This is a genomic window from Aeromonas sp. R5-1, from assembly GCF_040908265.1.
Lineage (GTDB): Bacteria > Pseudomonadota > Gammaproteobacteria > Enterobacterales > Aeromonadaceae > Aeromonas > Aeromonas caviae.
Genome location: NZ_JBFODJ010000096.1, coordinates 1 through 44,908, shown reverse-complemented (window position 1 = coordinate 44,908; position 44,908 = coordinate 1). Strand labels below are relative to the sequence as shown.

At 63.3% G+C, this 44,908-nt stretch carries 36 protein-coding genes and 2 pseudogenes; 19 read left to right on the top strand and 19 right to left on the bottom strand.

What is annotated here, in order from left to right:
• A partial coding sequence (locus AB5Y64_RS13190) for an IS1595 family transposase (protein ID WP_368203555.1) occupies positions 1–740 on the bottom strand: 740 nt, incomplete at its 3' end.
• Between the two features lie 280 nt (positions 741–1,020).
• Here AB5Y64_RS13190 and AB5Y64_RS13185 point away from each other — a divergent pair.
• The 3 genes from AB5Y64_RS13185 to AB5Y64_RS13175 all read left to right on the top strand — a co-directional run bounded on the left by AB5Y64_RS13185 (position 1,021) and on the right by AB5Y64_RS13175 (position 4,974).
• Positions 1,021–2,562 carry a TerC family protein gene (locus AB5Y64_RS13185; RefSeq protein ID WP_171865218.1) on the top strand — a complete coding sequence of 514 codons (1,542 nt, stop codon included), beginning with the start codon at positions 1,021–1,023 and terminating at the stop codon, positions 2,560–2,562.
• Between the two features lie 175 nt (positions 2,563–2,737).
• Positions 2,738–3,847 carry an alkene reductase gene (locus AB5Y64_RS13180; protein WP_171865216.1) on the top strand — a complete coding sequence of 370 codons (1,110 nt, stop codon included), beginning with the start codon at positions 2,738–2,740 and terminating at the stop codon, positions 3,845–3,847.
• Between the two features lie 140 nt (positions 3,848–3,987).
• On the top strand, positions 3,988–4,974 hold the full coding sequence (locus tag AB5Y64_RS13175; RefSeq protein ID WP_171865214.1) for a zinc-binding dehydrogenase: 987 nt from the start codon (positions 3,988–3,990) through the stop codon (positions 4,972–4,974).
• Positions 4,975–5,048: 74 nt separating this feature from the next.
• Here AB5Y64_RS13175 and AB5Y64_RS13170 read toward each other — a convergent pair whose 3' ends face one another.
• Entirely contained in the window at positions 5,049–6,068 is a 1,020-nt protein-coding gene (locus AB5Y64_RS13170) for an adenosine deaminase (RefSeq protein WP_171865212.1), read from the bottom strand.
• A 201-nt stretch (positions 6,069–6,269) separates the two neighbouring features.
• Here AB5Y64_RS13170 and AB5Y64_RS13165 point away from each other — a divergent pair, with 201 nt between their 5' ends.
• The 5 genes from AB5Y64_RS13165 (at position 6,270) to AB5Y64_RS13145 (ending at position 10,820) form a co-directional block, all read left to right on the top strand.
• A complete protein-coding gene (locus AB5Y64_RS13165) occupies positions 6,270–7,019 on the top strand; it encodes an HAD-IIA family hydrolase (protein ID WP_010675115.1) in 750 nt (249 codons plus the stop codon).
• Positions 7,020–7,160: 141 nt separating this feature from the next.
• Positions 7,161–7,529: a cupin domain-containing protein gene (locus AB5Y64_RS13160; protein WP_161469638.1), complete on the top strand. Its 369-nt coding sequence runs from the start codon at positions 7,161–7,163 to the stop codon at positions 7,527–7,529.
• Between the two features lie 206 nt (positions 7,530–7,735).
• The gene (asnB, locus tag AB5Y64_RS13155) at positions 7,736–9,400 is read left to right on the top strand and encodes an asparagine synthase B (protein WP_041213050.1); all 1,665 of its coding nucleotides are present in this window, start codon (positions 7,736–7,738) and stop codon (positions 9,398–9,400) included.
• Between the two features lie 167 nt (positions 9,401–9,567).
• Positions 9,568–10,068, top strand: a complete 501-nt coding sequence (locus tag AB5Y64_RS13150; protein ID WP_041213051.1) for a thioredoxin family protein — start codon at positions 9,568–9,570, stop codon at positions 10,066–10,068.
• 128 nt (positions 10,069–10,196) lie between these two features.
• Complete coding sequence (locus AB5Y64_RS13145; RefSeq protein ID WP_171865210.1) at positions 10,197–10,820, top strand: glutathione S-transferase family protein; 624 nt, start codon at positions 10,197–10,199, stop codon at positions 10,818–10,820.
• A 72-nt stretch (positions 10,821–10,892) separates the two neighbouring features.
• Here AB5Y64_RS13145 and maiA read toward each other — a convergent pair whose 3' ends face one another.
• The 6 genes from maiA to AB5Y64_RS13115 all read right to left on the bottom strand — a co-directional run bounded on the left by maiA (position 10,893) and on the right by AB5Y64_RS13115 (position 16,439).
• The gene (gene maiA / locus AB5Y64_RS13140; RefSeq protein ID WP_010675120.1) at positions 10,893–11,531 is read right to left on the bottom strand and encodes a maleylacetoacetate isomerase; all 639 of its coding nucleotides are present in this window, start codon (positions 11,529–11,531) and stop codon (positions 10,893–10,895) included.
• Positions 11,532–11,600: 69 nt separating this feature from the next.
• On the bottom strand, positions 11,601–12,599 hold the full coding sequence (locus AB5Y64_RS13135; protein ID WP_043155130.1) for a fumarylacetoacetate hydrolase family protein: 999 nt from the start codon (positions 12,597–12,599) through the stop codon (positions 11,601–11,603).
• A 10-nt stretch (positions 12,600–12,609) separates the two neighbouring features.
• Positions 12,610–13,758 carry a homogentisate 1,2-dioxygenase gene (locus AB5Y64_RS13130; RefSeq protein WP_368203963.1) on the bottom strand — a complete coding sequence of 383 codons (1,149 nt, stop codon included), beginning with the start codon at positions 13,756–13,758 and terminating at the stop codon, positions 12,610–12,612.
• Positions 13,751–14,905 (bottom strand): 4-hydroxyphenylpyruvate dioxygenase, encoded by a 1,155-nt coding sequence (gene hppD / locus AB5Y64_RS13125; RefSeq protein WP_201872201.1) that lies wholly within the window; start codon positions 14,903–14,905, stop codon positions 13,751–13,753. Before hppD ends, AB5Y64_RS13130 begins: the two co-directional genes overlap by 8 nt.
• 239 nt (positions 14,906–15,144) lie before the next feature.
• On the bottom strand, positions 15,145–15,798 hold the full coding sequence (locus AB5Y64_RS13120) for an HAD family hydrolase (RefSeq protein WP_171865204.1): 654 nt from the start codon (positions 15,796–15,798) through the stop codon (positions 15,145–15,147).
• Positions 15,795–16,439, bottom strand: a complete 645-nt coding sequence (locus AB5Y64_RS13115) for a TIGR01621 family pseudouridine synthase (protein ID WP_113977541.1) — start codon at positions 16,437–16,439, stop codon at positions 15,795–15,797. The genes AB5Y64_RS13120 and AB5Y64_RS13115 overlap by 4 nt, the downstream gene beginning before the upstream one ends.
• Positions 16,440–16,527: 88 nt before the next feature.
• Here AB5Y64_RS13115 and AB5Y64_RS13110 point away from each other — a divergent pair.
• Positions 16,528–18,120 (top strand): annotated as a pseudogene (locus tag AB5Y64_RS13110) (ABC transporter substrate-binding protein).
• 103 nt (positions 18,121–18,223) lie between these two features.
• Here the strand turns inward: AB5Y64_RS13110 and AB5Y64_RS13105 are convergent.
• A pseudogene (locus AB5Y64_RS13105) lies at positions 18,224–19,777 on the bottom strand (methyl-accepting chemotaxis protein).
• Positions 19,778–20,159: 382 nt separating this feature from the next.
• Here AB5Y64_RS13105 and prpB point away from each other — a divergent pair.
• The 4 genes from prpB to prpF all read left to right on the top strand — a co-directional run bounded on the left by prpB (position 20,160) and on the right by prpF (position 26,256).
• The gene (prpB, locus tag AB5Y64_RS13100) at positions 20,160–21,059 is read left to right on the top strand and encodes a methylisocitrate lyase (protein ID WP_368203959.1); all 900 of its coding nucleotides are present in this window, start codon (positions 20,160–20,162) and stop codon (positions 21,057–21,059) included.
• A gap of 64 nt (positions 21,060–21,123) precedes the next feature.
• A complete protein-coding gene (prpC, locus tag AB5Y64_RS13095; protein ID WP_368203957.1) occupies positions 21,124–22,281 on the top strand; it encodes a 2-methylcitrate synthase in 1,158 nt (385 codons plus the stop codon).
• Positions 22,281–24,899, top strand: coding sequence for a Fe/S-dependent 2-methylisocitrate dehydratase AcnD (gene acnD, locus AB5Y64_RS13090; protein WP_368175910.1), 2,619 nt, complete (start codon positions 22,281–22,283; stop codon positions 24,897–24,899). The genes prpC and acnD overlap by 1 nt, the downstream gene beginning before the upstream one ends.
• Positions 24,900–25,056: 157 nt before the next feature.
• A complete protein-coding gene (prpF, locus tag AB5Y64_RS13085) occupies positions 25,057–26,256 on the top strand; it encodes a 2-methylaconitate cis-trans isomerase PrpF (protein WP_368175911.1) in 1,200 nt (399 codons plus the stop codon).
• Between the two features lie 104 nt (positions 26,257–26,360).
• Here the strand turns inward: prpF and AB5Y64_RS13080 are convergent, their stop codons facing one another.
• From AB5Y64_RS13080 to AB5Y64_RS13070, 3 genes are all read right to left on the bottom strand, one after another.
• Complete coding sequence (locus tag AB5Y64_RS13080; RefSeq protein WP_368203969.1) at positions 26,361–26,564, bottom strand: DUF6719 family protein; 204 nt, start codon at positions 26,562–26,564, stop codon at positions 26,361–26,363.
• A gap of 192 nt (positions 26,565–26,756) precedes the next feature.
• Positions 26,757–27,803 carry an alpha/beta hydrolase gene (locus AB5Y64_RS13075; protein ID WP_368203955.1) on the bottom strand — a complete coding sequence of 349 codons (1,047 nt, stop codon included), beginning with the start codon at positions 27,801–27,803 and terminating at the stop codon, positions 26,757–26,759.
• 97 nt (positions 27,804–27,900) lie between these two features.
• Positions 27,901–30,057: a TonB-dependent siderophore receptor gene (locus AB5Y64_RS13070; protein WP_368203954.1), complete on the bottom strand. Its 2,157-nt coding sequence runs from the start codon at positions 30,055–30,057 to the stop codon at positions 27,901–27,903.
• A 130-nt stretch (positions 30,058–30,187) separates the two neighbouring features.
• Here AB5Y64_RS13070 and AB5Y64_RS13065 point away from each other — a divergent pair, with 130 nt between their 5' ends.
• The 5 genes from AB5Y64_RS13065 to AB5Y64_RS13045 all read left to right on the top strand — a co-directional run bounded on the left by AB5Y64_RS13065 (position 30,188) and on the right by AB5Y64_RS13045 (position 34,815).
• Positions 30,188–31,132, top strand: coding sequence for a helix-turn-helix transcriptional regulator (locus AB5Y64_RS13065; protein WP_368203952.1), 945 nt, complete (start codon positions 30,188–30,190; stop codon positions 31,130–31,132).
• A gap of 163 nt (positions 31,133–31,295) precedes the next feature.
• On the top strand, positions 31,296–31,952 hold the full coding sequence (locus AB5Y64_RS13060; protein ID WP_010675134.1) for a Bax inhibitor-1/YccA family protein: 657 nt from the start codon (positions 31,296–31,298) through the stop codon (positions 31,950–31,952).
• Positions 31,953–32,047: 95 nt separating this feature from the next.
• Complete coding sequence (locus AB5Y64_RS13055) at positions 32,048–32,215, top strand: hypothetical protein (RefSeq protein WP_158654765.1); 168 nt, start codon at positions 32,048–32,050, stop codon at positions 32,213–32,215.
• Between the two features lies 1 nt (position 32,216).
• Entirely contained in the window at positions 32,217–34,358 is a 2,142-nt protein-coding gene (gene yccS, locus AB5Y64_RS13050) for a YccS family putative transporter (RefSeq protein ID WP_368203950.1), read from the top strand.
• 112 nt (positions 34,359–34,470) lie between these two features.
• Complete coding sequence (locus tag AB5Y64_RS13045) at positions 34,471–34,815, top strand: TusE/DsrC/DsvC family sulfur relay protein (protein WP_039038798.1); 345 nt, start codon at positions 34,471–34,473, stop codon at positions 34,813–34,815.
• A 105-nt stretch (positions 34,816–34,920) separates the two neighbouring features.
• Here AB5Y64_RS13045 and dedD read toward each other — a convergent pair whose 3' ends face one another.
• The 7 genes from dedD to AB5Y64_RS13010 form a co-directional block, all read right to left on the bottom strand.
• Entirely contained in the window at positions 34,921–35,727 is an 807-nt protein-coding gene (gene dedD, locus AB5Y64_RS13040) for a cell division protein DedD (protein WP_069785214.1), read from the bottom strand.
• Between the two features lie 179 nt (positions 35,728–35,906).
• Positions 35,907–37,166 (bottom strand): bifunctional tetrahydrofolate synthase/dihydrofolate synthase, encoded by a 1,260-nt coding sequence (gene folC, locus AB5Y64_RS13035; RefSeq protein ID WP_199767319.1) that lies wholly within the window; start codon positions 37,164–37,166, stop codon positions 35,907–35,909.
• A gap of 2 nt (positions 37,167–37,168) precedes the next feature.
• Positions 37,169–38,032 carry an acetyl-CoA carboxylase, carboxyltransferase subunit beta gene (gene accD, locus AB5Y64_RS13030; protein WP_010675139.1) on the bottom strand — a complete coding sequence of 288 codons (864 nt, stop codon included), beginning with the start codon at positions 38,030–38,032 and terminating at the stop codon, positions 37,169–37,171.
• 119 nt (positions 38,033–38,151) lie between these two features.
• A complete protein-coding gene (truA, locus tag AB5Y64_RS13025; RefSeq protein ID WP_161652983.1) occupies positions 38,152–38,961 on the bottom strand; it encodes a tRNA pseudouridine(38-40) synthase TruA in 810 nt (269 codons plus the stop codon).
• 166 nt (positions 38,962–39,127) lie between these two features.
• Complete coding sequence (locus AB5Y64_RS13020) at positions 39,128–41,254, bottom strand: FimV/HubP family polar landmark protein (protein ID WP_368203948.1); 2,127 nt, start codon at positions 41,252–41,254, stop codon at positions 39,128–39,130.
• 293 nt (positions 41,255–41,547) lie between these two features.
• Positions 41,548–42,564 carry an aspartate-semialdehyde dehydrogenase gene (locus AB5Y64_RS13015; protein ID WP_041214974.1) on the bottom strand — a complete coding sequence of 339 codons (1,017 nt, stop codon included), beginning with the start codon at positions 42,562–42,564 and terminating at the stop codon, positions 41,548–41,550.
• A gap of 146 nt (positions 42,565–42,710) precedes the next feature.
• Positions 42,711–43,832, bottom strand: a complete 1,122-nt coding sequence (locus AB5Y64_RS13010) for a 4-phosphoerythronate dehydrogenase (protein WP_128271647.1) — start codon at positions 43,830–43,832, stop codon at positions 42,711–42,713.
• A 250-nt stretch (positions 43,833–44,082) separates the two neighbouring features.
• On the opposite strand from AB5Y64_RS13010, the gene AB5Y64_RS13005 reads away from it, so the two are divergent.
• On the top strand, positions 44,083–44,805 hold the full coding sequence (locus AB5Y64_RS13005) for a phosphatase PAP2 family protein (protein WP_279977042.1): 723 nt from the start codon (positions 44,083–44,085) through the stop codon (positions 44,803–44,805).
• The last annotated feature ends 103 nt before the right edge of the window (positions 44,806–44,908 follow it).

Sequence of the window (44,908 nt, the reverse complement as noted above, 5' to 3'; positions counted from 1 at the left end):
CGATTGCGCACGACCTGATGGGTCACTCCCTGCGCTTTGCTGAAACTGGCATACACCCCGGCGCCGTCGCTACACAACACCGCATCTGACGAGACAAGGGGTGTCAAAACAGCTATCACCGTCTCGGCATTCATTTTCTCCAACTGAAAATCCGCATGGTGACCAGCCCGGTCCTGAACCACCATCACCGGGATGTAATCCGGCCCTGTGCCTCGGGTACGGCCTTTGCCCCCACGGTGGCGGGCCGGGCGGGGCAAACCACGTTGCCCTTTAAACGACTCCAAGAAGAAGGTCTCATCAACCTCGACGATACCCCCTTCCCGTGCCGCCTGGTGACTCGCCATGGCTTTCAGGAAGCGGTGACGCCACAAGAAGGCGGTATTTTTACAGACTCCGCAGCGGACGGCAGCCTGTCGGACGGTCAGACCGTCGATGAGGGCCTGGGCGTAGTCTTCCCAGCATTGTGCCTTGCGAAGTCGAGCCAGAGGCGTCTTGGTGAGAACGGAACTGGTGCGCAGACACTGCTTGCAGCGATAACGACGCAGCCCTCGACTCCAACCCCAGGGAGCCAACTGCGTAGCCTCGGCCTGACAGTGAGGGCAACATCGACAAGCGGGGAGTTGAGCGGCCAGCGAGGTGATTGGGTGAGGGGTAGTGAGTTCATGTTGCGCGAGGCGACGCTGGCGCATGGTGAGCTGTGGAAAGAGAGACAGTAGATGTTGAAAGGCTTGGGTATCCATGATGGAGGCCCTCAGGGTGATGACCTACTTCAAGGTTAGCCTTTCAACATGTAATTGGGACAGCGCCTTGCCAAATGGCGGCGAGTCGTTATCATCAGGGCTCACTTTTGACCCGAGGTTTTATTGCCCATCATGGACAATCCCCGAAGTAGCCCTTCGTCTTTTCCCATCAAAGCCTATCTGTACCTGCTCAACCAACGCCTCTGAAGCGATCGTCTCCGTCACCACGGCCACGCCGTGACCACGATTCACTGCATCTGTCTTCATTGAGGTCAATCACATGGAATTCTTGCTGGACCCGTCAATCTGGGTCGGTCTGCTTACCCTGATCATCCTGGAAATCGTTCTCGGGATAGACAACCTGGTCTTCATCGCCATCCTGGTGAAAAAACTGCCCCCCGCCCAGCGGGACAAGGCGCGCATCATCGGTCTCTCCCTGGCCCTGCTGATGCGCCTGGGACTGCTCACCATCATGTCATGGCTGGTCACCCTCACGGCTCCTCTGCTGCACATCTGGGATCACCCCTTCTCCGGTCGGGATCTCATCCTGATGGGGGGCGGCCTCTTCCTGCTGTTCAAGGCCACCTCCGAGCTGCATGAGCGACTCGAGGCCAAGCCCGAGGAGCAAGGCGGCACCGGCGTCTATGCCGGGTTCGGGGTGGTGATCGCCCAGATCCTGGTGCTGGATGCGGTCTTCTCCCTGGACTCCATCATCACCGCCGTCGGCATGGTGGATCACCTCGGCGTCATGATGGCGGCCGTGACCATCGCCATGGTGGTGATGGTGCTCGCCTCCAAGCCCCTGACCCGCTTCGTCAACGCCCACCCCACTGTGGTGGTGCTCTGCCTGAGCTTCCTCTTGATGATCGGCTTCAGCCTGGTGGCGGAGGGCTTCGGCTTCCACATTCCGAAGGGCTACCTCTACGCGGCCATCGGCTTCTCGGTGCTCATCGAGTTCTTCAACCAGCTCGCCCAGCGCAGTGCCCTGCGCCATGAGGCGCGCCAGCCCCTGCGCGAGCGCACCACCGCCGCCATCTTCAAGCTGATGGGGGGGAACAAACGCTCAGCCCACCCGCAGGAGGACGAAGAAGAGGTGCAGGCTCAGCCCCTGCCCCCCGGTTTCGGTGAAGAGGAGCGTTACATGGTGAGCGGCGTGCTGTCGCTGGCCGAGCGTTCCATTCGCACCATCATGACCCCGCGCTCCGAGATGGAGTGGATCGACGTGAGCGACAGCGAGGACGAGATCCGCGCCCTGCTGCAACGGGCCCCCCACAGCCTGTTCCCGGTCTGTGACGGGGAGCTGGACGAGATCATCGGGGTGGTCAAGGCTCGGGATCTGCTGTTTGCCCTCAACGAGGGGCAATCCCTGGCAGCACTTGCCAGACAGAACGAGCCTGCCATCGTGCCCCAGACCATCAACGTGATCCGGCTGCTGGCGGAGCTGCGTCAGGCCAGGGGCAGCCTCATTCTGGTGGCGGACGAGTTTGGCGTCATCCAGGGGCTGGTCACCAACCACGATCTGCTGGAGGCCATCGTCGGCGAGCTGCCGGACGAGGACGAGACCCCCGATGTGGTGCGCGAGGGCGAGCATTGGCTCATCCACGGCACCACCAACATCCATCAGGTGGAGCAGGCCCTGAACTGCGACGGTCTGGTGAGCGAGAGCGACGAGTACGTGACCCTGGCGGGCATGCTGCTCTCCCACTTCGGCAGTCTGCCCGACGTCGGTCAGCAGTTGCACCTCGGCCAGTTCTGCTTCGAGGTCATGGCCGTGAGCGAGCGGCGCATCGAGCGAGTACGGGTTACCCCACTCTCCCCCTGATCATCGGTGGCAATGCAGCAAAAGAGGGCCTTTGGCCCTCTTTTTTCTGGCGCGAGCCCGGCCCCTCCCGGGCCATTGCTGCGATAACGGCAATTCTCTTCTGCAATACCCCCTCTTTTTCACAATAACAATCCCCTTTAGAGTCACCTCACTCCCAAAGATTGAGGAATCCATCATGCACCACGATCCCCTGTTCTGCCCCCTTCGCCTCGGCCAGCTGCACCTTGCCAACCGCATCGTCATGCCCCCCATGACTCGCTCCCGCGCCAGCCAGCCCGGGGACGTGGCCAACGCCATGATGGCGACCTACTACGCCCAGCGTGCCGGGGCCGGCCTCATCATCAGCGAAGGCACCCAGATAGACCCCCTGGGCAAGGGCTACGCCTGGACGCCGGGCATCCACAGCGCCGAGCAAGTGGCAGGCTGGAAGCAGGTAACAGACGCGGTCCACGCCGAGGGGGGCATCATGTTCGCCCAGCTCTGGCACGTGGGCCGGGTCACCCATCCTGACAACATCGGCGGCGCCCAGCCCCTCTCCTCCTCCGCCATCCAGGCCAAGGGAGTGAAGGTGTTCGTCGACAACGGCAGCGATGCCCCGGGGTTTGTGGAGACCGTCACCCCGCGCGCCATGACCCAGGCCGACATCGACGCCGTGGTGGGGCAGTTTCGCCAGGCCGCCCGCAACGCCATGGAGGCGGGCTTTGACGGCATCGAGTTGCACGCCGCCAACGGCTACCTCATCAACCAGTTCCTCGACTCCGAGTCCAATACCCGCACCGACGGCTATGGCGGTTCGCTCGAAAACCGGCTGCGTTTCCTCAAAGAGGTGACCGAGGCGGTCTGTGACGAGATCGGTCCCGACCGGGTCGGGGTACGCCTTGCGCCGCTCACCACCCTCAACGGCACCGTGGATGCCAACCCCCAGGAGACCTATCTGGCCGCCGCGCACCTGCTGGGCCAGCTCGGCGTGGTCTATCTGCACGTCGCCGAAGCGGACTGGGACGACGCCCCCCTGATGGCGGAGAGCTTCAAGCAGGGGCTGCGCGATGCCTTCCCCAACACCCTCATCTACGCCGGCAAGTACGATGGGGAACGCGCCCGCGCCGCCATTGAGGCAGGCTGGGCCGACATGATTGGCTTCGGTCGCCCCTTCGTGGCAAACCCCGACTTGCCGAACCGCCTGCGCCACGGCCATCCGTTCGCTCCCCATGATCCCGCCACCCTGTTTGGCGGCGGCGAGAAAGGGCTGACCGATTACCCCGTCTATGGGGCAGAGCGGGCATAAGGCGGCTCGCGCCGAACGCCTTACCGGGCGGGCCCCACCAGCGTGGGGTCCGCCTTGTTGTCTCGCCAGTGCAACAACAACTCAAGACATTGTTACGCCATATAACTCAATCTGCGCCACCTCTCTTTCAAGGAGTCACTATGACCCACACCCATGCCTGGTGCTGGCACGCCCCCGGCGAACCTGACCAGCTCACCCTCACCCGGCAAGCGCTCCCCACCCCCGGCCCCGATGAGGTTCTCGTCGCCAACCGGATCATCGCCTTCAATCCGGTGGACTGGAAACTCATCGAACAGGGTCATCCCCACTGGCAGCCAGGCCATGTGCCTGGCGTCGATGGCATGGGCACCCTGGTGGCGCTGGGGGCCAACGTCACCCACCTGCGCCCCGGCACCCGGGTCGCCTATCACACCGACCTGCGCCATGGCGGCAGCTTTGCCCGCCACACCCTGGTGCCGGCTCGCGCCCTGATGCCGGTGCCCGATGCCCTGAGCGACGAGGCGGCCGCCGCGCTCCCCTGCCCCGGCCTCACCGCCTGGCAGGCGCTGGCCAAGCTGCCGCACCTGCACGGGGAGGCCCTGCTCATCTCGGGGGCTGGCAGCAGTGTCGGCCGCTTCGCGGTGCAACTTGCCCTCCAGAAGGGTGCCCGCGTCTTTGCCAGCGCCAGCCCGCGCCACCACCAGTGGCTCAAACAGCTAGGCGTGCAGGGGGTGGCGGACTATCGGGATCCCGACTGGCTGGTCCAGTTGCAGGCCGCCAACGGCGGTGAACCCTTCGAGGGGATCATCGATCTGGTCTCCAGCCAGCAGGCAGAAGCCTTGCTGCCTGCCCTTGGCTATTACGGCCACATGGTGACGGTGCTCGGGCGCATCGCGCGCAACCCGCTGCCCGCCTTTAGCCATTGCCACTCATTGCACGAGATTGCCCTCGGCGCCCAGCACGCCTTTGGCTCGGACAAACAGTGGAGCCGTCTGGTGGCGGCCGGTGTCGCCATGATGGCGCAGATGGCGAGCGGCGAGCTGACCCCGCCGCCGCTGGTGGTGGGCAACTTCGACGCCCTGCCTGCCCTGCTCACCCGCGTCAAGCAGGAGGGCCAAGGGGAAAAATATCTGGTGAGGGTGGGTTGATACCCGCCCAACGATGGCACAAAGTGGCCCGCCATGGCGGGCATCCTGCATTCAAGGTGTGCAAGACGGCCTGCTCAATGCAGGCTCACCCCGTGCAGGGCGGCATGGAGGCGAATGTCACGGGTCAGGCGCACCTTGTCCGCAAGGCTCAGCCAGCTCGCCTCCACGGCATTGAGACTGAGGCGGCACAGCTGCTCCTGACTGGCGCCAAGCCCGTCGGCCAGGGCCTGAAAGTTGGCCCCCAGGTATCCCCCGAAATAGGCGGGATCGTCGGAGTTCACGGTGACGCAGAGCCCCTGCTCCAGCAACCTCAGCACATTGTGGTGGGCCATCTGGTCAAACACCCTGAGCCGCACGTTGGAGAGGGGGCAGACGGTGAGGGGCAGCCGGGTATCCGCCAGATAGCTCAGCAGCGAGGGATCCTCGACGCAGCGCACCCCGTGATCGATGCGTTGCACCCCGAGCTCCCGGATCGCCTGCCAGATGTAGTCAGCCGGCCCCTCCTCGCCGGCATGGGCCACCAGCGGCAGCCCCAGCTCGCGGCAGCGAGCGAAGACCCGGGCAAACTTGCTGGGCGGGTTGCCCCGCTCCCCCGAGTCGAGGCCGACCCCGTGCAGGCGCGCCAGGTGCGGCGTGGCCTCTGCCAGGGTGGCGAATGCCGCCTCTTCACTCAGGTGGCGCAGGAAGCTCATGATAAGACGCCAGCTGATGCCAAAGGCTGCTTCGCCAGCCTGCAGCGCCCGCTCGATGCCCCCCAGCACGGTGGCAAAGTACACGCCGCGGGCGGTGTGGGTCTGGGGGTCGAAGAAGATCTCCACGTGCACCACGTGATCGGCAACGCAGCGCTCGAGATAGGCCCAGGTGAGGTCGAAGAAATCCTGTTCGTGGATGAGCACGCTGGCGCCGAGGTAGTAGAGATCGAGGAAGGATTGCAGGCCGTCGAACTCATAGGCGGCGCGCAGGCTGTCGACATCAGGCCAGGGCAGCGCCACCCCGTTGCGCTGGCCGAGGGCGAACATCAGCTCGGGTTCGAGGGTCCCCTCGATATGCAGGTGCAGTTCCAGCTTGGGCAAGCCGGCAATAAAGTGCTCCATGATGACGGCTCCATAATCAGACTTCGTGCGGACACCACCGGGGCGGCGCCCTCCCTTCGCCTTCATTGTGCACCCATCTGGCCCGCCGGAGGAGACTTGTCATCAAAGGGCCTTATAATGGCGGCACAAAAACCATAACCGATTGAAGAGACGAACAGAGGGAGGCCCTGTCCCCGCTCTTGCGCCCTACAAGGAGAATTCATGAAGAAAAACGTCATCTGTGACATTGACGGCGTCATCCTGCACAACAACGATCTCATTCCCGGCGCCGACCGCTTCGTCCACCGCCTGCTGGAACAGGGCAGCAAGCTCCTGTTCCTCACCAACTACCCGGCCCAGACCCAGAAAGATCTGCAAAACCGCTTCCGATCCGCCGGAATAGAGGTGCCCGAGGAGTGCTTCTACACCTCCGCCATGGGCACCGCCGACTTTCTCAAGCGCCAGGATGGCAAGAAGGCCTATGTGATTGGCGAAGGGGCCCTGACCCACGAGCTCTACAAGGCCGGCTTCACCATCACCGATATCGACCCGGACTTCGTGGTGGTGGGGGAGACCCGCAACTACAACTGGACCATGATGCAGCAGGGCGCCAAGTTCGTGGATCAGGGGGCCCGCTTCATCGCCACCAACCCCGATACCCACGGCCCCCTGATGTACCCGGCCTGCGGCGCCCTGTGTGCCCCCATCGAGCGGATGACCGGCAAGAAGCCCTTCTACGTCGGCAAGCCGAGCGCCTGGATCATTCGCGCGGCCCTCAACCGGATGGAGGCTCACTCCGACGACACCATCATCATCGGCGACAACCTGCGCACCGACATCCTGGCTGGCTTCCAGGCCGGTCTCGAGACGGTGCTGGTGCTCTCCGGGGTGAGCAAGGTGGCGGACATCGACCGCATGCCGTTTCGACCGAACCACATCTTCGACTCCGTGGTGGACATCGACATCGTCTGATCCCGGGTGCCGCCCTTCCGGTAGCCTTCAGCCTGCACGGGCCCCCTTGGCAAAGGGGGCCCGTTTCGTTTAACGTAAGCGCAACATCGTTAAACAAACTAAACGGGAGCAGGATGCTCCTTCGCCACTCAAGGACGCACCATGAAGAGCCTGAACGACTGGATCCTGCTGGACAAGCACACTGTCTCCCCCACCCCGCTGATGCCTCCCCCCGAGCGCATCAGGGCCGGAACGCCGAGCCAGACGGCATGGAACCACTACTCCGACCCGAGCCAGCAGTTTCACGTGGGCTTCTGGGCTTGCGAGCCGGGCTGCTGGGCCGTTCACTATACCGAACACGAATACTGCCAGATGCTGGAAGGGGAAGCGGTGATCCACGACGAGCAGGGCGACCGGCTGCACCTCAAAGCTGGGGATCAGTTCGTCATTCCCGCCGGTTTTGTCGGGCAGTGGGAGACCCTCACCCCTTGTCGCAAGCTCTATGTGATCTTCGAACCCGCCGCGACTTGACGCGCACGTCAACCCTGACCCTCTCTCTTCAGACGGCCGGACGGCCGCCATCCCCTGGCGCAACTTGACGCTTACGGCATGATTTTCTGCGGTTTTCCCGCTTGCAAAAGGGTTTTCCGCTAGGCATTGTGATTGGCGAGGAATGTAAATGGAATTTCGAGCCCAAACGTGGGGGGCTCATATAAAAATCAAGAGGATTACCGCCAATGTGTTCTATTTTCGGCATTCTGGACATCAAGACCGACGCCACTGCCCTGCGCAAATCGGCCCTGGAGATGTCCAAGCGACTGCGTCACCGCGGGCCTGACTGGTCCGGCGTCTACAGCTCCGACAAGGCCATCCTGGTGCACGAGCGCCTGGCCATCGTCGATCCGGGCAATGGCGCACAGCCTCTCTACAACCCCGAGCGCACGCACGTATTGGCCGTCAACGGCGAGATCTACAACCACAAGGAGCTGGAGAAGAACCTCAAGGTCGACTTCCAGTTCCAGACCCACTCCGACTGTGAAGTGCTGCTGGCCCTCTACAAGGAGAAAGGCCCGGCGTTTCTGGACGATCTGAACGGCATCTTCGCCTTCATCCTCTATGACGCCGAGCAGGATGCCTACCTGATTGGTCGCGACCACATGGGGATCATCCCCCTCTATACCGGCCGCGACGAACACGGCAACTTCTATGTCGCCTCCGAGATGAAGGCCCTGGTGCCCGTGTGCAAGAGCGTCGAGACCTTCCCGCCGGGACACTACCTGTGGAGCAAGGATGGCGAGCTTAAAACTTGGTACAAACGGGACTGGATGGAATACGCGCCGGTCGAGCACAACGTCAGCGACAAGGCCGAGCTCAAAGCGGCCCTGGAAGCGGCGGTCAAGCGCCAGCTGATGTGCGACGTGCCCTATGGCGTGCTGCTCTCCGGTGGTCTGGATTCGTCCGTCATCTCCGCCATCACCAAGCTCTATGCCGCCCGCCGGGTGGAAGACGATGGCAAGAGCGAAGCCTGGTGGCCCCAGCTGCACTCCTTCGCCGTCGGCCTGGAAGGGTCACCGGATCTCGCCGCCGCCCGCAAGGTGGCCGATCACCTGGGCACCATCCACCACCAGATCCACTTCACCGTGCAGGAAGGACTGGATGCCCTGCGGGACGTCATCTATCACCTCGAGACCTATGACGTCACCACCATCCGCGCCTCCACGCCCATGTATCTGATGGCCCGCTACATCAAGGCGATGGGCATCAAGATGGTGCTGTCGGGAGAGGGCTCCGACGAGCTGTTCGGCGGCTACCTCTACTTCCACAAGGCCCCCAACGCCCGTGAGTTCCACGAGGAGAACGTGCGCAAGCTCGCCTCCCTGCACCTCTATGACTGCCTGCGGGCCAACAAGTCCATGGCTGCCTGGGGCGTGGAAGGCCGCGTGCCCTTCCTCGACAAGGAGTTCATGGACGTGGCGATGCGCCTCAATCCCGCCGACAAGATGTGCGGCAAGGGCAAGATCGAGAAGCACATCCTGCGGGAAGCCTTCGAGGATCTGCTGCCCCACGAAGTGGCGTGGCGCCAGAAGGAGCAGTTCTCCGACGGTGTGGGCTATTCGTGGATTGACAGCCTGAAAGCCATGGTCGAGGAAGAGGTGACGGATCAGATGTTCGAGGCCGCGGCCTTCCGCTTCCCCGTCAATACCCCGCTCACCAAGGAGGCGTACTACTACCGCGCCATCTTCGACGAGCACTTCCCGCTGGAGTCCGCCGCCCGCACCGTGCCCTACGGCAAGTCGGTCGCCTGCTCCACCCCGACGGCGCTGGAGTGGGATGCCAAGTTCAAGGAGATGGCCGACCCCTCCGGTCGCGCCGTGATGGATGTCCACCAGCAGGGTTACTGATCGCCCCTGACCTGAATACAAAGCCCCTCTCGAGGGGCTTTGTTGTTTTCTGCCATTCCATTGCCGCTTTTTGCCTTCCCCTTCCCTGTTTGCGGCTTGGCGCAGGAAACGCCTCGTGTCACATTGTCTGCGCCTGGAAGCAAAGATAACGACACAAGGAAGAGACCATGAAACGACTGTTACTGCCCCTGATACTGGGCACCCTCCTTTTCAATGGCGCCGCCTGCGCGGGCGACCACCTCTGGAGTCAGAGCCTGCCCGCTTACAGCCAGGGTTATGACGAGACGCGGGATCCGGCCCGCGATCTCGCTGCCGCCACCGCCAAGGCCAGTGCCGAGGGCAAGAAAGTCCTGCTGCTGGTGGGGGGCGAATGGTGCAGCTGGTGCCAGGAGATGAACCGCTTTCTGGACCGGGAACCCGATCTCGCCGGCCAGCTCAACCGCACCTTCGTGGTGGTCAAGGTGAACGTCAGCGAGCAGAACAAGAATGAATCCTTCCTGAAAGCCTACCCCGAGTATCTGGGGGTGCCCCACTTCTACGTGCTGGATGCCAAGGGCAGGCTGCTCGAGTCCTTCAACACCGGGCTGCTGGAGAAGGGGAAGAGTTACGACGGGGAGAAACTCGGCAAATTTATCGCCTATTTCCAGCCCAGGACCACCCACGGCTGACTCGCCAGTCAATAAAACAGGGCACCGCACGGTCAGTGACAGTGCAGGGCCCTGATGGCTACGCAAACAGGGAAGTGGCATGTCTGCGACAAACAGGCCATCCATCACCCCGGACAAGGACGAAAAAGATGTTGCGAATACTGGGCAAGGCGTCGTCAATCAATGTGCGCAAGGTACTGTGGACCTGTGCCGAGCTGACCCTCCCGTTCGAACTGGAGGAGTGGGGATCCGGCTTCAAACCCACGGATACCCCGGCGTTTCTGGCACTCAACCCCAATGCCATGGTGCCCGTCATTCAGGATGAGGATTTTACGCTGTGGGAGTCGAACACCATCATCCGCTACCTGGCGACGCGCCATGGTGCCAATGCACTCTATCCCGCCGAGGCGAGAGCCAGGGCTCGGGTCGATCAATGGATTGACTGGCAGGCATCGGACTTGAACACCGCCTGGCGCTACGCCTTCCTGTCGCTGGTGAGGCGCTCCCCCCAGCATCAAGACCATCAGGCCCTTCACGCAGCTTGCCTGCAGTGGTCTCACTGCATGGAGATCCTGGAGAGACAGCTTCAAACAACCGGAGGATATGTGGCCGGTCCGCACTTCTCGCTGGCAGACATTCCCATCGGGCTGTCAGTCAACCGCTGGCTGGAGACGCCCTATGATCGCCCGTCGCTACCCACCGTGGACGACTACTACCTGCGACTGAAAGAGCGGCCGGGGTTTCGACGCTATGGGGCCAATGGCACGCCCTGAGGCGAGCAAGATAACTCGGGCAAGGAAAGAGACAGCAGACCGGGCCAACCCGCTGGTCCGGTCTGCACAGCTTCAGGGCTGGGCATCCGGCTGATTGGCGGGGGCGGCCTTGATAAAGGCCTGCAACTGCTCGCAGTTGGCGACGATGCGCGCAATGGTGGGGTAGTCATCCAGGGTCATGTCGAAGCGGCGGGCGTTGTAGACCTGGGGCACCAGCATGCAGTCCGCCAGGGTAACCTCATTGCCCACGCAATAGATGCCGGCGGTGGTCATGAGAAGCTGCTCCAGCGCGGTGAAGGTCTCGTCTATCCAGTGGCGATACCAGGCATCCCGCGCCATCTTGCTCTGCCCCAACTCCTGCTCCAAGTAGTGCAGCACGCGCAGGTTGTTGAGGGGGTGGGTGTCACAGGCGATCATGTTGACTATCTGGCGCACCCGGGCGCGCTCGATGGGGGCGGAGGGCATCAGGGGGTAGGCGGGATAGGTCTCGTCGAGGTACTCCATGATGGCCACCGACTGACCCAGATGCACGTCATCGTCCACGAGAAACGGCACCAGCCCCTGGGGATTGACCCGGCGGTAGGCCTTCTCCTTCTGCTCACCCTGCCGCAAGTTGACCGGGTGCTGCTCATAATCGAGCCCCTTGAGTTGCAGTACCAAACGCACGCGAAAGCTGGCCGATGAGCGCCAATATCCAAACAACTGCAGCATAGTGTGTCCCTGTGGTGGCAGGTGTCTGCCACCTGCCGTGTCGCCCGCCCCTCCCGGGGTCGGGCTCTCCTAGCTCGCCCGCTCGGCCGTTGCTTGCGTGACCCGCTGCAAAATGGTGCCAAACAGACTCATCCCGTTGCGATCCTGCATCGCGATGGACACTGTATCACCAAAGCGCAGAAAGGGTGTAGTGGCTTGACCTGACTCGATAATTTCCAGCATCCGCCGCTCGGCAAGGCAGGAGGATCCCCGGCTTCTGTCGTAGTTGGAGACGGTGCCCGAGCCGATGATGCAGCCCGCCCCGAGCGGCCTTGTCTTGGCGGCATGGGCAATCAGCTCATGGAAGGTGAAGGTCATGTCCACCCCAGCGTCGGGCTGCCCGAACAGGGCGCCGTTGAGGTGGGTCACCAGGGGCAGGTGGACCTTGCCATCGCGCCAGTCATCCCCCAGCTCGTCCGGGGTGATGGCCACCGGCGAGAAGCTGCTGGAGGGCTTGGACTGGAAGAAGCCGAAGCCCTTGGCAAGCTCCCCGGGGATGAGGTTGCGCAGGCTCACGTCGTTGACCAGCATCAAGAGCTTGATGTGACTCGCCGCCCCCTGCGAACGGGTGCCCATGGGCACGTCGTCGGTGATGACGGCCACTTCCGACTCAAAATCTATGCCCCACTCCTCGGAGCCCATCACGATGGGGCCACGGGGTGGCAGGAAGCTGTCAGAGCCTCCCTGATACATCAGGGGATCGTGCCAGAAGCTTTCTGGCATGTCGGCGCCGCGCGCCTTGCGCACCAGCTCCACGTGATTGACGTAGGCACTGCCGTCAATCCACTGGTAGGCGCGAGGCAGCGGGGAGAGGCACGCCTCCTCATCGAAGGGGAAGGCGTCGGGGCAGGCGCCCTCGTTGAGTCGCTGATAAACCTTCGCCAATTGCGGCGCCACTTCGCCCCACTGGTCGAGGGCCGACTGCAGGGTCGGGGCAATGGTCGTCACATGGACGGCGCGCGCCAGATCGCGGCTCACCACCACCAGGGCGCCGTCGCGCTTGCCATTGTTCAGGGTTGCCAATTTCATATCGAATTCCTTATTTGCCGAGCGTCTCTGGACGCTGCCAGCTGGTGACATAACCGGGGTGTTCGACCCCTTCGCAGATCGGGCCGACGGCCAGGGCATCACGGGTGTCGAGCATCACCGCCACCTCGTCGGTGAAGGTCTTGGCATGGGCCAGCCCCGCCGCAAAGGCCTTGGGATGAGGACCATGGGTGAAGCCGGCAGGGTGGAAGGTGACCATGCCCCGCTTGATGTTGTCCCGGCTGAAGAAGTCCCCGGCGTGGTAGAAGAGCACTTCGTCGAAGTCGTCATTGCTGTGGTAGAAAGGCACCCGCAGGGCACCTGGGTCGATCTCGATGGGACGCGGCACGAAGGTGCAGATGACAAAACGGCTCGCCACGAAGGTGGAGTGGGCCGAGGGAGGCAGGTGGTAGCGGTGGCTCATCAGCGGGCGGATATCCCGCCAGTTGAGGCGCACCACGCACAAGTCCCCGTGCCACCCTTGTGCATCCAGCGGGTTGAACGGCCAGGTGACGACCGAGACCTGATCGTGGCGCTTGATCTGCAGCGACCAGGGGTTTTCATCCTGCTGGGCCAGGAAGCGCTCGTTGATGGCGGGCACGTCCAGGGCCGCCGGATCGAAGATGGCGTGATTGCCCACCAGTCCCTTGTCCGGCAGCTGATAACTGTCTTCCGTCGCCTCGATCATCAGGATGAAGAGGGGCGCGGTGGGCTCGATGCGCCACATGGTGCCACGGGGGATCACCACATAGTCGCCATCTCTCAAGATGAGGTGCCCGTAGTCGCAGTAGAACTCGCCGCTCCCCTCGTGAATGAACAGGAGCTCGTCGCCATCGGCGTTGCGCACCAGAAACGGCATGGGCTCATGCAGGCGCCAGATGCGGTAGCGGCAGTGGGGGTTGCTGAGAATATCCGGCATCACCCAGGGGGAGAGGGAGCTCACCTCCTCCTGCAGATCGTTCAAGTCAAACGCCCGTGGCCGAAGCGGCCCTTCCCAGTTGACCCAGTCGGTGGGAGCATGCTTGTGGTGCATGTGGGTGGCGGGGCCGAAGAAGCCCGAGCGCCCCAGCTCGCGCTCATAGATGGCCTGCTCCGGCAGATCGGCATGGGCCTGGCGGGAGTGGGTTCCCTCCCGATGGGGGAAGCTTATCCAGTTACGCATCACTCGGTTCTCCGTTTTTCTGGCCCTGCGCGGCACCGTTCACCTCCCCTTGCGTGGATCCGTCCAGCACGCCACGGCGGATCTGATCCAGCTCGATGGATTCGAACAGTGCCTGGAAGTTGCCCTCACCAAAGCCCTCGTTGCCCTTGCGCTGGATGATCTCGAAGAACACGGGACCGATCACGGTATCGGTGAAGATCTGCAGCAGAATGCCGTCCTTCGTCGGCGAGCCGTCGATGAGGATGCGCAGCGTCTTCAGCGCCGCCAGATCCTCCTGATGACCCGCCACCCGGCTGTCCACCTTCTCGTAGTAGGTGTCCGGCGTCGGCATGAAGCCGGTTCCCCGCCCTCTGAGCGTGCGGATGGTGTGATAGATGTCGGCAGAGGCGAGCGCGATGTGCTGGATCCCCTCCCCCTTGTACTGACGCAGGTACTCCTCTATCTGGGACTTGTCGTCTGCCGACTCGTTGATGGGAATGCGAATTTTGCCGCAGGGGGCCGTCATGGCGCGCGAGTGCAGTCCGGTCAGCTTGCCCTCGATGTCGAAGTAGCGGATTTCCCGGAAGTTGCCGATCCGCTCGTAGAAATTCGACCAGAGGTTCATGTTGCCGCGATGGACGTTGTGGGTCAGGTGGTCGATCTCATAGAGCCCTGCGTCCACCTCGGCCATGCGGGCCTGCCAGTCGGGGTAGAAGATAAAGTCCACGTCATAGATGGAGCCCCGCTCGCCATAGCGATCGACAAAGGAGAGGGTACTCTCGCCGATGCCGTAGATGGCGGGGATGTTGAGTTCCATGGGGCCGATTTTGCCCACAAACGGCTTGGCCCCCTGGCCAATGGCGTACTGCTGGGCACGGCCGGCATCGCTCACCCGAAACGCCATGCCGCACACGCTCGGACCATGGGCCCGGGCAAACTCCTCCGCCTGGGAGTGGGGCTCGGCATTGACCACGAAGTTGATGTCCCCCTGGCGATAGAGCCAGCACTGCTTGTGCCTGTGCTTGGCCACTTCGGCAAAGCCCAGTGAGACGAACAGCGCCTTGAGGGCCGCAATGCCCTTGAGATCCGGCGCCGTGTACTCGACGAACTCAAACCCGTCGGTGCCAAGGGGGTTGATGGTGTGAGTACGGGAAGAAGGGGTGGTCATGATGCGCTCCTTGCGATGAACTGATAACGAAACGGTTCACGCCGCAAGGGCTCGACAGGCAGCCCGCACGGCATTGTTAACAACTTGTTTCATTAGAGTGGCGAGCGCAGGGAATGAGAAGGGGCGACGTTCAGATAGTTTGGCGGGGATCCGCGCCAAAAAATGTAAATGAAATGTGACATCACAGCCCCAACCTTGCACTGCGCTCGTTAGCGTCCCGCAAGGCTGTCAGCTTTGCCTTACAGGTGCCAGGTTTTCACCCTGAGGTGGGGCAAGCGGGCCCGCGCCAGTTGCAGACGGCGGCGCGTCGGATTGATGAGCCAGGCCTCTTCCCCCAACGCCAGCAGCGGCAGATCGTGCAGGCTGTCGCTCAGGGTGAGCACGGCGTCCAGGGTGAGGAGCTCGGGCTGCAACTTGTGCCTGCCGTGGCAATAACAACGCGGCACCAGGCCACCGAGGCGATAGTGCATGCGTGAGCCCAGAATGCGATGGGGGAGCCTTGGCAGTTGACGATGGAGCTGGGCTCGTACCAGGGCGCGGGGGCTCGCGGAGATGACCCAGCAGCGGTGCCCCTCTCCCATCAAGAGGGCTCGCGCCTCCCGATACAGACCGGGCCGGGTCAGGCTGTACTGCCGTACCAGGGCGCGCCAGGCCAGGGGGGATAGCCCGAGGGTGATGGCCCACCAGATGAGTGCAATGCCGCGACTGCGCTGACCTGGCAGCAGATAGATCACGGCACCGAACGCCATCAGTGGCCACAGCAGCAGCGGCCAGATACGGCGGCGCAAGATGAAACGCAGCAACCCTGCATGGCTGTCATCCGGCGCCAGGGTGTCATCGAAGTCGGCCAGGATCCAGCCGCGGGCTGAGACACTCGCAGTTGCAGCGCTCATTCGGTGAGTTCTGCGATGGCGGCATGCAACTCGGGCAGGAGGAACAGTGTCCCCTCATCGGGCGGACAGACGAGATCGAAACTCTCACCTGCCAGGGTGAAGGCGAGGCGCCAGGCGTGCAGATAACCGCGATCCGCCACCGTGCCGCCGTAACGCTCATCCCCGAGGATGGGGGCTCCCACGCTCTTCAAGGCCACCCGGATCTGATGGGTCTTGCCGGTCCGGGGCTTGATGCGATAAAGGCGCAGCCCCTCGCGCACCGAAACGGAGTCGAACCAGCTGATGGCCGGGTTATCCTGGGTGCGGCTCAGCATCCAGCTGCCGCCTCGCCCTTTCTCCATGTCCCCCTTCACCCAGCCCTGCTTCTTCTTCGGCTTGCGATCGGAGAGGGCCAGATACTGCTTGCTCACTTCCCGCGCCGCGAAAGCCATGCTGAGGGCGCGATTCGCTTCGGGGGTGCGGGCCAGCAGCACCAACCCAGAGGTCATCTTGTCCAGTCGATGGACCGGATAGAGGTCAAGACCGGTATCCATTCTGACCCGATTGACGAGACCCGGCTCGCCGGCATCATCGTGCATGCCAATGCCCGGACGCTTGTTGATCACCATGAAATCTTTGTGCTGCAATTGTATCCGGTACATGTATAACCCTTTAGAATGTTATTTGTTAACAACTTGAATGCAGGCCTGCAGGCCATCTTCATGGACCCTCAGCACAAGAATCGCACGAATGAAAAAATGCCTGTTTTGGCTGTTGTTGCTTGGCATCACTTGCTTCTCGCCCCTCCAGGCCAGTGAACGGACACGTGATCTGCCGGAGAAGGTGGTATTGCAGTTGCGCTGGCTGCATCAGCCCCAGTTTGTGGGCTATCACATGGCCAAGGCCAAGGGGTATTACGCCGACGCCGGTCTGGATGTCGAGATAAGGCCAGGTGGCAAGGGAATAAGTCCGGTTCAGGAGGTGCTGGCCGGACGCGCCGACTTTGGCGTCGGCAACACCGAGGTGCTGACCCACTACGCCCAGGGCAAGCCGCTGCTGGCGCTGGCCAGCGTCTACCAGCACTCTCCCTCCATCTTCCTGGCACGCCGCGACAGCGGCATTCTCACCGTTGCGGACATGCGTGGCAAACGGATCATGATGTTTCCGGGTCATCAGGATGCCGAACTGCTGGCCACCCTCTACTATCAGGGGCTTCACGAGCGCCAGCTCATCCCGGTACCCACTTCGGTCAACATCGACGATCTGATCGCCGGCCGGATAGACATCTTCAACGCCTATCTGAGCAATGAGCCCTTCTATCTGGAAGAGCGCGGCATCTCGGTGTCCGTCATCAACCCTCGCAACTACGGCATCGATTTCTACAGCGACATTCTCTTCACCACCCAGGCACAGGAGCGGCTTAATCCGGAGCGGGTGGCACGTTTTCGTGCAGCCAGCCTCAAGGGATGGCGCTATGCCCTCACCCACCCCGAGGAAGCCATCGCCCTGCTGCGCACAGAGTATGGCGTCAACCGCAGTCAGGCCCACATGGAATAAGAGTTGCAGATGAGCAAGGAGATGATCCAGCCGCTCTATGTGGAGATCGGGTATATGAATCCGGATCGCTTCGCTCACATCATGCAGCAGCTGGTGGAGATAGGCCTCCTTGCCAAACCGGTCTCCCTGACCCGTTTTCTCTATCAGGTTCCCTCAGAACAGTGGAGCTTCTGGCGTCCATGGTTCCTGCTGAGCCTGGGGGTTGGTGGTCTCATCCTGCTGCTCTCCCTCTATCTTCTGATGAGCAACAAGCGGCTCAACCAGGAAGTGGCCCTGCGCAAACAGCGAGAGCAGGAGATACTGCAACTGGCCCGCCTCGATCCCCTTACCGGGCTGCCCAATCGACTGAGCCTGATGGAGCAGTTGAAACACCAGGTGCAAAGCGACAATCCGGGCTGCCTGCTGTTTTGCGATCTCAATGACTTCAAGCGCATCAACGACAACTTCGGCCACAGCCACGGGGATGCCATCCTCTGCCAGCTGGCCCGACGGATCCACGGCGCCATCGGCCACCAGTGCTATTTTGCCCGCTTGGCGGGGGACGAGTTCATCCTGCTGCTGCCGGGCTACGATATCCGTCAGGCAGAGGAGGTCACCGCCGTGATCCGCCAGGCCATGCAGGCCCCCTTCGTGGTCAATGACCAGCCGATGCAGGTGGGCATCAGCATCGGCGTCAGCCACTACCAGCATGACTGGAGCCCGGAGCAGTGGCTCATCCAGGCCGACAGGGCCATGTATTGTGACAAGGGTGGCCGCGTCATCACGCTGGCGGAGCAGTCCGGCTGACTTGCTCATCTCCCGGCACACAGATCCGATACCCCCGTGAAACCGATAAACAGGAAGGCCACCCCAGGGGTGGCCTTCCTGCATTGCATGAGTCTGAATGCTCTTACCCGAAGGTCTGCCCCAGGGATTTGAGCTGGCGAGCCTTGGTGAGCAGGATGTCGCTCGAGGCGTCCATGTCCTGCATCTTGTTGCTGTTGGTGTGGGAGTGCTGGGAGATGGCGTTGACGTTGCGGCTGATGTCCTCCACCACCGCCTGCTGCTCCTCTGCCGCCGTCGAGATCTGGGCCGAGAGGTCCACCACCCGTTCTATTTCCGCCAGCACCTGATGCAGGCTCTCTGATCCCTGGCGGGTCAGGGTCACGCAGGATTGGGTCTGTTGCAGGTTCTGCTGCATCATGCCCTTCCAGCCGTTCAGGGTACGCTGGATCTGGCCTATGCTGCTCTGGATCTGCTCGGTCGCCTTGTGGGTGCGCGTGGAGAGGGTTCGCACCTCGTCCGCCACCACCGCAAAGCCTCGCCCCTGCTCCCCTGCCCGCGCAGCCTCGATGGCGGCGTTGAGCGCCAGCAGATTGGTCTGATCCGCAATGCCCTGGATCTCGCTCATCAGCACACCGATGCGGTCCGATTCCTCCGCCAGTGCCACGGCGGCCGTGAAGGCATGCTCTGCCTGGGTGGCCAGCTCCGTCACCCTGTGCTGGGTATCTTCCAGCTGCTGATCGGTGTGTTGGCAGTGCGCCTTGGCCTGGGCTATCTGGTTGTCCGTCTCCAGGATATTGCGGGCAATCTCGTGGGCTGTCGCCGCCATTTCGGTGATGGCCGTCGCCACCTGCTGGGTCTGGACATCCTGTTCGGCGATGTCGGCGCTCGCCTCGCTGGAGGCTGTTTTCAGATGCACCGCGAGATCCTGCAGGGAGAGGGTCGCATCGTCCACTCGTCCAAGGACGGTGCGGATCCTGGCCTGCAACAGCTTGATGTGGAAGTCTGCAATGGCACTGGCATCCTCCCCCGAATAGATGAGCCGGGTCAGGCTGTCATATTCGTCCGCGAGCTGTCGCAGATAACGGGGGGTAGTGATGAGGGTGTCACGATAGATCAGGGCCAGCCACAAGAGAGGCAACAGGGTGAACAACGGCCCCCAGGGCCCCATCAGATAGGCCCCCCCTGCCAGCATCAGCAAGACACCGACGATGGCCAGCCCGTGGCGCATCGGGCGCAGGCTCAATCCGCCCTTTCGCTCCCCCCGCTCCACGCTCTTCAATCTGGCATAGGTGCGCCCGGCCACGGCTTTCATCTCCGGCGCGGCGCGACTGCGGACCGACTGGTAGCCATTGATCCGCCCCTGCTCGAAGATAGGGGTGACATAGGCATCCACCCAATAGTAACGCCCATCCTTGCAGCGGTTTTTCACCATGCCGCGCTAGGGTTTGCCCTGCTTGAGCTTGCCCCAGAGGTCAGCAAAGGCAGCCTTGGGCATGTCCGGGTGGCGAACCATGTTGTGGTGCTGGCCGATGAGCTCGGCCCGGCTGTACCCCGCTACCCGGCAGAAGTGATCATTGGCGTAGGTGATCACACCCTGCAGGTCCGTAGTGGAGACCAGCTGTTCATTGGCAGGAAAATCCACCTCTTCGTCGATGAGATGAACCTGGCTTTTCTTCATGGCGCACACCCCTTGTTTGATCACCCACTGAGCGTAGCCAAACGCCTACGGGCAAGCAACGCAGAGACCCAGTCGGGGAGGATGGCTGAGACACAATTTGCATCCTGTTTGACGCCGCGCAAGATTTTGACCCCAAAAGCCCCGATTTGGCCAAAAAACACTCGGCATTTTCCCAGGTTCACCGCTCTCCCACACGATGCATCACACCAAAAAATGGTTCCAACGAGTCTGTGGTGCTGGCGTTGCCAGGGGTCCGTCAGGGGAGAGCACACTTGATACGACCTTGGACCTAAGCATAATTGACGTTAACGTAAACGTAGTGTGAGATAATACCGTTCACCCTACACATCCAGCAGACACGCACCCCATGAAAGGAGTCACCATGTCCAACCTCTCCCCCTCGGCCGGCAAGCGTTTTCGCACGGCCCTGGCCAACGAAAAGCCCCTGCAGATTGTCGGCACCATCAATGCCTACATGGCGCTGATGGCAGAGCGCAGCGGCTTCCAGGCCCTCTATCTCTCCGGCGCCGGGGTAGCGAACGCCTCCTATGGCCTGCCGGACCTCGGCATGACTTCCATGAATGACGTGCTCATCGATGCCGAACGCATCACGGCTGTCACCCAGGTGCCACTCCTGGTGGACATCGACACCGGCTGGGGGGGCGCCTTCAACATCGCCCGCACCATTCGCGCCTTCGAGCGTGGCGGTGTGGCCGCCGTCCACATGGAAGATCAGGTGGCCCAGAAGCGCTGCGGCCACAGGCCGAACAAGGCGGTGGTCACGGTCTCGGAGATGGTGGACAGGATCAAGGCGGCGGTGGATGCCCGCCAGGACGAGAGTTTCGTCATCATGGCCCGCACCGACGCCCTGGCGGTGGAAGGGCTGGGCTCGGCCCTGGAGCGGGCCGCCGCCTATGTGGAGGCGGGCGCCGACATGATCTTCGCCGAAGCGGTCACCGAGCTCGAGCAGTACGACCGTTTCAGGCAGGCGGCCGGGGTGCCGATCCTCGCCAACATGACCGAGTTCGGCAAGACCGAGCTGTTTGACAAGGAGGCGCTCGCCTTGCATGGCGTCGACATGGTGCTCTACCCCCTGAGCGCCGCCCGCGCCGCCAACCAGGCCGCCCTCAACGTCTATCAGACGCTTCGCCGTGACGGCCACCAGCGCGCCGTGGTCGACACCATGCAGACCCGGGAGTCCCTCTACGATTTTCTCGGTTACCACCACTACGAGCAGACCCTGGACAGGCTGTTCACCCAGGATCTGTCGACCAAGGAATAAGACGGCGACCGGCCGCCTTATGCTGGCGGCTGGCGCATCAACGGACTGAATGAGGAAACATGTGATGAGCGCCCTGCCCGAAACCACCGGCTTCAAGCCGAAGAAATCCGTCGCCCTCTCCGGCAGCGCCGCCGGCAACACCGCCCTGTGCACCGTCGGCCTCTCCGGCAACGACCTGCACTACCGTGGCTACGACATCCTGGACGTGGCCACCAGCTGCGAGTTTGAAGAGATAGCCCACCTGCTGGTGCACGGCCATCTGCCCAATGTGGCGGAGCTCGCCGCCTACAAGGCCAAGCTCAAGGCCCTGCGCGGCCTGCCCACCGGGGTCAGGACCGCCCTGGAGCAGTTGCCTCCCTCTGCCCACCCCATGGACGTGATGCGCACCGCCGTCTCCGTGCTGGGGTGCCTGTCGCCGGAGAAGGACGATCACAACCACCCGGGCGCCCGGGACATCGCCGACAAGCTGATGGCCTGTCTCGGCTCCGTGTTGCTCTACTGGTACCACTTCAGTCACAACGGCAAGCGCATCCATGTGGAGACCGACGACGACTCCATCGGCGGCCACTTCCTCCACCTGCTGCACGGGCACAAGCCACGCGACTCCTGGGTTCGCGCCATGCACACCTCTCTCATCCTCTACGCCGAGCACGAGTTCAACGCCTCCACCTTCACCGGCCGCGTCATCGCCGGCACCGGCTCGGACATGTACTCCTGCATCACGGGAGCCATCGGAGCCCTGCGCGGGCCCAAGCACGGGGGCGCCAACGAGGTGGCCTTCGAGATCCAGAAGCGCTACGAGAATCCGGACGAGGCGGAGGCCGACATTCGCGCCCGGGTCGAGAAAAAAGAGGTGGTCATCGGCTTCGGCCACCCGGTCTACACCGTCTCCGATCCGCGAAACAAGGTGATCAAGGAGGTGGCGCGCGCCCTCAGCCAGGAGCAGCACAACACCAAGATGTTCGATATCGCCGAGCGGCTGGAATCCACCATGTGGGAAGTCAAGAAGATGTTCCCGAACCTCGACTGGTTCAGTGCCGTCAGCTACCACATGATGGGGGTGCCCACCGCCATGTTCACCCCGCTGTTCGTCATCGCCCGCACCTCAGGCTGGTCGGCCCACGTCATCGAGCAACGCATCGACGGCAAGATCATCCGCCCGAGCGCCAACTACGTCGGTCCGGAGGATCTCCAGTTCGTGCCGCTCAAGGAGCGCAAGTGATGATCAACACGCAATATCGCAAGCCCCTGCCCGGCACACAGCTTGACTACTTCGACGCCCGGGAGGCGGTCAACGCCATCGCCCCCGGCGCCTGGGACAGGCTCTCCTACACCGCCCGCGTCCACGCCGAGAACCTGGTTCGCAAATGCGATCCGGCCATCCTCGGCGAGTGCCTCGGCCAGATAGTGCACAACAAGCGCGATCGCGACTTTCCCTGGTTCCCGGCGCGGGTGGTGTGTCACGACATCCTGGGGCAGACCGCCCTGGTGGATCTGGCGGGCCTTCGCGACGCCATCGCCGAGCAGGGTGGGGATCCCGCCCAGGTGAACCCCGTGGTGCCGGTGCAGCTCATCGTCGACCATTCCCTCGCCGTGGAGTGCGGCGGCTTTGACCCCCAGGCGTTCGAGAAGAACCGTGCCATCGAGGATCGCCGCAACGAGGATCGTTTCCACTTCATCGACTGGACCAAGCAGGCGTTCAAGAACATCGAGGTGATCCCGCCTGGCAACGGCATCATGCACCAGATCAACCTGGAGAAGATGTCCCCCGTCATCCACGCCGATCGCGGTCTGGCCTACCCGGATACCTGCGTCGGCACCGACAGCCACACCCCCCACGTGGATGCCCTCGGCGTCATCGCGGTGGGGGTGGGCGGGCTGGAAGCCGAGAACGTGATGCTGGGGCGCGCCTCCTGGATGCGGCTGCCTTCGATCGTCGGCGTGGAGCTCTCCGGCAAGCCGCAACCCGGCATCACCGCCACGGATCTGGTGCTGTCGCTCACCGAATTCCTGCGCCAGCAGAAGGTAGTCGGCGCCTACCTGGAGTTTCGTGGGGAGGGGGCCGCCGCCCTCACCCTCGGCGATCGGGCCACCATCTCCAACATGGCGCCGGAGTATGGCGCTACCGCGGCTATGTTCTTCATCGACCAGCAGACCATCGACTACCTCAAGCTCACTGGCCGTGACGACGAGCAGGTCAGGCTGGTGGAAACCTATGCCAGGGAGGCCGGTCTCTGGGCCGATGCCCTGGCGGGCGCCCAGTACGAGCGGGTGCTGCACTTTGACTTGTCGAGCGTGGTGCGCACCCTGGCGGGCCCCTCCAATCCCCACCGTCGCCTGCCGGTGACCGAACTTGCCACGCGGGGCATCGCGGTGGATCTGGACAAGGCTCGTGCCCAGGAGGCTGACGGCCTCTTGCCCGATGGCGCCGTCATCATCGCTGCCATCACCAGTTGCACCAACACCAGCAACCCGCGCAACGTGATTGCCGCAGGCCTGTTGGCCCGCAACGCCAACCGGCTCGGCCTCAGCCGCAAGCCCTGGGTCAAATCCTCCCTCGCCCCCGGCTCCAAGACAGTCGCCCTCTACTTGAAAGAGGCGGGACTGGACGAGGAACTTGAGCGGCTCGGCTTCGGCGTCGTGGCGTTTGCCTGCACCACCTGCAACGGCATGTCCGGTGCCCTGGATCCCGCCATCCAGCAGGAGATCATCGAGCGGGATCTCTACGCCACGGCGGTGCTCTCGGGCAACCGCAACTTCGACGGTCGCATCCATCCCTATGCCAAGCAGGCGTTTCTCGCCTCGCCCCCCCTGGTGGTGGCCTACGCCATCGCGGGCACCATCCGCTTCGACATTGAAAAAGATGTGCTGGGGGTGGTGGACGGCAAGGAAATTCGCCTCAAGGATATCTGGCCGTCTGATGAAGAGATCGACGCCGTGGTCAAGGCGTCGGTCAAGCCGTCCCAGTTCCGCCAGGTCTATATCCCCATGTTCACCCAGGAAGAGGATCAGGGTCCCAAGGTGACGCCCCTGTACGACTGGCGTGCGCAGAGCACCTATATCCGTCGCCCGCCTTACTGGGAGGGGGCACTGGCGGGCGAGCGCACCCTGCGCGGCATGCGGCCCCTGGCGCTGTTGCCGGACAACATCACCACAGACCACCTCTCCCCTTCCAACGCCATCCTGCCGGGCAGCGCCGCGGGGGAATACCTGGCGAAGATGGGCCTGCCGGAGGAGGACTTCAACTCCTACGCCACCCACCGCGGCGATCACCTGACCGCCCAGCGCGCCACCTTCGCCAACCCCCAGCTGGTCAACGAGATGGCGGTGGTGAACGGCGTGGTGCAGAAGGGGTCCCTCGCCCGCGTCGAGCCGGACGGCAAGGTGATGCGTATGTGGGAAGCCATCGAGACCTACATGGCACGCAAGCAGCCCCTCATCATCGTGGCCGGTGCCGACTACGGTCAGGGCTCGTCCCGGGACTGGGCGGCCAAGGGGGTGCGCCTTGCCGGGGTGGAGGTGATCGCAGCGGAAGGCTTCGAGCGCATTCACCGCACCAACCTCATCGGCATGGGGGTGCTGCCGCTCGAGTTCAAACCGGGCACCACCCGCCTCACGCTGGGCCTCGATGGCACCGAGACCTATGACGTGGTGGGGGAGCGCCAGCCGCGCACTGATCTCACCCTGGTGATCCGCCGTCGCAGCGGCGAAGTGATCCAGGTGCCCATGACCTGCCGCCTCGACACCGCCGAGGAGGTCTCGGTCTATGAGGCGGGCGGCGTGCTGCAACGCTTCGCCCAGGACTTCCTGGCGTCGACCGCGCAAAAGGCCGTGAGCTAAATCGCAACCCCGCTCCGCCCCTTTGAAAAAGGGGAAGGCATAAAGCACCCTCTCCCTTTGAGAGAGGGTTGGGGTGAGGGGAAATCCCCCTCATCCGCCCTTCGGGCACCTTCTCCCAGAGGGAGCAGGATCTATGACTCTTTTCAGGACACTCTCTATGGCCCACATACCACAAGTCAGAATTCCGGCCACCTACCTTCGCGGCGGCACCAGCAAGGGAGTCTTCTTTCGCTTATCTGACCTGCCCGAGCGCTGCCAGCAGCCGGGCCCGGCACGGGATGCCTTCTTCCTGCGGGTCATCGGCAGCCCCGATCCCTACGGCGCCCACATGGACGGCATGGGGGGGGCCACCTCCTCCACAGCCAAGTGCGTGATCCTCTCCAAAAGCCAGCAACCCGATCACGATGTGGACTACCTCTACGGCCAGGTCGCCATCGACAAGGCATTCGTGGACTGGAGCGGCAACTGCGGCAACCTCTCCACCGGCGCCGGGGCCTTCGCCATCCACGCCGGCCTGGTGGACCCGTCCCGCATCCCGGAGCACGGCACCTGCGAGGTGCGGATCTGGCAGGCCAATATCGGCAAGACCATCCTCGCCCACGTGCCGGTGACGAACGGCCAGGTGCAGGAGACAGGCGATTTCGAGCTGGACGGCGTCACTTTCCCCGCCGCCGAGATCGTGCTGGAGTTTCTCGACCCGTCCGACGAGGGTGAGGAGGGCGGCGCCCTCTTCCCCACCGGCAATCTGGTGGACGATCTGGAGGTGCCCGCGTCTGTTGTAAAGAGCGGCGTACTGAAAGCCACCCTGATCAGCGCAGGCATCCCCACGGTGTTCGTCAACGCCGAGGACATCGGTTATGAGGGCACCGAGCTGCGCGAGGCGATCAATACAGATCCGCAAGCGCTCGCCCGTTTCGAGGCGATCCGGGTTGCCGGTGCCCTGCGCATGGGGCTCATCAAGCGCCCCGAAGAGGCGGCCACTCGCCAGCACACCCCGAAAATTGCCTTCGTCGCACCCGCCAAGGATTACCGCACCGCCAGCGGCAAGGAGATTATTGCTGGCGAGATCGATCTGCTGGTGCGGGCCCTCTCCATGGGCAAGCTGCACCACGCCATGATGGGCACCTGCGCCGTGGCCATCGGCACGGCGGCGGCCATTCCCGGCACCCTCGTCAATCTGGCCGCCGGGGGCGGCGAGCGCGAAGCGGTGCGCTTTGGTCACCCCTCCGGCACCCTGAGAGTCGGAGCCCAGGCAGAGCAGGTAGCGGGACAGTGGACGGTCACCAAAGCGGTGATGTCCCGCTCCGCCCGCATCCTGATGGAAGGCTGGGTGCGGGTCCCTGGAGATGCCTTCTAGCCCGCTGCGGCATCACACCGACCAGGCCAGCCAGACGAAAAGAGCCCCAAGGCGACTGCCTCAGGGCTCTTTTTTGGATGTTTCAGGCTGTGAAAATCACATCATCATTGCGGTCTTGCCACACACTCCACCTTTCTTGGCACATTGTGCTTCGCGTCCCCGCCGATGAGCCGCTTGACCTGCCCGGGTGGGCAGCGACCGTCATCCACATAGGCGGTCTCCCCAAGGGGCAGCCTGCCTGGGGGCGGATCCTGACTCAGAAAGGTGACGGGAATGGGCGCAGGCGCAAACCCACTGCACCCCGACATCAGGAGTACGCCGCACCACAGAGCCAGCATGCCTCCCCTCTTTCCTGCAACCGCCATCGCTCACTCCCTGCCTCTGTCGGGGCACCGACCCGGCGCCCCTCGTTTCGGCAGTCTACCCAGGGATGGCGCCGGACCGACACCCGTCTCCGGCGCCGTTGTGACGATTCCAGACACAGGCAAAAATATCGGCTTTCACGGCTTCGACCCGTAGTAGTGGGCCAGCAGGGCATCGGCCTCGTCCACGGGGATCGCCATCTGCGGCCAGCGCGCGGCCTTCTCCTTGATGTCCCGCAGACTCCCCAGCTCCGGGCGCAGTGCGCTGCCGAGGTGGCGGTTCAGGGCATCAAAGCGGGCGATCACCCCCTGTCGGCTGAAGTGCCCGGGCGCCAGATCCAGCCGGTAGCCCTGAAACAGCCACTGGAGTCCCTGATAGACGGCGGGGTGGTAGACGCTGTGATGATCCTCCTCCTCGAAGTAGCGACTGGTGACATGCAGGTTTGCGCCGGGTGCCCCTACTACCCGCCGCGCAAACTGCTGCAGGCGATCCCGGTGAAACGCCGAGCGCCCGAATCCCGGGGTGAAGGGGTTGTTGGCCACCGCCATGAACAGCGAGGAGGCGTGCCTGAGCGGCCCGGTCAACTCCGACGCGATGCGCTCGTAATTGCGGGGATAGTCGAACCAGAGGCTGGCGTCGATGGCGATCACACCCTGGAACTGGCCGCCGTCTTGCGCCTGTGCATCGAGCGCCAGCAGGCCGCCGAGGGAGTGGCCCACCAGCAGGGCCGGCGCCTGGGCCCGAAACCTCTCCTCGATGAGGGGGCGCAGCTCCTCACTCAGATAGCGCAAGAACCGGGGCCCGCCCCCCGTCACGGCATAGCCGGGCCCCGCCGGTGCCCCATTGGGCAAGGTCATGGTGTGGCTCGGGGTGTAATCCCGCATCCGGTCGATGTTGTGGACCGCGACGATGATGAGGGGGGGGATCGCCGGATTGAGCCCGGCCCGCAGGGCCCGGGTGATGCCGACAACCTCCAGCAGACTCTTCTCCCCGTCGAGCAGATAGAGCACGGGGAACCGAGCCCCGGGCTCGCGTTCATATTCCTGGGGCAGAGAGACGCTGTATTGCCGCGTCTCCCCCAGCAGGGCCGAATGGTGGGTGAAGCGCTGGGCGTAGTGGAGCATGTCTGCCTGGGCAGAAGAGAGTGTGATCATGGTGAGCAGCAGGATGATGAGTCTTGTCATTGGATGAACCAGGATTGTGTCGCCAGCCTTGGGGATCCCCCGTAGGGCGGCGCACAGAGACGACAACAGGGCCCGCAGACCCTGCTGTCGTCGGTCGTTACAGCTTGTAGGTGAAGCCTGCCATCAGGTTCGCCGGCTCGCCGTACATGTTGAAGGTGCTGGTGGAGCCGACCCGGTAGAAGTACTCCCGGTCGAGCAGGTTGTAGAGGTTCAGGGTCGCCTGCATCCTGTCGTTGATCTCGTAACGCACCGCCGCATCGAACAGGGCATAGCCCCCCTGATGGGTCTCGACTCCCTTCTGGTTGAAGCCGTAGTCGCTCACCGCCGTCATCCCGGCCCCGAGGTGCAGCCCCTGCACCCAGTCGGCCAAGTGGTAGTCGGTCCAGAGGGAGAGGGCGTGACGGGGGATGGTGTCGAATTTCGGGTTGTGATCCCCGGCCTTCTCCTCGATGTCGGTGAAGGTATAGCCGGCCATCACCATCCAGTTCTGGCTGAGATAGCCGCTCGCCTCCAGCTCCACCCCTTGCGTCTCCACCTTGCCGGTGGCCCAGTAGGTGTTGGTGATGGCAATGCCCTGATCGTCGTAGGCCTGGGCCGCGATGTTGTCGTCCTTCATCAGGAAGAGGGTCGCCCGGGTGTTGAGCAGGCCGTCACGCAGCGAGGACTTGATGCCGGTTTCCCACTGGCTGCCCTCCCGGGGCTTGAGCAGGTTGCCGCTCTCGTCCTGGCTGGTCTGGGGCTTGAACACCTTGGAGTAGCTGGCATACCAGGCGTATGCGTCGCTCAGGTCATAGACGGCCCCCGCGTAGGGGGTGAGCTTGCCGTTGAACGCACTGGACTCGCCGCTCTGGGCTCCGGAACTCAGGGTCGTGCTGACGGCATCCAGATCGTACCAGGAGACGCGGGCCCCGGTGATCACCGCCAGCGGCTCCAGCAGACGCCAGGTCACCTTGCCATACAGACCGAGCTCCGACTGCTCCTCATGGTCATTCTTGGTGTAGCTGTAGTCCGGCTTGGCGACCCGGGTCGGGTCGAAATCGAACACATTGATCTTGCCGAGGTTGCGGTTGGTGTAGGTCTGGATGTCCGACTCGTAGCGCTTGTAGTCGGAGCCCAGCACAAACTCGCTCTTGTGCCCCAACAGATCGAACATCTGGCTGTAGTTGGCATCGAAGGCCATGTTCTTCTGCTGGTTCCCCTGGCCGTTGAACATCAGCCCGGTGTTGCCCGCCGCGTCCACGGGGCCGTTGGTGAAGGTCTGCTCCAGCCGCATGTCGTGATCCATGTAGCGGGCCGAGACCTGACCCACCCCGCCGTTGGCAAAGGCGTGTTGCAGCGAGGCCCCCACATCCGTGGTGTCGGCGTCGAAGAAGTCTTCAGCCGACCCCAGGTAGGTGCTGCGGCCGATGTTGAGCAGGGAGCCGTCCTTGTACGCCGGCAGGCCGTTGGTGGGCAGGATGTCCTTGGTCTGGTGCAGGGCGTAGACGGAGAGGCGGGTGCGATCCGAGAGATCGAACTCCAGGGTGCCGTAGTAGGTACCGTTGTCGTTGTTGTTGTAGTCCACCTGGTTCTTGATGTCGGCGTTGGCCACCACGACGCGGCCGCGCAGGGAACCCTCGTCGTTGAGTGCGCCCCCCATGTCCGCCTCCAGGTAATGCCTGTCCCAGCTGCCATAGCGCGCCGTGACCGAGCCCTTGAAGGCATCGGTCGGACGCTTGAGCACCATGTTGATCACGCCCCCCAGCTCGCTGGTGCTGTTGAAGAGGCCGGAGGGGCCGCGCATGATCTCCACCCGATCCACCGCCGCCAGCGACGGCAGGGTGCCGTACTTGCTCTGCATGGGCGATGGCAGACCGTTGAGGTTCACCTCGTCGTATTCATAGCCGCGGGAGAAGATGGAGGAGCGACCGCTGTCGTTGACCAGGGTGCGCAGACCCGGCGTGTACTTGGCCAGATCGTCCACCGCCACGAAGTTGCGCTCCTCGATGTAGTCGTTGGTCAACACGGTGATCGACTGGGGGATGTCTTTGAGGGCCGCCGGCGTCTTGGTGCCGACGGTGGCCGAGTCGACCCCATAGCCTCCCGTCTCCTCCGACGGCGACATCCCGTAGAGTGGATTGCCATAGACGACCAGGGTTTCGTCCGGCTTGATGTCCGGTGTGTGTGCCCCTGCCGGGGCGGCAACGGTGACGGCCAGAGCGGCAGAGATGGCCAGAGCCAGCGGGCTTCGCGCTTTATCCTTCAAGACAACCATAGTAAGAGTGACCCCAAGATAGAGATGATAATCATTTTCATTTAATTTTCCGGGGGCTAATATATCACTCCATCTTCCGCCGCAGTTTTGCGGTGTGGTCATTTCACTCTTCGACATGGTCAAATTGCACATGACTGACACAGTGGCAAGGGACACCAGCGCACGCCAGCGAGGCCGCTTCACCGGCAGGGTGGAGAACCTGGTGATCCAGGAGGGTCTTCGCTTTCACAACAAGGACATCGTTCACAAGGCAGACTTCGCCACCGAGCGGGAGTTGCCGCCGCAGTTGATCATCGCCATTCCCCTCGAGAGCCGGGCCCTGATGACCTATGGCGCCATTCACAGGCTCAAGGGGTGCCGCTTTCACGAGTCCGACCCCATAGTGGCAACCGCCATCCTCTATACCGAGCCCGACATCGTGCAGGGGGCGGCCAAAGCCCAGGTGCGCAGCCGCAGCATCGTCCTCTCCCTGGACCACACCTGGCTCGCCCACAACCTGGCACAGGCGCATCGCAAGGCTTTCGCACAGACCTTCAGCCGCCATCTGAGCCGCGTCGACTGGATCCTGCCCGCTGCCCTTGGACAGATTGCGGAAGCGCTCAATCTCACCAGCAGCCAGAACGCCTCCGAGATGCTGATGCGCAAGGCCTTTGCCCTCAGTGTCTGGGAGAGCCTGATGACCCACCTCCAGCAGGCCGCCTCCCCCTGCTGCCAACGCCAGAACGAGCAACCGACGCGCCTCAAGATGCTGCTCAGGGATGAAAAAGTGGACGAGATGACCCTGACCGAGATCGCGGCCACCCTCGGCATGAGCGTCTCCACCTTGCAGCGGGCCGCAAAAAAAGAGCTGGGCATGAGCCTGCAGCGCTACCTTCGCCAGCGAAAGCTGCAAGAAGCGCGGGCCAGGCTGGAGGCGCGCAGCCTCTCTCTGCAAGGGGCCGCCGCCCACGCCGGCTATGACCATGTGGCCAATTTCATCACGGCGTTTAGAAAGCAGTTCGGCTTCTCGCCGACGCGGATCGCCAGACAGGGTAAAGAACAGGAGCAGGAGCAGGCGCCCTCTGCAACGCCTTGAGCCTCCTTGTTCATGCGCAATACATCTTTGCTCTGGGATAGTAGGCACCACGCAGGTGGGGTGGCGCTTGAAATCAGCGCTCGTCATCCACACATTCAGTGCATACAATGCGTTAACGAAGCACAACTGGTCGCTTCACCCCGGAAATCAAGAGGACATCAAGATGGATACCCGTTCTATCTACACTGGCACCCAGGGTGCCGTGCGCGACACCAACAAGGTGCTGCGCAACACCTACATGCTGCTCTCCCTCACTCTTGGCTTCTCAGCCGTGGTAGCCGGGGTAGCGACCGTCATGAACATGCCGCCCCTGCACTGGGCCGTGTTCCTCATCGGTGTCTACGGTCTGATGTTCCTGACCGAGAAGAACCGTGACAACGGCATGGGGCTGGTGTTTACCTTCGCCCTGACCGGCCTGCTGGGCTATAGCCTCGGCCCCATCATCAACATGTACATGAACAATGGCGGCGGCGAGATCGTGATGACGGCGCTGGGCGGTACTGCGCTCACCTTCTTCGGCCTGTCTGCCTATGCCCTGACCACCAAGCGGGACCTCTCCTTCCTCGGCGGCATGCTGTTCGTCGGGTTCTGGGTACTGCTGGTAGCCATGGTCGCCAACATCTTCCTGCAGATGAGCGCCCTGAGCCTGGCCCTGTCCGCCATGTTCATGCTCTTCTCCTCCGGCGCCATCCTGCTGACCACCCAGCAGATCGTGCGCGGCGGCGAGACCAACTACATCTCTGCCACCGTCACCCTGTATGTCTCCATCTACAACATCTTCCTGAGCCTGTTGAGCCTGCTTGGCGGCAACCGCAACTGATGGATGCTTGATATGCACAAGACCCCGCTTCGGCGGGGTTTTTATTGGCGCCCATTTCTGTCAGGATAAGTTGCAAATCAAGGATATGAAGCGAAGTGGCCCTGATCCAAATCAGGGCCGTTTCGTTGCCGACGGGTTATGCTGTCGCTTTCGTTTCGCTCAAGGGTTGCCTTCATCCCATGCCCATGGACTTCTCAGGTTTATTGCGCCGTCTGCTGACCGACAGCCACATCGATTTCACCTCGTTCAAGGGTGGTGCCTAGCATGCCGATGGATTTCTCCGGCCTGCTGCGCCGGCTGCTGACAGACAGCCACATCTATTTCGCTCTCAAGGTCCTGCTCGCCATCGCGGGGCTGCTCGCCTTCGCGCTGGCTACCGGTGACATCCAGCTCACCGTGCTGCTCTCCCTCGGGGTGGTGGCCGGCGCCATCGCCGAGACCGACGACAGCCTCTGGGGCCGGGTCAAGAACCTCGCCATGACCCTGCTCTGCTTCCTGTTTGCCTCATTGTGCGTACAGTATCTCTTCCCCACCCCCTGGCTCTTTGCCATCGGGCTCGCGGGCTCCACCTTTATCTTCGTGATGGTGGGTGCCCTCGGCCAACGCTACGCCACCATCAGCTTCGGCTCCCTGCTGATTGCCATCTACACCATGCTGGGGGCCGCCAAGGCGCCGGATCTCTTCTATCAGCCGCTGGCCCTGTGCGCCGGGGCCCTCTGGTACGGCCTGGTGTCCCTGGTCTGGCTCTGGCTGCTGCCCTACAAGACCCTGCACGAGCAACTGGCCCAGAGCTACTTCGCCCTCGCCCGCTACTTGCAGGAGAAATCCCGCTTCTTCCCGGCCGACGAACACGGCGCCCAGGCCATCCGCCACAATCTGGCCCAGCTCAACATCAACCTGGTCAATGCCCTGAACCAGGCCAAGACGGCGCTCAATGCCCGTCTTCATGCCCCCGGCCGCCACGGGGTGGCCCCCGAGCTCGCGGGCCTGCTGCGCCTTTACCTGCTTGCCCTGGAGATCCAGGAGCGGGCCACCTCCAGCCACTACCCTTACAGCAAGCTGGAAGCAGAGCTCAAGCAGGGCATCGTCCTCGACGGCTTCCAGGAGGTGCTGTCACAGCTTGCCGACGCCTGTCAGCAGCTTGGCTACGCCATCCTGGTGCACAAGCCCTACACCCACCACAAACGCATTCACTGGACCCTGGAGGCCCTCGGCGATCAGCTGGAGTTCACCCACCTCAAGCAGCACTACCCCAAGACCCTGCTGACACCGATGAAGTTCCTGCGTCGCAACCTGGCCAGCATCAACCAGTTGCTGCAAAGCGCCGAAGAGCTGCAAAACCCCGCCGCGCCGCCCACCAGCCTGCCTCCCCTGGCACGGCCGGTCGCCCTGCCCTTGCTGGCATTGCTCAGGCAGCACCTGACCCCCAACTCCATGGTGTTTCGCCATGCCCTGCGGCTCTCCCTCGGGCTGGTAGTGGGCTATGGCATTCTGCAGGCGTTTCACCTGGACAAGGGGTACTGGATCCTGCTCACCGTATTGTTCGTCTGCCAGCCGAGCTACAGCGCCACCCGCCGTCGTCTGGTTCAGCGGATGCTCGGCACCTTTGCCGGTATCCTCATCGGCGTGCCCGTGCTCTGGTTCTTCCCCGAGCTGCACCTGCAACTGGGGATCATGGGGCTGGCCGCCTTCCTGTTTTTCACCCAGGTGCGCAGCAACTACAGCGCCGCCGTCTGCTTCATCACCCTCTACGTGCTGATGGCGTTCAACCTGCTGGATGGCATCGGCTTCGCCATCCTGGGACCCCGCCTGCTCGATACCCTGCTCGGCTGCCTGCTCTCCTACGTCCTGGTGGCCTGGCTCTGGCCCGACTGGCAATACAAGCGGTTGCCGACCCTTATCGCCAACTCCCTGTCCGCCAATGCGAAGTACCTCTCGGCGGTACTCGCCAGCCTGCATCGCCAACGGGATGAATCCCTGGACTACCGGGTGGCCCGCAAGTGTGCCCACCTCGCCGACAGCGAGCTGGCCATGGCCTGGCAGAGCATGCTGGTGGAGCCGAGCAAGCGCCGCCGCTTCCTGGATCTCTGCTTTACCCTCACCTGGCGCAACCATGCCCTGCTCTCCTATATCTCGGCGCTCGGGGCCCATCGCGACAAACTCGAGCCCATCGAGGGGCTGGAGGAGATAAGCCGCCACATCAGCCAGACCCTGGAGCAGGCCGCCGGTCACCTGGCGGGGCAGATGCCGACGCCACTCACGGGAGCCTGTCCGGCCATCGCTCCGGAGAGCAGCGAGGAGCAGCTGATGCTGAGCCAGCAGCTCTCCCTCATCAGCCAGTTGGCAGACGAGCTGTTGGTGCTGGCCAACGACGGCCAGCTGCTGACAGGTCAGGGCCGGACATAGCCGCCGGGCCTATCCCGCCCGAGGCAGGCGCCAAGCGCCGCCCCGGTTGCCGGACGGGACGCAAGGCGCTACCATGCCCGCCCCATTGAGATAGCCTTTTCGAGGAAGCGTCATGTCCGAGCCACACCATTTGCAGTTCAACGGCCAACTCATCGAGACCGATGCCCAGGGCTATCTGCGCCACAGCGAGCAATGGAGCGAGGCGCTGGCCTTGGTGCTGGCCGAGAAAGAGGGGATAGTGCTGGAGGATCCCCACTGGGAAGTGGTGCGTTTCGTACGGGCCTTCTATCTGGAGTTCAACACCTCCCCCGCCATCCGCGCCCTGGTCAAGGCGATGGAAAAGCAGTACGGCCCGGAGAAGGGCAACAGCCGCTACCTCTACAAGTTATTCCCGGAAGGCCCCGCCAAGCAGGCCACCAAGATCGCAGGCCTCCCCAAGCCGGTGAAGTGCATCTAGTCCTCCTCGGCAGCCCGATAGCCACACTGCCTCCCCCGTGTTGGACACAAAAAAAGACCGCGCCCATGTTGCCATGAGGCGCGGTTTTTTCATTTCATCGTCCTGTCAGGGGTTGTATGCCACCACGGAGCCGCTCAAGCCCGTCATCTGGCTGATCCGGCTCTGCATGCCCTGCAACTTGGCCTTGGAGACATCCGGCCCGATGAAGACCCGGTTGATCTGCCCCTGCACCGGGGTTCTCGGCGACGTCTGGGCCGAGTAGCCCGCCGCCCTCAGCTTGCTCACCAGGGCATTGACGCTGTCTGCATTCTTGAAGGCGCCAAGCTGCAGGATCCAGCTCCCCTGAGCCGGGGCTGCTGCCGCCGGTGCCGTAGTCGGCTGGGCCATCTTGCTCGCGATGAGATCATCCATGGTCTTGATCTGGCCCGCCTGTGGCTTGGCCTCCACCGGTTTTTGCACCTCTACCGGCTTGGTTGGCACCGGCTTGGGTTTGGGCTGCTCCACCGGTTTCTTGGCGATCACTTCCGGCTTGGGCTCGGGTTTGGGCTGGGGCTTGGGTTGCGCCACGGCCTGTACCGGCTGCTGCTGGGTGATGGGAGCCTGACTGGCTCCCGCTGGATTGGCTCCCCCCTGATTGGCCAGGGTCACGGTATCGCCAATCTCCTCTACCTGCCACTGGGTCGCGGCAGAGGCCTGCTGCTGACTCGCCAGATGCTCGGCCGGCAGGGTGCTCGCCGCCGAGACCTGAAGTGCAGGTTTGGCGGGCTCGAGCTCCGGACGCAGGGGGATCTTGGCGAAGGCCTCGTCCTTCTGCTCCAGCTTGTTACCGTCCATCAGGTCCGGCAGAAAGATGACCACCAGGGCGACCAGGATGACGGTCCCCACCAATCTGTTTTGAAACTTCGAAGCCAAGTTAATTTCCACCCATGTTACTTAGGATCCATTGCAATCTTGCACACTTCGCAAAGAACGCCTCCCCTCACGCCGGCTGGCGAAGCCGGGTCCCTCGCCACCCACTTGGCCTGAAAGGGGATTATCCAGTGCAAAACCCGGCCCGTCGTCACGTTGACGGAGCCAGGGGAGCGAACGGCTCAGACCGAGCCCAGAGCCAGCACGTCGGCGACAGTGTAAAACGAGCCGAACACAATGACCATATCGTCAGGACTCGATGCGGCCAAGGCGGCGCCGTAGGCATCCCCCACGCTGGCAAAGGTGAGCGCCGCGCCCCGGCCGCTGCCAAGGGCCGTCGCTAACTGGTCGGCCGTGGCCGCGCGTGGGCCGTGGAGGCTTGCCAGGAACCACTCGTCAATCAGACCGTCAAGCTCGGCCAGCGACCCCGCCATGTCCTTGTCCTTGAGCATGCCAACCACGGCGCGGCGCTTGCCCTTGCCGGGGAGCTGGCGCAACTGGCTGGCGAGATAGGCGGCAGAGTGGGGATTGTGGGCCACGTCGACGATGACCAACGGCGAGGTTTGCAACTGCTGCATCCGGCCAGCAAGGCGGGCATTGGCCAGGCCGTCGCGGATGGCGGACTCCGCCAATGGCAGACCGAGGGACTCCAGCGCCGCCAGCACGGTGACCGCATTCATCAGCGGCAGGGCTGGTTTGGGCAATCCCGACCAGTGGTGCAGGCCGTGATAATCCCAGTCACCTTCATGCTCGTCACCACGAAAATCGATGCCGACCTGACGCAGGCAGGCGCCGAGGCGCGCCGCTTCGCTTGCGATGGTCGACGGCGGATTGGGCTCCCCGCTGATGGCGGGTTTACCTTTGCGATAGACGCCGGCTTTCTCCACCGCCACCGCCTCCCGGGTATCCCCGAGCCAGTCGCAGTGATCCAGGGCAATGGAGGTGATCAGGGCGACGTCCGATTCCACCACATTGGTGGCATCGAGCCGCCCCCCCAGCCCCACTTCCAGCAAGAGCACATCGGGCGCGGCGCGGCGAAACAGCCACAGACCCGCCAGGGTGGCGAACTCGAAGAAGGTAAGGGCGATGTCGCCCCGGGCGGCTTCTACCTCGGCAAAGGCCGCGCAGTGATCGCCATCGGCCAGCTCCTGGCCATTGACGCGCACGCGCTCGGTAAAGCGCAGCAGATGGGGGGAGGAGTAGACACCGACCCGGTAGCCGGCGGCCATCAGGATGCTGGCAGCCATGGCGCAGGAGGAGCCCTTGCCGTTGGTGCCCGCCACCGTGATCACCTTGAACGGCAGTTCGGTGAGGCCCATGCGGCGGGCAACCGTGCCGACCCGCTCCAGCCCCATGTCGATGTTGGCCGGGTGGATCTGCTCCAAATAAGAAAGCCAGTCGACCAGCGACCGGCTTTGGGATTGTTGCATGTGTGAACTCATCTTCAGTCTTCGATGACCTGAGTGTTCATCAGCTTGGCCAGCAGACCGGCCAGGCGGTTGCGCATTTCGCGCCTGTCGATGATGAGATCGATGGCACCCTTCTCCAGCAGGAACTCGGAGCGCTGGAAGCCTTCCGGCAGTTTCTCGCGCACGGTCTGCTCGATGACGCGAGGGCCGGCAAAGCCGATCAGCGCCTTGGGTTCGCCTACGTTGATGTCACCCAGCATGGCCAGACTCGCGGAGACGCCACCCATGGTGGGGTCGGTCAGCACGGAGATGAAGGGCAGGCCCGCCTTGGTGAGGCGATCTAGGGCCGCACTGGTCTTGGCCATCTGCATCAGGGAGAACAGGGCTTCCTGCATCCGCGCACCACCGGAGGTGGAGAAGCAGACCAGGCCGCGGCCCTCCTTGATGCTCTCCTCGACGGCGCGCACGAAGCGGGCTCCGACCACGGAGGACATGGAGCCCCCGATGAAGGAGAACTCGAATGAACAGGCGACGACCGGTACCCCCTTGAGGGTCCCCTTCATCACCACCAGCGCATCCTTCTCGCCCGTCTCTTTCTGGGCGGCAGACAAACGATCCTTGTAGCGCTTGGAATCCTTGAATTTCAGGATGTCTTGCGGCTCCAGCTCGGCCGCGACTTCGCTGCGTCCCTCGGCGTCGAGGAAGCTCTCGAGACGGGCACGTGCGCTGATGCGCATATGATGGTCACACTTGGGGCACACTTCGAGATTGCGCTCCAGCTCTGCCCGGTAGAGCACCTGTTCGCAAGCAGTACACTTGGTCCACACCCCTTCCGGAATGTTGTGACGACGCGGTGTGGTGATCTTGCTCTTGGGAAGGATCTTCTCAAGCCAGCTCATGGAATTCCTTAATGCATTTGTGCCTGACAAAACACATCGAGCCTTGATTGTTCAATGACTTAACGGCTCGATGGCAATAAACGACGGATCATTAAACCACAAATTTTCGGGCCCAGTTACTAAAAACTGGTCGTACCCGGTGCCGAGTCCGGCAGCCACAGCGGGCCGAGGGGCGGCCGGGGCAACCCGAATTCGGCCGGGTAATCCACATCCACCAGATAGAGGCCGCCCGCCTTGGCGGTCGGGCCCGCCAGGTTGCGATCCTTCGCCGCCAGCACCTCGGCAATCCACTCAACCGGTTGAAGCCCCTGCCCCACCAGCAGCAGGGAGCCGGTGATGTTGCGCACCATGTGATGCAGGAAGGCGTTGGCCTTGATGTCGAGCACGATGTAGGGGCCGGAACGGCTGACACACAGGTGGGTCACATTGCGCCAGGGGGTGTTGGACTGACAGGCGACAGCCCGGAAGGTGCTGAAGTCGTGCTCCCCCAGCAGGCTCTGGCCGGCCTGGTGCATCAGCGTCGCATCGATGGCTTCGTGGTAGTGACTGACGCCACTGCCGAGGATGGCCGGGCGGTAGTTGTGGTTGTAGATGACGTAACGGTAGCGACGGGCGGTGGCGCTGAAGCGGGCATGGAAATGCTCGTCCACCTCCCTGACCCAGCGCACGGCGATGTCAGGGGGCAGGTTGGAGTTGAGCCCCAGGGTCCAGGCGCCTTCTGCGCGGTTCGACTCGGTATCGAAGTGGATCACCTGGCCGGTGGCATGCACCCCCGCATCGGTGCGACCGGCACACTGGATGGAGACGGGGTGGTTGGCGATGCGGCTGAGGGCTTTTTCCAGCTCCTCCTGAACGCTGATCACTTCGCGCTGGCGCTGCCAGCCGAAGTACCGGCTGCCGTCATATTCAATACCAAGGGCAATTCGCATGGGTAACGGTGTCTTCTGATGAAAGGATGCAGTGAAAGAAACGGGGCGGATTATACGCGCTCGGGCTCAAAAGTCCCAGACCGGGCGAGGCCGCGGTGCGGGGCCCCCAAAGAGAGAGGGCAGCCCGCGGGCTGCCCTCTCTGGTGCATGGATGACAAGGGCCTGCCTAGCCCAGGCGCTTGAGCAGCTTCTGCGCCTCGCTGCGCTGGTGCTCGCTGCCCTGGGCCACCGCCTCTTCCAGCAGCTCGCGGGCGCTCTCCTTGTCGTCGATCTCGAGGTAGGCCCGGGCCAGATCCAGCTTGGCCCCCACCCCGCCGTCATCGGCATCCACATCAAAGCCGTTGGACTCCGGCAGCACCTCGGGGAAACCGTCCAGCCCCACATCCAGGGAGAAGCCCTGATAGGGTTCCTGCTCCGTACTGCTGGCATCGGCATCGGCCAGCAGCTTGTCGATTTCAACGAAGTCGCTGTCTTGCACCTGTTCGCGGGGTTTCACCTCCCCCTGATGGGACTCCACCTCGGCGAAGGCATCCTCGAAGTCCGCCAGGGCCAGCTCGCTGGGATCCCACTCGGACGCCGTCGGCTTGGTGGGCTCCAGCCCGAGCTCGGCCAGCATGTCGTCCACATCGTCCTTGCCAAACCCCGTCTCGTCGATGTGCGGCGCCTTGGTGGCAAGCTCATCGTCGGTCGGCTCGCCAAACCCGGTCTCTAGATCGCTCAGATCGAAGTTGGCCAGTGTCTCGTCACGCTGGCTGCGGCTCTCCTCCTGGGCCTGGGCCAGATCCGCTTCCAAATCCGCGTCCAGCTCGGCAAACAGGGCGGCCTGCAGCTCCTCCTCGGTCATGATCTCGTCATGACCACGAGCAGAGGAGGCGGGCTCGTCGGAGAGATCGAGTTCCGGCACCACGGGCAGATCGAAGTCCCCCTCGTGGGCCAGATCCAGCTCGGGCACCAGATCCGGATCCCGGTTCGCCGTCGTCACCGCAGGCTCCACATCAAAAGCGGAGAGCGCCGTCTCGTCATCCCGGAAGATGACATCGGCGGCAGCACTGGCGCCATCTTGCTTCCTGCTCACTTCCGGCTCGTTGAGATCCGGCATGCCATGGAGGGGCTCGTCATCCGCGATGCCCACCGTCATCAGCTGATCGAACTCGCTGCTCTCGTCCCCCATCACCATGGAGGTCGATTCGGACAGGCTCTTCTCCTGCTCTTCCAGCTCGCGGCGCGCGCGGGCCCGCAGCCAGAGCGTGACCAGGGCAAGCACCAGGAGCACCGGCAGCAGGATGATCATGGCGAGATTGAGCGGCGAAGAGAGCAGCTCCATCAGCCAGCTCTGTTTGGGCACCGGCGCCACCACGGGAGGCGTCGGATTGGCCTTGAGTTCCGCCACCTCTTTTTGCAGGGCGGTCTGATCCTGCAACTGCGCCTTGAGGGTCTCCACCTCTTCGGTCAGGGCTTGCAGACGCAGCTTGAGCCTGTGGTTCATCTCGGTGACCTGGCCGAGCTGGGCGTTGGCATCTTCCAGGGCCAGCGCCATCTCGGTTGAGGGTTTGCCCACCGCAGTGGCGGGCAGGGGCGCCGGCGCCGTGCTGACGGCGCTGCTCGCAGCAGCGCTCACCACCACGGGGGTGGAGACAGCCGCCTTGGCGGTCTCCTTCACCTCGGGGGCAGGAGCCGTCGCCTTGGGTGCCGCCGGGATCGGCGCCGCCTTGGGCGGTGTATTCTTGGCCACCACAGCCGGCTTGGCCGGAGCAGGCTTGCTCGCCACCGGCTGGGCGACATGGGATTGCTTGTTGGCCAGGTATTTGGGGCTCAGCCCCTTCCAGCTCGCGTTGTCGCTGTTGAAGCGACGGCGTGCTTCGGCATCCGTGATGCGCCCCGCCTCTGCGGCGGTGGGCAGCAGGATGTGGGAACCCACCAGAATATGGTTGATGTTGCCGTCTGCGAAGCTTCGGGGGTTCTTGTCATAGATGGCCACCATGGTCTGGTAGACGCTTACCCGGTTGGACGGGCGATGCTTGCTCGCCAGACTCCAGAGGGTATCGGTGGGACGCACGGGACCATAACTGCCAGCCGACGCAGCAGGCACCTGACGCACGATGGGCTGGGCTCTGGGCAGGGTGACGGGCGCCACGGGCTGGGCCCAGGGCTCTGGTTGCACCGCGGGGGGCGGTGAGCCATCCGGTCCCTTGAGTTCGACAAAGAAGGGTTCTCGCGCCCCCTCTTCGGCCTGAACCGTGCCCAGAAGCCCCAATGCGAGTAGCGTTGCCAGCGTTATGCGGGAATGTCCCATATTCGTTCCTTCGTATGACGGCCCTATCACATTGAAAAATCTGGATAGTTACCCCAAAACAATCGGCTCAATATAAATCAGGCGCCGGTCTCAAGCCAGCGATCCGACATATTTCGCGCCCGGCGGCGGCCAGAAAGCAGCCCCAGACGCGAACCAGAGTGTAGAAAAAAACCTAGTCCACTGATATCACACGGTATTCCAAAAACCGGAGAGTGGGTTCCCGGTCACATACCGGGGCCAGGGCGCCCACATCAAGGCGGGGTTCCCTCCCCGCCCGGGGCCGACATCCGGCCTCAGAGGTAGTCGCGTACCAGCAGTTCGGCAATCTGCACGCTGTTGGTTGCCGCGCCCTTACGAACGTTATCGGCCACGATCCACATATTGATACCACTCGGATGAGAAATATCCTGGCGCACCCGCCCGACCATCACATCATCCTGGCCGGTGGCATCGCGTACCGGGGTCGGGTAGTCCCCTTCATCATCAAACAGGGTCACCCCCGGGGCATTGCGCAGCAGCTCTTTCACCTGTTCGGCGTCCAGCGGCTGATGCAGCTCCACATGGACCGCCTCGGCGTGACCGTAGAAGACCGGTACCCGCACGCAGGTGGGGTTCACGGCGATGCTGGCATCCCCCAGGATTTTCTGGGTCTCCCACACCATCTTCATCTCTTCCCGGGTGTAGCCGTTGTCGGTGAAGGCATCGATCTGCGGGATCAGGTTGAAGGCGATCTGCTGCGGATAGAGGGTCGGCTCCACCGGACGGCCGTTGAGCAGGTGGGCGGTCTGGCCCGCCAGCTCGCTCACCCCTTCCTTGCCGGAACCGGAGACGGACTGGTAGGTCGCCACGTTGATGCGACTGATGCCTACCTCGTCGTGCAGGGGCTTGAGCGCCACCAGCATCTGGATGGTGGAGCAGTTGGGGTTGGCGATGATGTTGCGGTTGCGAAAATCGGCCAGCGCGTCCGGGTTCACTTCCGGAATGACCAGGGGGATGTCCTCGTCGTAGCGGAAGCAGGAGGTGTTGTCGATGACGATACAGCCGTGCTCGGCGGCGATGGGCGCCCATTTGGCCGAGACCTCGGCACCGGCGGAGAAGAGTGCGATCTCCACCTGGCTCCAGTCAAAGGCCTCCACATCAAGGATGTCGACGTTCTTGCCGCCAAAACGCACCGTGTCCCCAGCGCTGCGACTGGAGGCGAGCGGATAGAGAGTCGCTACCGGGAAGGCGCGCTCCTCCAGGATCTCGATCATGGCCTGACCCACGGCGCCGCTCGCGCCCAATACCGCTACGTTGAATTGCTGACTCACTGTTGTCTCTCCTGTGATGCTGCCCGTCGGGGCCGGGCATGAGGGCCCCGGCTGGCACGTGTATCGGTTTGATGACAGGCCCGCCATGATGCCGGGCCGGGGGGAGGCGCCGCCTGGGCAAGCCCCTCCCCTTGTTGAAATCGGGTTTATTGCTCCGAGACGGCAAAGCCCAGTCGGGCCAGTCTGTCGTCGGCGAAGGGCCCTTTCAGTTGCAGGGCGCCCAATTCGCGCCGCTCGGGGTAGCGCTTGCGCTGCTCATCGAAGCTGCCGGGCAGCCCGATCCGGTTGCGAAAACGGGCGTCGTCCCGGCGCACGTCATAAACAAGGTGGACAAGCTGCTTGATGAGCGCCTGATCCGCCGGCTGCCCCGGCGTCAGCTCGCGCACCTCGGGGGCAGGCAGCAGGGATTGCAGATCCTGGCGCGGGGTGCGCCCCAGTTGCCGGCACAGCGCCTCATAGAGCATCCAGGTGCCACGGGCCTTGCCTTCCAGGCTGTAACCGGCGATGTGCGGGGTGGCCAGCTCGGTATGGGGCACCAGTTCCTTGAGGGGCTCCGGCTCTCCTTCCCACACGTCCATCACCAGCCGCAGGGGATGGGGCCCCTGCTGGCGGACAAGCAGGGCACGGTTGTCCCACACCTCGCCGCGGGATGCGTTGATGAGGATCTGCCCGGCCGGACGCTCGGCGATCTCCTCAGCTCCCAGCAGGTGGAAGGTGGCCTCATCCCCTTCACGAAGATAGGGGACATGGAAGCTGACGATGTCGGCATCCAGGGCAGTGCGGTAATCCACGAAGTCGCCAGCGGCGCCGCTACGGGCCAGGGGCGGGTCGCAGCGCAGCACCTTCATCCCGAGCGCCTCGGCCTTGCCGGCCACGCTCTCGCCGGTGTTGCCGGCACCGATGACGGCGAGGCTCATCTCGCTCAAGGTCAGCTCATGGCGTTCCGCCAGAACCAGCAGGGCGGAGAGCACGTAGTCCCCCACCGACACCTTGTTGCAGCCGGGGGCGCTGAAGAAGGGAATGCCCCGCGCCGCCAGCAGCCCCTGATCGATGTGATCCGTGCCGATGGTGGCCGTGCCGACAAACCCCAGCCTGGGGCAACTCGCCAGGAGCGCTTCGTTGACCCGGGTCACGGAGCGCACCAGCAGCACATCCGCCTCTTGCAGATCCGCGGCCTTTATTTCTCGTCCCGGCAGGGGAACCACTTCACCAAATTCCGCAAACAGCTCCACCGCATGGGGCATATTTTCATCAACGACGATCTTCATCGGCACGCATCTCGTCCACAAGGGCCACAGGCGCGCCATTCTAGCCCAAACGCGGCGGATTTTCAGAGGCTTGTTGGCAGACCTCCCTACGGCCATCTTTCCGCCTTCCGGCCTCAGGTGCGGGCACGATGCCCGGCGGCATCATATGTAACAGCCTGTTGCCCTCGCCCCCTTCGCCTTGACCAGAGCAACCTGACTGGCACAATGACGCCTCTTTTTAGCCGCTCGCGCCACCGAACCGGACCCCTTGATGCCGACTCACGCCTCTTCGTTGCCACGCCGCAAGGTGCTTCATTTCAATGCCCTCCTGCTCCTCCCCCTGCTGCTGCTCGTCTGCCTGCCCTGGCAGCCGTTCATGACCCAGGCCCTGCAATCGGGCTGGCTATGGTGGCCCTACGCTCTCACCCGCATGGTGGACTTGCCGGGGCTGGTCTTCACCATCGCCGCCCTGCTGCTGCTCACAAGACACAAGCTGACGCTGGACGGTCGCGCCCTGCTGGCGCTGGCTGGCGCCCTCTTTGCCGTGCTGGCGAGCGACTGGGTCATCAAGAGCCTCATCAAGCTGCTGACCGAGGAGCCCAGGCCCTACCTCATCTGGCTGGAGAGCCAGGAGCTGATCCCCGCCATCCGCCAGTTCTATGGGGGAAGCCAGGCCCTTCGCAGCGAACAGGTCCACGCCGCGACCCAGTTGCTGGCGCTGCCCGCCTGGCTCGGCCAGCACTGGCAGGCAGAGGTCAACTACGCCTTTCCCTCCGGTCACAGCATCGCCGCCATGAGCCTCGCCCAGTTCTTCGGCCTGATCTGGCTGGCCCGGGCACCCGCCGGGGCCTGGCTGCTGCCACTCTGGGCCATCGGGATCGGCCTCTCGCGCACCCTTATCGGCATGCACTGGCCCCTGGATGTGCTGGCAAGCGCCCTGCTTGGCAGCCTTACCGCCCTCCTGGCCGCCCGCTGGTGGTTGCGCCACTACTGACCTCCAATAAAAAAGGTTCTTCGCGGGATCTTGGGGAAGTGGAAGTTGACAGACAGGGTGCTGGTAAACTGGCTGTCTCCAAACACACCACCACCATCACCCT

Excerpts from the sequence above, each read along its gene's own strand:
- AB5Y64_RS13180 (WP_171865216.1), top strand. The coding sequence starts at position 2,738 with ATGCACCACGATCCCCTGTTCTGCCCCCTTCGCCTCGGCCAGCTGCAC.
- AB5Y64_RS13130 (WP_368203963.1), bottom strand. The coding sequence starts at position 13,758 with ATGCGTAACTGGATAAGCTTCCCCCATCGGGAGGGAACCCACTCCCGC.
- yccS (WP_368203950.1), top strand. The coding sequence starts at position 32,217 with ATGCCGATGGATTTCTCCGGCCTGCTGCGCCGGCTGCTGACAGACAGC.
- AB5Y64_RS13115 (WP_113977541.1), bottom strand. The coding sequence starts at position 16,439 with ATGTACCGGATACAATTGCAGCACAAAGATTTCATGGTGATCAACAAG.
- maiA (WP_010675120.1), bottom strand. The coding sequence starts at position 11,531 with ATGCTGCAGTTGTTTGGATATTGGCGCTCATCGGCCAGCTTTCGCGTG.
- prpC (WP_368203957.1), top strand. The coding sequence starts at position 21,124 with ATGAGCGCCCTGCCCGAAACCACCGGCTTCAAGCCGAAGAAATCCGTC.
- AB5Y64_RS13070 (WP_368203954.1), bottom strand. The coding sequence starts at position 30,057 with ATGGTTGTCTTGAAGGATAAAGCGCGAAGCCCGCTGGCTCTGGCCATC.
- AB5Y64_RS13060 (WP_010675134.1), top strand. The coding sequence starts at position 31,296 with ATGGATACCCGTTCTATCTACACTGGCACCCAGGGTGCCGTGCGCGAC.
- AB5Y64_RS13170 (WP_171865212.1), bottom strand. The coding sequence starts at position 6,068 with ATGGAGCACTTTATTGCCGGCTTGCCCAAGCTGGAACTGCACCTGCAT.
- AB5Y64_RS13075 (WP_368203955.1), bottom strand. The coding sequence starts at position 27,803 with ATGACAAGACTCATCATCCTGCTGCTCACCATGATCACACTCTCTTCT.
- AB5Y64_RS13175 (WP_171865214.1), top strand. The coding sequence starts at position 3,988 with ATGACCCACACCCATGCCTGGTGCTGGCACGCCCCCGGCGAACCTGAC.
- AB5Y64_RS13135 (WP_043155130.1), bottom strand. The coding sequence starts at position 12,599 with ATGAAATTGGCAACCCTGAACAATGGCAAGCGCGACGGCGCCCTGGTG.
- AB5Y64_RS13160 (WP_161469638.1), top strand. The coding sequence starts at position 7,161 with ATGAAGAGCCTGAACGACTGGATCCTGCTGGACAAGCACACTGTCTCC.
- hppD (WP_201872201.1), bottom strand. The coding sequence starts at position 14,905 with ATGACCACCCCTTCTTCCCGTACTCACACCATCAACCCCCTTGGCACC.
- AB5Y64_RS13010 (WP_128271647.1), bottom strand. The coding sequence starts at position 43,832 with ATGAAGATCGTCGTTGATGAAAATATGCCCCATGCGGTGGAGCTGTTT.
- AB5Y64_RS13020 (WP_368203948.1), bottom strand. The coding sequence starts at position 41,254 with ATGGGACATTCCCGCATAACGCTGGCAACGCTACTCGCATTGGGGCTT.
- AB5Y64_RS13120 (WP_171865204.1), bottom strand. The coding sequence starts at position 15,798 with ATGAGCGCTGCAACTGCGAGTGTCTCAGCCCGCGGCTGGATCCTGGCC.
- AB5Y64_RS13005 (WP_279977042.1), top strand. The coding sequence starts at position 44,083 with ATGCCGACTCACGCCTCTTCGTTGCCACGCCGCAAGGTGCTTCATTTC.
- AB5Y64_RS13045 (WP_039038798.1), top strand. The coding sequence starts at position 34,471 with ATGTCCGAGCCACACCATTTGCAGTTCAACGGCCAACTCATCGAGACC.
- AB5Y64_RS13065 (WP_368203952.1), top strand. The coding sequence starts at position 30,188 with ATGACTGACACAGTGGCAAGGGACACCAGCGCACGCCAGCGAGGCCGC.
- AB5Y64_RS13080 (WP_368203969.1), bottom strand. The coding sequence starts at position 26,564 with ATGTCGGGGTGCAGTGGGTTTGCGCCTGCGCCCATTCCCGTCACCTTT.
- prpF (WP_368175911.1), top strand. The coding sequence starts at position 25,057 with ATGGCCCACATACCACAAGTCAGAATTCCGGCCACCTACCTTCGCGGC.
- truA (WP_161652983.1), bottom strand. The coding sequence starts at position 38,961 with ATGCGAATTGCCCTTGGTATTGAATATGACGGCAGCCGGTACTTCGGC.
- AB5Y64_RS13150 (WP_041213051.1), top strand. The coding sequence starts at position 9,568 with ATGAAACGACTGTTACTGCCCCTGATACTGGGCACCCTCCTTTTCAAT.
- accD (WP_010675139.1), bottom strand. The coding sequence starts at position 38,032 with ATGAGCTGGCTTGAGAAGATCCTTCCCAAGAGCAAGATCACCACACCG.
- folC (WP_199767319.1), bottom strand. The coding sequence starts at position 37,166 with ATGAGTTCACACATGCAACAATCCCAAAGCCGGTCGCTGGTCGACTGG.
- AB5Y64_RS13145 (WP_171865210.1), top strand. The coding sequence starts at position 10,197 with ATGTTGCGAATACTGGGCAAGGCGTCGTCAATCAATGTGCGCAAGGTA.
- acnD (WP_368175910.1), top strand. The coding sequence starts at position 22,281 with ATGATCAACACGCAATATCGCAAGCCCCTGCCCGGCACACAGCTTGAC.
- AB5Y64_RS13185 (WP_171865218.1), top strand. The coding sequence starts at position 1,021 with ATGGAATTCTTGCTGGACCCGTCAATCTGGGTCGGTCTGCTTACCCTG.
- asnB (WP_041213050.1), top strand. The coding sequence starts at position 7,736 with ATGTGTTCTATTTTCGGCATTCTGGACATCAAGACCGACGCCACTGCC.
- prpB (WP_368203959.1), top strand. The coding sequence starts at position 20,160 with ATGTCCAACCTCTCCCCCTCGGCCGGCAAGCGTTTTCGCACGGCCCTG.
- AB5Y64_RS13165 (WP_010675115.1), top strand. The coding sequence starts at position 6,270 with ATGAAGAAAAACGTCATCTGTGACATTGACGGCGTCATCCTGCACAAC.